The sequence below is a fragment of the Mucilaginibacter calamicampi genome (assembly GCF_042676765.1).
GTDB classification, from domain to species: domain Bacteria; phylum Bacteroidota; class Bacteroidia; order Sphingobacteriales; family Sphingobacteriaceae; genus Mucilaginibacter; species Mucilaginibacter calamicampi.
The window spans coordinates 805916-861917 of sequence record NZ_JBHTHU010000001.1; the positions used below are offsets into that span (position 1 = coordinate 805916).

General features: G+C 46.5%; 61 protein-coding genes and 1 pseudogene (2 of these 62 cut by a window edge). 45 read left to right on the top strand and 17 right to left on the bottom strand.

Annotated elements, in window-relative coordinates; genetic code table 11:
* Window positions 1-292 carry the 5' portion of a MauE/DoxX family redox-associated membrane protein gene (locus tag ACFQZS_RS03705; RefSeq protein WP_377097411.1) on the bottom strand. The gene continues 131 nt to the left of window position 1, outside the view, so only the first 292 of its 423 coding nucleotides appear in the window; it begins with the start codon at window positions 290-292; its stop codon lies beyond the left edge, outside the window.
* Between the two features lie 179 nt (window positions 293-471).
* On the opposite strand from ACFQZS_RS03705, the gene ACFQZS_RS03710 reads away from it, so the two are divergent.
* Complete coding sequence (locus tag ACFQZS_RS03710) at window positions 472-3393, top strand: lantibiotic dehydratase (RefSeq protein WP_377097412.1); 2922 nt, start codon at window positions 472-474, stop codon at window positions 3391-3393.
* Here the strand turns inward: ACFQZS_RS03710 and ACFQZS_RS03715 are convergent.
* Window positions 3390-4115, bottom strand: coding sequence for a LytR/AlgR family response regulator transcription factor (locus tag ACFQZS_RS03715; protein ID WP_377097414.1), 726 nt, complete (start codon window positions 4113-4115; stop codon window positions 3390-3392). The genes ACFQZS_RS03710 and ACFQZS_RS03715 overlap by 4 nt on opposite strands.
* Window positions 4112-5170, bottom strand: a complete 1059-nt coding sequence (locus ACFQZS_RS03720) for a sensor histidine kinase (protein ID WP_377097415.1) — start codon at window positions 5168-5170, stop codon at window positions 4112-4114. Before ACFQZS_RS03720 ends, ACFQZS_RS03715 begins: the two co-directional genes overlap by 4 nt.
* Before the next feature lie 260 nt (window positions 5171-5430).
* Between ACFQZS_RS03720 and ACFQZS_RS03725 the strand changes: the two genes are divergently transcribed.
* The 7 genes from ACFQZS_RS03725 to ACFQZS_RS03755 all read left to right on the top strand — a co-directional run bounded on the left by ACFQZS_RS03725 (window position 5431) and on the right by ACFQZS_RS03755 (window position 17724).
* Window positions 5431-6417 carry a hypothetical protein gene (locus ACFQZS_RS03725; RefSeq protein WP_377097417.1) on the top strand — a complete coding sequence of 329 codons (987 nt, stop codon included), beginning with the start codon at window positions 5431-5433 and terminating at the stop codon, window positions 6415-6417.
* A complete protein-coding gene (locus tag ACFQZS_RS03730) occupies window positions 6414-7235 on the top strand; it encodes an RteC domain-containing protein (protein ID WP_377097419.1) in 822 nt (273 codons plus the stop codon). Before ACFQZS_RS03725 ends, ACFQZS_RS03730 begins: the two co-directional genes overlap by 4 nt.
* 415 nt (window positions 7236-7650) lie before the next feature.
* Window positions 7651-8430, top strand: coding sequence for a hypothetical protein (locus ACFQZS_RS03735; protein ID WP_377097421.1), 780 nt, complete (start codon window positions 7651-7653; stop codon window positions 8428-8430).
* A gap of 9 nt (window positions 8431-8439) precedes the next feature.
* A complete protein-coding gene (locus ACFQZS_RS03740; protein WP_377097423.1) occupies window positions 8440-9411 on the top strand; it encodes a flagellar export protein FliJ in 972 nt (323 codons plus the stop codon).
* A gap of 29 nt (window positions 9412-9440) precedes the next feature.
* Window positions 9441-13343 carry a PKD domain-containing protein gene (locus ACFQZS_RS03745; RefSeq protein ID WP_377097424.1) on the top strand — a complete coding sequence of 1301 codons (3903 nt, stop codon included), beginning with the start codon at window positions 9441-9443 and terminating at the stop codon, window positions 13341-13343.
* Entirely contained in the window at window positions 13334-17245 is a 3912-nt protein-coding gene (locus ACFQZS_RS03750; RefSeq protein ID WP_377097426.1) for a DUF6443 domain-containing protein, read from the top strand. Before ACFQZS_RS03745 ends, ACFQZS_RS03750 begins: the two co-directional genes overlap by 10 nt.
* An 8-nt stretch (window positions 17246-17253) precedes the next feature.
* Entirely contained in the window at window positions 17254-17724 is a 471-nt protein-coding gene (locus tag ACFQZS_RS03755) for a hypothetical protein (RefSeq protein WP_377097428.1), read from the top strand.
* Between the two features lie 659 nt (window positions 17725-18383).
* Here ACFQZS_RS03755 and ACFQZS_RS03760 read toward each other — a convergent pair.
* Window positions 18384-19082 carry a DUF3307 domain-containing protein gene (locus tag ACFQZS_RS03760; RefSeq protein WP_377097429.1) on the bottom strand — a complete coding sequence of 233 codons (699 nt, stop codon included), beginning with the start codon at window positions 19080-19082 and terminating at the stop codon, window positions 18384-18386.
* Between the two features lie 3 nt (window positions 19083-19085).
* Window positions 19086-19721, bottom strand: a complete 636-nt coding sequence (locus tag ACFQZS_RS03765) for a hypothetical protein (RefSeq protein ID WP_377097431.1) — start codon at window positions 19719-19721, stop codon at window positions 19086-19088.
* A 150-nt stretch (window positions 19722-19871) separates the two neighbouring features.
* Between ACFQZS_RS03765 and ACFQZS_RS03770 the strand changes: the two genes are divergently transcribed.
* The 7 genes from ACFQZS_RS03770 to ACFQZS_RS03800 all read left to right on the top strand — a co-directional run bounded on the left by ACFQZS_RS03770 (window position 19872) and on the right by ACFQZS_RS03800 (window position 26947).
* A complete protein-coding gene (locus ACFQZS_RS03770) occupies window positions 19872-20615 on the top strand; it encodes a LytR/AlgR family response regulator transcription factor (protein ID WP_377097433.1) in 744 nt (247 codons plus the stop codon).
* 60 nt (window positions 20616-20675) lie between these two features.
* Window positions 20676-21881 (top strand): DUF2252 domain-containing protein, encoded by a 1206-nt coding sequence (locus tag ACFQZS_RS03775; RefSeq protein WP_377097436.1) that lies wholly within the window; start codon window positions 20676-20678, stop codon window positions 21879-21881.
* 225 nt (window positions 21882-22106) lie between these two features.
* The gene (locus tag ACFQZS_RS03780; RefSeq protein ID WP_377097438.1) at window positions 22107-22853 is read left to right on the top strand and encodes a LytTR family DNA-binding domain-containing protein; all 747 of its coding nucleotides are present in this window, start codon (window positions 22107-22109) and stop codon (window positions 22851-22853) included.
* 59 nt (window positions 22854-22912) lie between these two features.
* A complete protein-coding gene (locus ACFQZS_RS03785) occupies window positions 22913-23950 on the top strand; it encodes a YceI family protein (protein ID WP_377097440.1) in 1038 nt (345 codons plus the stop codon).
* 103 nt (window positions 23951-24053) lie between these two features.
* The gene (locus ACFQZS_RS03790; protein WP_377097442.1) at window positions 24054-25868 is read left to right on the top strand and encodes an ABC transporter ATP-binding protein; all 1815 of its coding nucleotides are present in this window, start codon (window positions 24054-24056) and stop codon (window positions 25866-25868) included.
* Between the two features lie 80 nt (window positions 25869-25948).
* Window positions 25949-26461: a hypothetical protein gene (locus ACFQZS_RS03795; RefSeq protein ID WP_377097444.1), complete on the top strand. Its 513-nt coding sequence runs from the start codon at window positions 25949-25951 to the stop codon at window positions 26459-26461.
* A 6-nt stretch (window positions 26462-26467) separates the two neighbouring features.
* On the top strand, window positions 26468-26947 hold the full coding sequence (locus ACFQZS_RS03800; protein WP_377097446.1) for a DUF4385 domain-containing protein: 480 nt from the start codon (window positions 26468-26470) through the stop codon (window positions 26945-26947).
* Between the two features lie 33 nt (window positions 26948-26980).
* Here the strand turns inward: ACFQZS_RS03800 and ACFQZS_RS03805 are convergent, their stop codons facing one another.
* Window positions 26981-27490 (bottom strand): ferritin-like domain-containing protein, encoded by a 510-nt coding sequence (locus ACFQZS_RS03805; protein WP_377097447.1) that lies wholly within the window; start codon window positions 27488-27490, stop codon window positions 26981-26983.
* 7 nt (window positions 27491-27497) lie between these two features.
* A pseudogene (locus ACFQZS_RS03810) lies at window positions 27498-27773 on the bottom strand (DUF1003 domain-containing protein); the annotation flags it as partial.
* Between the two features lie 230 nt (window positions 27774-28003).
* Here ACFQZS_RS03810 and ACFQZS_RS03815 point away from each other — a divergent pair.
* From ACFQZS_RS03815 to ACFQZS_RS03825, 3 genes are read left to right on the top strand one after another with little or no spacing between them, the layout of a single operon-like run.
* Window positions 28004-28363, top strand: coding sequence for a DNA-formamidopyrimidine glycosylase family protein (locus ACFQZS_RS03815; RefSeq protein ID WP_377097449.1), 360 nt, complete (start codon window positions 28004-28006; stop codon window positions 28361-28363).
* A gap of 23 nt (window positions 28364-28386) precedes the next feature.
* Window positions 28387-28818, top strand: a complete 432-nt coding sequence (locus ACFQZS_RS03820; protein WP_377097451.1) for a hypothetical protein — start codon at window positions 28387-28389, stop codon at window positions 28816-28818.
* Between the two features lie 33 nt (window positions 28819-28851).
* Entirely contained in the window at window positions 28852-29037 is a 186-nt protein-coding gene (locus tag ACFQZS_RS03825; protein ID WP_377097453.1) for a hypothetical protein, read from the top strand.
* Between the two features lie 70 nt (window positions 29038-29107).
* Here ACFQZS_RS03825 and ACFQZS_RS03830 read toward each other — a convergent pair whose 3' ends face one another.
* The 4 genes from ACFQZS_RS03830 to ACFQZS_RS03845 are packed head-to-tail and all read right to left on the bottom strand — an operon-like array spanning window position 29108 to window position 31932.
* Window positions 29108-29701, bottom strand: a complete 594-nt coding sequence (locus ACFQZS_RS03830; protein WP_377097455.1) for an NAD(P)-dependent oxidoreductase — start codon at window positions 29699-29701, stop codon at window positions 29108-29110.
* Window positions 29701-30471: a helix-turn-helix domain-containing protein gene (locus tag ACFQZS_RS03835; RefSeq protein ID WP_377097457.1), complete on the bottom strand. Its 771-nt coding sequence runs from the start codon at window positions 30469-30471 to the stop codon at window positions 29701-29703. Before ACFQZS_RS03835 ends, ACFQZS_RS03830 begins: the two co-directional genes overlap by 1 nt.
* Window positions 30472-30508: 37 nt before the next feature.
* Window positions 30509-30955, bottom strand: coding sequence for an ester cyclase (locus ACFQZS_RS03840; protein ID WP_377097459.1), 447 nt, complete (start codon window positions 30953-30955; stop codon window positions 30509-30511).
* Complete coding sequence (locus ACFQZS_RS03845; protein ID WP_377097461.1) at window positions 30952-31932, bottom strand: haloalkane dehalogenase; 981 nt, start codon at window positions 31930-31932, stop codon at window positions 30952-30954. The genes ACFQZS_RS03840 and ACFQZS_RS03845 overlap by 4 nt, the downstream gene beginning before the upstream one ends.
* Before the next feature lie 259 nt (window positions 31933-32191).
* Between ACFQZS_RS03845 and ACFQZS_RS03850 the strand changes: the two genes are divergently transcribed.
* Complete coding sequence (locus ACFQZS_RS03850) at window positions 32192-32935, top strand: DNA/RNA non-specific endonuclease (RefSeq protein WP_377097463.1); 744 nt, start codon at window positions 32192-32194, stop codon at window positions 32933-32935.
* Between the two features lie 54 nt (window positions 32936-32989).
* On the opposite strand, the gene ACFQZS_RS03855 is transcribed toward ACFQZS_RS03850, so the two are convergent.
* The gene (locus ACFQZS_RS03855; protein ID WP_377097465.1) at window positions 32990-33481 is read right to left on the bottom strand and encodes a peptide-methionine (S)-S-oxide reductase; all 492 of its coding nucleotides are present in this window, start codon (window positions 33479-33481) and stop codon (window positions 32990-32992) included.
* An 89-nt stretch (window positions 33482-33570) separates the two neighbouring features.
* On the opposite strand from ACFQZS_RS03855, the gene ACFQZS_RS03860 reads away from it, so the two are divergent.
* Together ACFQZS_RS03860 and ACFQZS_RS03865 are read left to right on the top strand one after the other, a co-directional pair.
* Entirely contained in the window at window positions 33571-33834 is a 264-nt protein-coding gene (locus ACFQZS_RS03860) for a GIY-YIG nuclease family protein (protein WP_377097467.1), read from the top strand.
* 123 nt (window positions 33835-33957) lie between these two features.
* Window positions 33958-34200, top strand: a complete 243-nt coding sequence (locus ACFQZS_RS03865; RefSeq protein ID WP_377097469.1) for a hypothetical protein — start codon at window positions 33958-33960, stop codon at window positions 34198-34200.
* 1 nt (window position 34201) lies between these two features.
* On the opposite strand, the gene ACFQZS_RS03870 is transcribed toward ACFQZS_RS03865, so the two are convergent.
* Entirely contained in the window at window positions 34202-34822 is a 621-nt protein-coding gene (locus ACFQZS_RS03870; protein WP_377097471.1) for a UPF0758 domain-containing protein, read from the bottom strand.
* Window positions 34822-35070: a hypothetical protein gene (locus tag ACFQZS_RS03875; RefSeq protein WP_377097473.1), complete on the bottom strand. Its 249-nt coding sequence runs from the start codon at window positions 35068-35070 to the stop codon at window positions 34822-34824. The genes ACFQZS_RS03870 and ACFQZS_RS03875 overlap by 1 nt, the downstream gene beginning before the upstream one ends.
* Window positions 35071-35086: 16 nt before the next feature.
* Between ACFQZS_RS03875 and ACFQZS_RS03880 the strand changes: the two genes are divergently transcribed.
* On the top strand, window positions 35087-35569 hold the full coding sequence (locus ACFQZS_RS03880) for a DUF2116 family Zn-ribbon domain-containing protein (RefSeq protein WP_377097474.1): 483 nt from the start codon (window positions 35087-35089) through the stop codon (window positions 35567-35569).
* Here ACFQZS_RS03880 and ACFQZS_RS03885 read toward each other — a convergent pair.
* From ACFQZS_RS03885 to ACFQZS_RS03895, 3 genes are read right to left on the bottom strand one after another with little or no spacing between them, the layout of a single operon-like run.
* Window positions 35559-37070 carry a YifB family Mg chelatase-like AAA ATPase gene (locus ACFQZS_RS03885; RefSeq protein ID WP_377097476.1) on the bottom strand — a complete coding sequence of 504 codons (1512 nt, stop codon included), beginning with the start codon at window positions 37068-37070 and terminating at the stop codon, window positions 35559-35561. The genes ACFQZS_RS03880 and ACFQZS_RS03885 overlap by 11 nt on opposite strands.
* A complete protein-coding gene (locus ACFQZS_RS03890; protein WP_377097477.1) occupies window positions 37060-37413 on the bottom strand; it encodes a single-stranded DNA-binding protein in 354 nt (117 codons plus the stop codon). Before ACFQZS_RS03890 ends, ACFQZS_RS03885 begins: the two co-directional genes overlap by 11 nt.
* Complete coding sequence (locus ACFQZS_RS03895; protein WP_377097479.1) at window positions 37406-37732, bottom strand: hypothetical protein; 327 nt, start codon at window positions 37730-37732, stop codon at window positions 37406-37408. The genes ACFQZS_RS03890 and ACFQZS_RS03895 overlap by 8 nt, the downstream gene beginning before the upstream one ends.
* A gap of 189 nt (window positions 37733-37921) precedes the next feature.
* Between ACFQZS_RS03895 and ACFQZS_RS03900 the strand changes: the two genes are divergently transcribed.
* From ACFQZS_RS03900 to ACFQZS_RS04010, 23 genes are all read left to right on the top strand, one after another.
* Entirely contained in the window at window positions 37922-38302 is a 381-nt protein-coding gene (locus ACFQZS_RS03900) for a single-stranded DNA-binding protein (protein ID WP_377097481.1), read from the top strand.
* An 81-nt stretch (window positions 38303-38383) separates the two neighbouring features.
* A complete protein-coding gene (locus ACFQZS_RS03905; RefSeq protein WP_377097482.1) occupies window positions 38384-39454 on the top strand; it encodes a DUF932 domain-containing protein in 1071 nt (356 codons plus the stop codon).
* A gap of 4 nt (window positions 39455-39458) precedes the next feature.
* Window positions 39459-39833: a hypothetical protein gene (locus ACFQZS_RS03910; RefSeq protein ID WP_377097483.1), complete on the top strand. Its 375-nt coding sequence runs from the start codon at window positions 39459-39461 to the stop codon at window positions 39831-39833.
* Window position 39834: 1 nt separating this feature from the next.
* Window positions 39835-40332: a hypothetical protein gene (locus tag ACFQZS_RS03915; RefSeq protein WP_377097485.1), complete on the top strand. Its 498-nt coding sequence runs from the start codon at window positions 39835-39837 to the stop codon at window positions 40330-40332.
* 10 nt (window positions 40333-40342) lie between these two features.
* Entirely contained in the window at window positions 40343-40936 is a 594-nt protein-coding gene (locus ACFQZS_RS03920; RefSeq protein ID WP_377097486.1) for a PRTRC system protein E, read from the top strand.
* Window positions 40937-40946: 10 nt separating this feature from the next.
* Window positions 40947-41162 carry a PRTRC system protein C gene (locus ACFQZS_RS03925; RefSeq protein WP_377097488.1) on the top strand — a complete coding sequence of 72 codons (216 nt, stop codon included), beginning with the start codon at window positions 40947-40949 and terminating at the stop codon, window positions 41160-41162.
* A gap of 56 nt (window positions 41163-41218) precedes the next feature.
* Window positions 41219-42322, top strand: coding sequence for a hypothetical protein (locus tag ACFQZS_RS03930; RefSeq protein ID WP_377097489.1), 1104 nt, complete (start codon window positions 41219-41221; stop codon window positions 42320-42322).
* Window positions 42297-43046, top strand: coding sequence for a PRTRC system protein B (locus tag ACFQZS_RS03935; RefSeq protein ID WP_377097491.1), 750 nt, complete (start codon window positions 42297-42299; stop codon window positions 43044-43046). The genes ACFQZS_RS03930 and ACFQZS_RS03935 overlap by 26 nt, the downstream gene beginning before the upstream one ends.
* Window positions 43043-43855, top strand: coding sequence for a PRTRC system ThiF family protein (locus ACFQZS_RS03940; protein ID WP_377097493.1), 813 nt, complete (start codon window positions 43043-43045; stop codon window positions 43853-43855). The genes ACFQZS_RS03935 and ACFQZS_RS03940 overlap by 4 nt, the downstream gene beginning before the upstream one ends.
* A gap of 8 nt (window positions 43856-43863) precedes the next feature.
* Window positions 43864-44037: a hypothetical protein gene (locus tag ACFQZS_RS03945; protein WP_377097494.1), complete on the top strand. Its 174-nt coding sequence runs from the start codon at window positions 43864-43866 to the stop codon at window positions 44035-44037.
* The gene (locus ACFQZS_RS03950) at window positions 44034-44183 is read left to right on the top strand and encodes a hypothetical protein (RefSeq protein ID WP_377097496.1); all 150 of its coding nucleotides are present in this window, start codon (window positions 44034-44036) and stop codon (window positions 44181-44183) included. The genes ACFQZS_RS03945 and ACFQZS_RS03950 overlap by 4 nt, the downstream gene beginning before the upstream one ends.
* 704 nt (window positions 44184-44887) lie before the next feature.
* Entirely contained in the window at window positions 44888-46144 is a 1257-nt protein-coding gene (locus ACFQZS_RS03955; RefSeq protein ID WP_377097498.1) for an ABC transporter ATP-binding protein, read from the top strand.
* A gap of 9 nt (window positions 46145-46153) precedes the next feature.
* Window positions 46154-47383: a class I SAM-dependent methyltransferase gene (locus ACFQZS_RS03960; protein WP_377097500.1), complete on the top strand. Its 1230-nt coding sequence runs from the start codon at window positions 46154-46156 to the stop codon at window positions 47381-47383.
* Window positions 47383-48099 carry an FkbM family methyltransferase gene (locus ACFQZS_RS03965; protein ID WP_377097502.1) on the top strand — a complete coding sequence of 239 codons (717 nt, stop codon included), beginning with the start codon at window positions 47383-47385 and terminating at the stop codon, window positions 48097-48099. The genes ACFQZS_RS03960 and ACFQZS_RS03965 overlap by 1 nt, the downstream gene beginning before the upstream one ends.
* Window positions 48100-48999 (top strand): GDP-mannose 4,6-dehydratase, encoded by a 900-nt coding sequence (locus tag ACFQZS_RS03970; protein ID WP_377097503.1) that lies wholly within the window; start codon window positions 48100-48102, stop codon window positions 48997-48999. It begins immediately after the preceding gene.
* Window positions 48989-50296, top strand: coding sequence for a glycosyltransferase (locus ACFQZS_RS03975; RefSeq protein ID WP_377097505.1), 1308 nt, complete (start codon window positions 48989-48991; stop codon window positions 50294-50296). Before ACFQZS_RS03970 ends, ACFQZS_RS03975 begins: the two co-directional genes overlap by 11 nt.
* Window positions 50293-51021 (top strand): FkbM family methyltransferase, encoded by a 729-nt coding sequence (locus tag ACFQZS_RS03980; RefSeq protein WP_377097507.1) that lies wholly within the window; start codon window positions 50293-50295, stop codon window positions 51019-51021. Before ACFQZS_RS03975 ends, ACFQZS_RS03980 begins: the two co-directional genes overlap by 4 nt.
* Window positions 51003-51863 (top strand): alpha-1,2-fucosyltransferase, encoded by an 861-nt coding sequence (locus ACFQZS_RS03985; protein ID WP_377097554.1) that lies wholly within the window; start codon window positions 51003-51005, stop codon window positions 51861-51863. Before ACFQZS_RS03980 ends, ACFQZS_RS03985 begins: the two co-directional genes overlap by 19 nt.
* Window positions 51860-52537, top strand: coding sequence for a glycosyltransferase family 25 protein (locus ACFQZS_RS03990; protein WP_377097509.1), 678 nt, complete (start codon window positions 51860-51862; stop codon window positions 52535-52537). Before ACFQZS_RS03985 ends, ACFQZS_RS03990 begins: the two co-directional genes overlap by 4 nt.
* Window positions 52534-53433: a glycosyltransferase gene (locus tag ACFQZS_RS03995; RefSeq protein ID WP_377097510.1), complete on the top strand. Its 900-nt coding sequence runs from the start codon at window positions 52534-52536 to the stop codon at window positions 53431-53433. The genes ACFQZS_RS03990 and ACFQZS_RS03995 overlap by 4 nt, the downstream gene beginning before the upstream one ends.
* Complete coding sequence (locus ACFQZS_RS04000) at window positions 53430-54755, top strand: glycosyltransferase family 4 protein (protein WP_377097511.1); 1326 nt, start codon at window positions 53430-53432, stop codon at window positions 54753-54755. The genes ACFQZS_RS03995 and ACFQZS_RS04000 overlap by 4 nt, the downstream gene beginning before the upstream one ends.
* On the top strand, window positions 54752-55684 hold the full coding sequence (locus tag ACFQZS_RS04005) for a glycosyltransferase family 2 protein (RefSeq protein WP_377097513.1): 933 nt from the start codon (window positions 54752-54754) through the stop codon (window positions 55682-55684). Before ACFQZS_RS04000 ends, ACFQZS_RS04005 begins: the two co-directional genes overlap by 4 nt.
* A protein-coding gene (locus ACFQZS_RS04010) for a glycosyltransferase family 2 protein (RefSeq protein ID WP_377097515.1) crosses the window boundary here: on the top strand, window positions 55677-56002 show its start. Its footprint extends 637 nt past the window's final position; only the first 326 of its 963 coding nucleotides appear in the window; the start codon lies at window positions 55677-55679; its stop codon lies beyond the right edge, outside the window. Before ACFQZS_RS04005 ends, ACFQZS_RS04010 begins: the two co-directional genes overlap by 8 nt.

Consider the following 56002-nt stretch of genomic DNA (forward strand, 5'->3'; position numbering starts at 1 on the left):
GACCCGTCAATAGCATACCGGCAATGTAGATCTCAAAACTGCTTAATAGAATTATAGTGGTGTAAAGTGCCCGGGTCCGGTAACGTCCGGTAAGCAGGCCCGCAGCGATGAGCAATTCAACCGCCGGGACCGCGATGCCCAGTACTGGTGCGATAGTGATCATTAAGGGCAATGGAGCGAGCCGCATCTGGAAGACGAACTGATCATAATCCAAAAGCTTACCGACCCCGGTGTAGGTAAAAAGGAGCACGATCAGGGCTATACATAGGGCGATGAGGTTGTCTTTTTTCATGGTCTATCAAAGTAACAATTATAAAAGATGCGCAAACAGTAGTAATCGGGTAGCAGGATTTATAGGCATAAAGCCGCCATTTAATGATTTTGGCTACATAGCGGCTCTGGCAACTCAGCCGTTTTCTTACTACCCTCTACCCCTGAGCCGGGTCGGCTGGCTTTACGTTTTTTTGCCGGATGGAATTTCTGCCGCAGCTCATGTTACGTTGTCCGGTATATGCTTTCCGGGACTATGCGCCGGAAAAGTTAGGGGAGGTGCTGCGGGACCCGTTTTTCCAGGCAGCGTTGTACCTGGCGAGTCAGGGTTTGTGGGAAGTCACCGCGAAAAAAGATTTTGAGATAGGATCTTTGAAGGAAAAGGAGCGGCTGAGTTTGCTGCGCTACTATAACCGCATGTCGTTCCGACCGACACCCTTCGGTTGTTTTGCTTCTTTTACCATGACGACATGGGGAAAGAATACGGAACTTCGGCTGACAGGTAAAAAGTTGGGCGTACTGCACTTAGAAGTGGATCAGGACCTGGGTTTGCACCTGTCAGACGCTTTGCGTGGACGGGACCTGACGGGCGTTTCATTCCTGCGCCATCCGCTGTCGTATACTTTGGGCAAAGAACGCAGGTTCATCAAAACGCTGTATGAAAAAAAGCCGGAGTTTGAACTGGAGGCACTGCCGCGTTCAGCATTAACAGATCGGCTGTTCGATAATGAAGTGCGAAAAGGAACTGAAATAACCGCTTTGATCAGGGAAGCGGCGGGTTGTGATCAGGAGGCGGCTATAGATTATCTGCGTTTCCTGGTGGATACGGAGCTGCTGCTGCCGCTTACCGCGCCGAATATCATCGGCGAGGATTACCTCCGGCGGCTGCTCAAGCATCCCGAAGTTCCCGACAGCTCACTTAAAATAAAGCTTTCAGCGCTGCTGGCTAAAGCCGTAAGCCTTGCGGAAATTACTGAGCTGGGGGCTGAACTGAAAACTTTGTTACCAGGGTATAAGGCAGGCACATATTATGCGGGTATGGAGCGCAAAATACATTCGGGTTCCCTTAGCCTTACTTATCAGCCAGTGATCCGGGATGGCTTTAATACGCTGAAGAAATTGGTAGCGCCCGTACCGCCAACGCTCCTGGTTCAGTTCATTCGTGATTTTAAAGCGCGTTTTGACCGGCAAAAGGTACCTTTACTGCTGGCGCTTGACCCGGACGCCGGAATTGGTTATGGTGCGCTTACCGCAGCGGTCACGGACGAAACCCTGTTGCGCGATGTGATATTTTCAACAGTTGATGAACAGGATAGTAAGGTGCCTTGGTCGGCCGTCCACCGCTTACTGCTGCGCAAATGGCATAATGGTTATGACCCGATCTGTTTGACGGAGGAAGACCTGCAGATGCTTCCGGATCAGGGGGTAAAGTTGCCGCCATCCCTGCCCGTTCTTTTCAGGATAGCGCAGGAAGGCATTTATCTGGAGTCGGTTGGCGGCGCTTCCGCGACAGCGCTGATCGGGCGTTTCACCAGCTGGAGCAGGGAAGCGCATGAATTAGGCATGGAAATAACGAGGGAGGAGCAAAGCGCCAATCCCGGTGTATTGTTCGCCGAACTCGGCCAACGCTCCGATGCCCATACGGATAATATCAACCGCAGAGCAGGGGTTTATGACTATGAGATCCCGGTTAATACAGTTTCGACGCTTCCGCAGGAACAACAGATCGCCCTTTCCGACTTATGGTTATCGGTCGCGGGAGAAGAGCTGGTACTGGAATCCCGGTCATTAAACAAAATAGTGATCCCCCGATTGAGTTCCGCCTATAATTACAGCCGGAACAGCCTCGCGGTGTTTCGCTTACTCTGCGACCTGCAGTACCAGGGCATCCAGGGAAATTTTTCTTTTAGTCTGGAGGACTTCTTTCCAGGCATGCGTTTTTACCCCAGAGTGGTGTACCGCCAAGCCATCTTATCGCTCGCTACGTGGCATCTTACTTCAAACGAATTGAAGCAGTTACAAGGCAATTGGGATCTGGTGCGAAGTTCCTTGCGCTTGCCTGCCGTTGTCGCCTTAAGCAAGGCGGATCAGCAACTGGTGTTCCGGCTGGACGAAGCGGCGGACGTTGCTTTTTTACTGGACTGTCTGAAGGGACTTGACCACGCCGTGCTGCAGGAATACCTGGTGCCTGCGCAGGCTGTTAAAGCAGGGGGTGACAAAGTGCTCGTTAACCAGTTCATCGCCTTCCTGGCGCATAAAGGTCGGGTTTATACCGCGGTTCCGGCAGAGAACAATCCTTCGTATGGTCACCTGCAGACGGCTTATGGCCTGGGCAGCCAATGGCTCTACCTGAAGCTGTACGTGAACCCGGCCATGGCCAATAATTTGCTTACAAAAAAGGTAATGCCCTTATTGCAACAATTGGATTGGATCTCCTGGTTTTTTATTCGTTATGAAGACAACGGGTACCACATCCGCCTGCGGCTCCGGGTAAAAGAGAGCGCCTTGGGTTCGCTCCTGAAACGCATCAAAAGGCGATTGGCAACTGAGCCTGTACTCAGGGAATACCAGGCAGCTACCTATTACCGGGAACTGGAACGGTACGGGGCAGATATCATGGAAAAAGTAGAAGAATTCTTTTATGGCAGCAGTGCGCTCGTAATGGCCTACCTGAAAGTTTCCGGGTCAAAGCCCTTTCCATACACGTACCATAGCCTGGCGTTCATCTCCGTTAACGATATGCTGACACACTTTTTCCCCGACGAGGGCGATCAACTGGCATTCCTGAAGCAAATCACCCATGCTTACAACGAATTTGCGACCAATAAGGTCCAACTCGATCAGAAGTACAGAGAACTTAAAGTAGAGATCGGTCAACTTTTACAGGACAAGCGCTATTACAGCCGCTTGAAGCTGGATGAGCCTGTCCGCCTTTTCACGGAAAAGATGAACCATCTTTTAAAAGCGACGACAGGGTTTACAAGGACGCGCAGGACGGGCTTACTCGCCGACCTGATCCACATGCACCTCAACCGGATATTTGCGGACCGGCAGCGCGAACAGGAACTGATCCTTTATTTCTGCCTGTACAAGCACGCGTTATCGGTCACCGCGCGCCCTTAAGGCTGACGTTTGGATTTGAGCAAACTTTGGCTCATTTGCGCCAGGAAGGTCTCTTTATAAGATCTCCCTAAGGTCACGTAAATATGCCCTTCCAGCGTGACCCGTCCACCTTCTATTGTTGTTATTTTTTCGTTATTGATAATAAAGGAATGGTGGATCCGCGAAAATTGTTCCGCCGGCAGGTACTGCAGCATTTCGCTAAGCGTCAGGTAAGATAGGATAGCGCCTTTGGCCTGGTGGATCTTCACATAATTCAGAGCGCCTTCAACATAAATAATATCATTAACGCGAACTTTTACAGCTTTCCCCTTGATGTCGGATTTAACATAAAAGAAATCCCGCTTTTCCCGGTGCGCCTTTGTTTTGTTGCTGCGCTCGATCCGCTGGATGCATTTGCGGAAACGGGTGTAGCTGATCGGCTTCAGCAGGTAATCAAACACCTCCTTTTCAAAAGCGGCGACAGCGAACTCCTGATAAGCGGTGGTCAGCACGATCCGGGTATGGGAGCCTGCCAGTTCCGTGAAATCCAGGCCCGACAATTCCGGCATTTCGACATCCAGGAAAGTAACATCAGGCGGATTATCACCCGTGACCTCGTTCAATGCGACCAGCGGGTTGGTCGAATAACCGGCCAGTTCCAACCCCTCAGTTTGCGCGATGTAAGTGATTAGCATTTCCACCGCGTGCAATTCATCATCGACAATATAACAGGTCTGTTTCATAGGCATATCTTTAAATTGAGCTGGTAGCTGTCGGGTTCATTTCGGATATCCAGAATGTAACGGTCCGGATAGCTGTATTCAAGGCGTTTAATGGTGTTCCGGATGCCGATAGCGCGGATGCGTCGGTTCGCCGGTTCATGCTTTTTAAGGTTCCAGCTTTCAAAATGCAGTTCCCCCGCTTCATTCAGGTCAATAGACAGTCTGGCCGGGGCGCTTTTATTTTTGAGGTAGCCGTATTTGAATATATTTTCTGTCAGCGTAATCAGGATCAGCGGGATGATCTCCTGCTTTTCAAATTCGCCTTTAATCTCCACCCGGAGACAAAGCTCGTGGTCAAAACGAATCTTATTCAGTTCAATAAAATTATAGATCTGCTCGATCTCTTTCGCCAGTAGGGTTTTGCCCTTGCTGCCGACATCTTCAAATGAAAAACGGGTAATGTCGGACAACAGCATGACGCAGCGGGAAGCTTCCCGTGAATATTTGTAATAGGTGTTATGAATGAACGTTAACGTATTAAAAAGAAAATGCGGATTGATCTGCTGCTGAAGATAAGCATTCACCGATTCCGCCAGGTTCTTTTCCAATTCCGCTTTTTCCTTTAAAGTGACCAGTCTCGCCCGCTCTGTCTCATAAGCTTTTCTTTGGTAAATGATCGCACTAATGACCGACCAGTAGAGCGTACTATAGCCCACAAATAGGATGCCCCGGTAAAGATTGGGAACGAGCAAATTCCGGATATAGGAAAGCGGGTCAGGGGCAGAGGCCAGCCATCCGTCCATCAAGTACTTCAAAACGAGGTATACCAGCAGTTCCAGGAGCATTAAAAGAATGATCGCCAGGTAAGGCAGCCTCCTGCGCTGCGCAGACGCGAGCAAAGCATACGCATTGAAATAAAACAGCGCGATATTCAGTGTATAGTAACAGAAATAGTTCAGCAGGGGACCCGAGTGTCCGACACTGAGTCGCACGAAGGTCACTTCATAGGTGATGAAGATCGCCCAGCCCAGGATATGTTTATAGATCGGCGATGAAAACTGCAAACTCCTGTTCATCTCTTGTTATTTGTCTACAGCAAAGCGCCATGTGTGTAATAAAGTTGCTGGTCACCTACTTGTACTATTTTTTTGAGTAAAAAGTTACCGCGATGAAAAACAAACTCTTAAAAAAAACGACAAAGCTTTACCGTTTTAGTGCCGCTACCGCTGGCAAACTGCCCACGGAGACCGGGGGTGACCCGACCAATACGATGATCACCGTAACGACGACCATGAGCAGAGTAAGTCCGGTGCAGGGCAGGAACGGGAAATGAGATATGCTCAGGAATGAGTTGGTAGTGTTGGCAGCATGGGTTGACGGTCAGGGAGGGGGGCCGCGTTTAAAGGAAGAATGCCGCCGGATCCGGGATGCATGGTTACGGGTATTGTTCAGCCAAAAAGAGGAGATCACCAGGCGGTATGTTCGCTATCAGCAGGAGCTCCTGCTGGAGATAGCAGATGGCTCTCACGAGCCCGCGCTGCTGGCCAGCGCGCTGGAACTGAATGATTTTCTCCTGCGTCATTTTAAAGCTCACCTGGATCCCGATACCAAGATCCCTCGTGCCGCGATGCCCGGAATTCGTCAGCGAATAAAAGCTGCCGGAGCGTCAGTTCGCGGTGCTATCGCCGGGCAGTTCCTGCTCGAATATTTGGATGAAATAGAACATGCGACCCACCTAACCTATCGGGAGCAGGACTATTTTTTCGCTTTTTGCGATGCCGTCGTGGCGGCAGCTGAGGATCAGCAGCGTTGGATCGATATGCTTTGCAGGATGAACTTTAACCACAGCGGATTTTGCAAATGGTATCAGGCGCGCCTGGAACAACAAATCCGGGCTAAAGGAGCAAAGGAGCGCATGATATTCTTAAAAAGTCAGCTAATTAACGCCAGGGCTATGCCTCATGCCACGGGCCTGGCATATGACCCCGCGCTGCCATCCGTCTCCGAACAAACAGCAACCTGGCTCTTCCTACTGATTCAGGAGGAAACCGAAGCGGAGCAGAAGATCGCCCTGCATGTTACGGTAGCGCAGCTGGCCCTGCTGATCCGGCTGCTGGTGGAAGAAGATTTTATTGCCACGCAGCAGATCGCCGGCGTGCTGCGCTTTTTCTGCGCTCATTTCAAAACCCGCAAACAGGAGAATATCTCCTATAGCAGCATGAATAAATTGTATTATAGTGCCGACCAGTTCACCGCATTTGCCGTACGGGCCATGCTGCAGAAAATGGTGGCCAGAACCAATAAAACGTTCTTTCCGATATGAAAACATTCACCGAGCGGTTCGGCACCGCGCTTGAAAACCAGCTGGCAGAGGTCAGTGAACCTACCCTTGGAAATTACCGCGCCTCCGTACTCATCTGCAAAAAAGCCATGACCAAGCTCAAAAATTATGTGAGCAGCTACGCTTTTGAAAACACCGAAGAAGAAATCAACTTTTTCAAGCACATCAAGCCGCGGTTTTACAGCAAATACATTTACTTCATCAATGTTTACAATTTCCTGGTACAGAGGCCCGTCGGCAGCGAAACCATCCAGCAGGATTATATCAACATGCACCTTGATGAAGTCAAGACTTTTTTTGACCATAACCGGCTCTTCTATGCCTATTACCGGTCCGGTATGACCCAGTTGGACGATTTGTATTATACCCGGGGAGGCTTTGACGTACACGCCGAGCTTGAAGATTTTGAAGAAGATGAACAGTATTCCACCTCTCACGACTACAAACTCAGCAAGATTATGGCCAACGAACAATTCCAGGAATACCTTAACCGCGAACTCACGCGACTCAACGCGGACCCCGCCGCGCTGATCCAGCCCTTCAAACACCCCGCTTGGACCGCCACCCAAACCGACGCCATCGAGCTCATCTACGCCCTCAAATCCGCCGGCGCCGTCAACAACGGCAACATTGACATCGCCGAACTCGTTACGATATTCGAACACATCTTCCAGTTCGAACTTAAAGAATACTACCACAAATTCACTGACATCACCCGTAGAAAGAAAGACGTGCCCGTATTCTTAAATAAACTGAAAGACGGCCTGATTAGATGGATAGATGATAAAATGGGTTTATGATCAAAGTTTTTACAAATATTGACTTTGTTCAATATGGGTTGACGTGAGGATTTTGGTGGTAGTGTTGGTTTCGTTAGTGGAAGGTTAGTGGTCTATGGCAGCTTGCCATTCGGCTGCGGAATGATAGTCGCTGTTATGCATGACGGATTTGGATCGGCGGCTGCCGTAATAAACGGCGTCGCGCAGCAAGAGCGATATGGTTCCGATTTAATAATGGATTGATCCGATCAAATATTTTGTTTTATCGAAAAGAGTATTTAGATTAGAGTAACGCTATTAAAATACCTTGCCATATATAGATAGTAAAGATTTGGTCTTTACTGCTTAATTAGCATATTTTAACAAATTAGTTACTGGCTGGTTTAACCCTGCCCGTAGCCCTATGTTTATCAATTACCAAACCTAACCTGTCACAATGAAAAAAACCTCTTTAACCCTCATCGCGCTGTCTGCTGCGTTGCAGTTTTCCTATGCTCAATGGACTACCTCGGGAAGCAACATTTATTACAATTCAGGAAATGTCGGAATAGGTACAACCACCCCAGCGGGAAAACTCCAGGTTTACAATGGGAATTACGATTTCCAAACAAGCCCATACACAGTTGATATCGGATTAGGGGGGGACAGCGGCGGATGGGCGCGGGCTTTGCGGATTGTAAATTCCAGCGGCTCCAATGGAACCGACGGCGGAGCTTTCGGCGTTTTGGGTGGTGGCACCACACCGAGTTACGCCTATATGGCAATACCCACATCAGACCCAACAGGATATGATTCCAATAAAATACTTTCACTTAATAATGCGGGCAACGTCGGCATCGGAACCACTGACACAAGAGGCTACAAGCTCGCCGTCAATGGCGCGGCCATCGCCACATCCATGAATGTAATGCCCAGCGGCACCTGGCCTGACTTCGTATTCAAAAAAGGCTACAAGGTCCCCACACTGACAGAAGTTAAAAACTACATTGACATGAACCAGCACCTACCCGACATGCCGTCGGCGGATGAAGTGCACACCAACGGCCTTGACCTCGGCGAGATGAACCGGCTGCTGCTGAAGAAAGTTGAGGAGTTGACGCTCTATTTGATTGAAAAGGATCAGCAATTAGACACGCACCAACAAATCATTATATCATTACAAAAGCAGATAAAACAAGTGAAGAAAGGCCTATTACAACAACATCCTAAACAATAATCAACCAACATGAGAAAGTTTTTTTTATGCATTCTTGCGGCAGTACTAACACTCCCAGCTTTTGCCCAATGGACTACTTCTGGAACAGACATTTACAACTCAAACACAGGTAATGTTGGGGTGGGCACAAATACTCCTCCGCGAAAACTTACTGTATCAAACAATGGAAATGAGGGTTTGGAAATTGGGCCGGGCAATCTTGTAGGAGATCCTTCCAACGCGGTTACCTCGGTTTATTATAATAGGAATGCAGGGGCATTTATTGACAATGTGCAGATGGCCTCATCTCATTCGTTCGCAATTAGCGGAGTTACTCCTTCAATGCACATAAACTCTTCTGGCAAAGTTGGCATAGGCACGACGAGCCCTTCAGAAAAGCTAACTATTGTGGGCAATTCGGAGTTTAAGGGATCAGCACCATATCTTGCCCTCACTTCCAGTTCATGGTCCGGCCCTGCTTATTTACAAACGGGTGTTGATGCCACAGGAGCAACAAATGGAAACTACTTCGGGTTCTTAAACCCTGCAGGGAAGGGATTTAGCTTTTCTCAATATGGGGTTGTTAAACTGATAATAGATCCAACTAATGGTAACGTCGGTATCGGCACGACGTATGTTCCCAACGATTACAAGCTCGCCGTCAATGGCGCAGCCATCGCCACATCCATGAATGTAATGCCTAGCGGCAGCTGGCCCGATTTCGTATTTCTCAAAGACTACAAGCTGCCAACTCTTGCGGAAGTAAAAACCTATATCGACAAAAACCGGCACCTGCCTGATATGCCTTCAGCAAATGACGTGCACACAAATGGCGTTGATCTTGGCGAGATGAACCGGCTGCTTTTGAAGAAGGTGGAGGAACTCACGTTATACCTTATAAAAAAGGATGAGCAAGTAAAAGAGCAGCAAAAAATAAACCGTTTGCAGCAAAAACAGATTGACGAGATAAATGCGCAGCTTAATGCCTTAGCCGGCAAGTAATTCCTTCGTGAGTACTTAAAACCTGAACTATGCAATTCAGATATTTCATTTTATTAATTTGCGTTTTACTGCCGGGCATTCAGCCTGTTTTTGCTCAACAAAACGCTGTGAATGTTGATCCGTCGGACGGGTCAATTAATGTAGGAATACCAATAGGTAGCGTTAGCAATGGAGGCGTCTCGGCTTCCGTAAGCCTTGTTTACACCAGCGGCAATGGCGTTAGGGTTAAAGATGTTGAAGGTAGTGCCGGCATAGGTTGGCACGTTACCGGTGGCGGACAAATAACCCGCGAGTTAAGGGGACTGCCGGATGACGCTAGAAAAGACAATGCCGGAAACAACCGCGTAGGCTGGTTACATAACAGTAACGGAACCATTATTAACAGCCTTACGCTTGCAAATACAGGCTCGCCTAATTGCACCAACGAGGTTACAGACAGCACTAATATTCATAATAACTTCGCTAATCTTTCTGATACCGAGCCGGATGTTTTTAATGTAAGTGCCCCTGGTCTTTCGTGCCAGTTTGTGTTTGACAACAGCCATGTTATTAAAACCATTCCTTATCAGGATTTAAAAATTACCTATGACACTTTAAGTAATGGTGCCATTTTCCTGTTCACGGTAGTTAACAGTAGCGGTACGGTATATAAATTCAGCTACGGCAGTAACGCGATACGAAAGACTACCAATAAATCTGGTGCAATTACCATTCCAGAGAGCAGCATATCATATTTTAAAAATGAATATTATCAGTATAAATATGGCATAAACTACACGGCATCATGGGCGCTGAACACTGTTACCGATATAAATGGCAACGCTGTTAATTTTGCTTACGACCCCGGCCTGGAGCAGGCATCCAAAATCCCGCTAGAGCTGTACATCGGCAGTACAAGTAAAACCACGCAGTATTGGATAGAGACAACTAGCTCGCCACAAATATTGTCGTATATAAAAGGTGGAACGAATACCATCTCGTTTTCTTACGCTGATAATTACAGAACATCTGTACCCATGGTGAAAATGATCTCCATTAACGCTGTAGAGTACCTGTTAAACTATAGTCCGGTTTTTACTTCGGGTACAGATTACTACCGCTTTTTTCTGAGAAATGTTAAATCAAACATGTGCGACTCGCCCTTTGAATATAATTTCTCCTACTACGGCGAAACACTTGCCAGCGGGCAGTACACCACTATTTTACAGGATTCTACTTCAAAAAAGATTGATTACTGGGGATATCAAAGCGGAGTTAACGTTACTACGCTGGCACCGGGTTTAATAGTAAACCCTTCAAATACGCTGTTGCAACGTTACCAGGTTTATACCGACGACAACCCTCGCACAGACTATCCCTACACCATCAACGGCGGCGACAGAAGGGCAGATATCAATACCATTAACGCCGGTGCCCTTAAACAGATAACCTATTATAATAACGGCAGTACAACCATTGAATACGAATCAAATGATTTTTATGACCCCACAGGGAGTATAGCTGTAAAAGGCGGAGGCGTACGTGTTAAAACGGTAGAGGTTTACGATGGTATTGATGTTGCCAGAAACATTGTTAGAAATTACGCTTATACCAACCCGGCGACCGGCGCAACGAGTGGTAAGCCCGTAACCCTGCCATTGTTTGCGTTTACGAGGCCTTACACAGGCGGAGGGACGACAGCGGATAAGTGGACGGCTTCAACTGTACGGTCTGAGCTGGATCTTTCAAACGAAGATCATTCTATTTTATACAGCCATGTTACCTTATCTCAAACCGGAGCCGGTAAAACCTTGTATGAGTACTTTTTGCCTGCTACAAATTACGATGCCACAGCACACCCATCATGTGATGGCTGCACTACCGACGATTGGAAACCCAACCTGGTATATGTGGCCGGGCCCGGATGTTTTGCCGCAGGATTTGTAAGCAGCATTATTACCACCTATCCCTTTGCCCCTAATCTGAACTATGATTTTGAACGCAGGTTGCTAAAAAAGGTAACCGCTTATAACGACGCGAATAACAAGGTAAGCGAATCTGAATACACTTATGTGCGCACCGGAACACCCGAGGTCACCACCGCTTTTAAGTACGATTATGACGCTACGGTAATGTCATACCTAAAATACAACATCTACACATCGGCTAGCGAATTGAGCAAACAGGTTATTAATAGGGTATACGATTTGAACTCAACCACGCTATCGCAGCAAACCAGCGAAAGTTATTTTTATGCCAGCGCTTATCATAAACTGCCAACGCAAACGCAATCAACCAAAAGCGACGGAACAGTACAAAACAATTACATTAAATACAGCAAAGATTATGTAATAACTACACCAAACGACGATTATGTTACCGCATTGTATAACCTGCAGCAGCAAAATGTAAATACGCCTATAGAAAACCGCACCGAATTGGTAAAAGGAGGTGTTAGTAAAGTTACATCGGCAGGATTAGTAAAATTTAAACCTTTCACATTTGGTGCAAACACGCTTAATCTACCTGCGCAAACCTTGAGTTTTTTTGATCAGGATGGCGTTTCAAGCTTCAATCCTTCAACCATAACATCGGGCTTGTTTGTAAATGATAGCAGGTACATTGTTAACAGCAATAACCTGATTTACGACAGTTACGGCTTTTTGCAAACCAGCGATGATAACCACAAACGCGTACAAACCAGTGTAAGTAGCATCACCAACCATCTGCCTATACTGTCAGCATCCAATGCGACGGCCTATGAGTTAGGTTACTATACCTATCAGTGGCCTTCAGAAAATGTGGCATTCCAGAAGGTTACTTCGGCGCTTGGCGCAACCACAGGCCGACCGGTGCAGGCATCGCAAACGCTGTCGCTTGCTGCAGGTGACGAGTTTACCCGCATAATTACAAAAAATACCATCACCCAAAATTACATCTTCTCGTTATGGATGAAACCTGCGGGCAGTGGTAGTATCGATCTGGTATTAAAAGGATCAGACAATGTGCCGCATACCTACACCATAAACTTTACCAGCACGGCCGGGGTGTGGAAATATTACGAGCTAAAAGTGCCGGTAAGCGCCTTGTCAACCACATTTACGGCTAACTTCAAAAACATGGGCGCAAGCGCGGTACCTATTGATGATGTACTTTTCTATCCCGAAAATACCGAAGTTGTTACTTTTGATTATGACCGGGTAACCAAAGCCAAAATAGCCGAGACCAATACCAATGGCGTAGCCCGCTATTTTGTATCGGATGAACTGGCAAGGCCGGAGTTGGTGTACGATCAGGATAAACAGATAACAAACCGGCAATCATACCATTACAGCGAAAATGGGCCGTTTTTAGAACCGGGGTTTAGTTGGTCGTGGGAAAGCCCATATGCGGGTAAGCCTGTAGCATTTTCCCCTGCTGCCAATTATAATACCTGCCAGTTTGTTGGTGTAAGCTATACCTGGGATTTTGGCGACAGTACAAGTGTGGTTACAGTTAACACTGCCGACCCACAAACGCATACGTATGCCCATACAGGAAATTACAATGTTACTTTAACAGTAAATGCACCGGGGTTTGGTACAAAATCTAATACACAACCAGTTACTATTTCTACCGCTCCGCCTCCGCCTACGGATATTATCCCGGTATTATATTCCAATCAAACCACAACAGGCGGCTCGCTCAACAGCCTGGGCTTGTATCAATCTAACGTGTTAAAATACTCGTTCAACGCCACCCAATTGGCAACGGGCACGGTAAAGATAGCCGCGGGCACCTACAACGCCATCGTAAGAACAAACGGCACCATAGGCAGTGTTTCGGTAGATACCGGCACCGCATTTAACTGCCTTGATAAGCCACAGCAGCACGATAAGTACCCCGCGGTACTGGTAAGCCTGGCAAGCGGCAACACATTAACCATAACTTTACACGACGAGCCATGCATGTAAGTAAGCTATACAAAAAATGCGTGCTTGCCATAGTTGCATGCAGCATGGGCCTCACCGCCTTGGCGCAAACACCCGCTTTTACACAAACCGATAAAGTAAAAGTAGCCGGCGTTACTACCGAAGGTGGCGTAATATCGCTGCCCGACTCGCAAAAAATAAGCAGCCGCAATTATGTTGACGGCCTGGGCCGCACCATACAAACCATAGGCATACAAGCCAGTCCGCTAAAAAAGGATATGGTGCAGGCTGTGTTTTATGATAACCTTGGGCAGGTAAATAAAAGCTACCTGCCTTATACAGCCACCACCAGCGATGGCAGTTTTCAAACCAGTCCGTTAACGGCGCAGGCTTATTTTTATGCTAACAGCCCCAAAGTAGCTAATGACGATAGTTTGTATGCGCGGCAGGTGTTTGAGAACAGTCCGCTGCAGCGTTTGTTAAGGGCCGGCAGTGTGGGCAATGGCTTTGAGCCAGGCAGCGGGCAGCACTACAAAACCCTTAGCTACCGCACCAATACTGTAGCCGATAGCGTAATAATATGGAGCACCGCCGGTGCGAATACAGGCTATTACACAGCAGGTAATTTGCAAGTGGTTGACGCGATAGACGAGGACGGCGCGCGCATATTAAGCTTTACTAATAACAGTGGACAAAACGTTTTAAAAAAGGAGCTGAAAAACAGCGGTGCGGGCACCTATATTAACACCTATTACGTTTACAACGAGGCAGGCACCCTGCGCAATGTATTGCCGCCCAAAGCAATAACGCTGATGAAAGCCAGTGGTAACTGGAGCCTGGCCCAAACCGCTATAGCCAACCTGATATTTAGCTACCAATATGATAACCGGGCCCGCGCGGTGCAGAAAACCTTGCCGGGCGGTATTATGTTGTATACCGTTTACGATCCGTTGGAGCGCCCTGTTTTGGTACAGGATAACAAACTCCGCGCGGCTAACCAGTGGAACTACATTAAATACGATGCGAAGGACAATCCAATAAGTCAGGGTGTTTATACCGATGCTACGCATGTGGGTTTATCGGCCATGCAGAGTTATGTAAGCGGACTGAGTTACAGCAGCACCTGGTTTGAGAGCCGCAACAGCACTTCGGGTACGGGGTATTATACTAATACAGTGTTCCCCACATCGGGGATCGATCCGCTGGCTTACAGCTATTTTGATAATTACGATCTGGATGGCAACGGCACAGCCGATTACAGCTACCAGGCACAGGGCCTGAGCGGCGAAGCTACGCCTACCGCTATGCTGCGGGGTATCCCCACCATGCTGCGCAGCCGCACGGTGGGCGCAATCAGCAACTGGCTTATCAGGGTGATGTTTTATGATAAGAACGGCAGCAGCATACAGGTGCAGAGCAATAACCAGCTCACCAGCGCGGTAAGTGATATTGCCACCAATGTGCCCGACTTTACCGGGGTGACCAAAATTGCTAAAGTTAGTAAGGTGGTCTCGTCTGCTACTACCACGGTGCTCAGCACGTTTAGTTACGACCATATGTACCGCGCCACGGCCGTAGATCAAAGCTATAACGGCGGATCGGTTATGCGGGTAGCGGCTTATGAGTATAACGAACTGGGCCAGCTGGTAAAGAAAAACCTTAAACAGGTAAATACCGGCAGCATCCCTTACAATGTTACTTTGGGTACGGCGCAGAGCGTGGCTTCTGGGCAGACGCTGAATGTGGTAGCGCAGAACAGCATTACTCTATCGCCTGATTTTGCGGCGGCATCGGGATCAACGTTTACGGCTACAATAAAAACCAATTACCTGCAGGCGGTTGATTACCGCTATAACATACGGGGGCAAATGGTTAACATCAACAACAGCAAGCTTATAGACGATAACGGCGTAACCAATAACGATGTTAACGACCTTTTTGGTGCGGATATATTGTATAATACCGTAGATGCCAATGTAGGCAATACCGCCCAATGGAGCGGGCGCATCAGCGCGGTTAAATGGATGACCCGCAATGCCAACGGCACAAAAACCAACGAGCGCAGTTATAAATACAGCTACGATGTATTGAACCGGTTGAATAGCGGCACCTACGCAGAAAGAGGCAGCACAAGTACGGGCAGTTTTAATATTAACAACAATGGCTTTAACGAGGGTGGCATTACGTATGATGATAACGGCAACATCCTGACCTTGCAGCGCAACTCTTCATCTGTAGGTGCATCATCCAACACACAGGTAGATGACCTGGCTTATACCTATGATACCAATAACCCTAACCGGCTGAAGAAAGTGGTGGATGGTGTGGGGGCCAATTACGTATCGTATGGGTTTAGGAATCTGACAGGCAGCAGTGCTGACTACAGTTACGATAGCAGCGGTAACCTTACTGCCGACCCCTACAAGGGTTTAACGGTAACTTATAATGTACTTAACCGACCCGATACCATAACCATTACAACGGCTACCAACCGGTATATCAGGTATACTTATGACAGCGGCGGGCAACTATTGCGCAAGCAAGCCTATGATAATGCTACCCTGCAAAAGACCACAGACTATATAGACGGCTTTGTTTACGAGAACAGTACACTGGCTTACTTTGCTATCCCCGAAGGAAGGGTGGTGAACGTTAGCGGTACGCTTACACCGGAGTTTGTGATAGCCGATCAGCAGGGGAACGCGCGAATTACTTTCCGCGACAATGGCAGCGGGCAGGCAGTTGTGACGCAGGAGAATAGCTACTACGCGTTTGGGTTAACGTTTGCCACCAGCCCGGTAGGTACACCCGCCCAACCTAACAAAAACCTGTACAACGGCGGCTCGGAATGGCAAAATGATTTTAGTAACTTGCCCGACTATTACAACACGTTCTTTAGAAATTATGACCAGGCGCTGGGGAGGTTTGTAAGCCTTGACCCGATGGCGGAAGCGGCGGAGTCTTTAACTGGGTACAACTATAGTGGTAATAATCCGGTGATGTTTAATGATCCGCTGGGGGATAAGTTGAAGCCGTATGTTGAGCCCAGCATGCTTTGGGATGGATGTGAGGGTTGTCAGGCGGCGAACGCTGCCGTTGGCGGACGCATGAATAGCAGAGGTGATTCGTTTATGGCGAATGGATGGAAGGCATTTTTAGCCCAGGCGGCTCAAGAGGCTAGTTCTATTGGAAAGGCTGGAGGGACAGCTAGCGGCTACAGTGTTACTAATGGCACTCTTACGCTCAAAGGCACCACAGCAGCGGATTTTCTAAGAGCCTATATGAATGGTGACGGCACATTAGAGAATGCTGTGGGTGCCTTTAAGAAAGACAACGGTATAGATGATGATGGTAATCCAATTAAGGGAGAATTACTCGCACAGGCTAACATTAAAAGCACACCGAAACCGGGAGGGGCCAATCAGGGGGGAGGTCTATCTGTTACCGATTACTTTGGTATAAAATATGGCTCAGGTAAATACAATGGAGCGTTAGGTATGCAAATAAACGTTGGATTTAATAGCACTGGACAAGGCTATTCTAGTTATAATTGGATTCAGGTTGTTTCCTCTCCAAGGGTAAATAACGGAGCTCTATATGTCGATGGTGAAAAATCCCATTATCCATTATATTATTCAAAAGAAGAGGCGCGTAGTTTTTCTAATTATAATTATCAACTAGGTACCTTTACACACAACCCACAGTATGTTGGCACGACATTCACTGCTTTTTTTAATGATGGGCCAGCAAATCAATCGGGTTCCTTTGCTGCCCAGTTAACCCTTGTGGGTATAAATAAAAACGGATCGATAGTTCCGCTATATTCTTTGAACTATGGTTTTACAGTAACGGGGAATTCTATTCAAAGAACAACTCCTACTTCTGGCCCTATCAATACTTTAACTCAATCAGCTATTAATACGTATAATCAGTCTTTTAAATAAATAGCAAAATGAAAAACATTCTCTCGATTATATTAACCATTATTTCGTTAAATTCTTACGGCCAAATTTTGGAAATGCCTTTGTCTTCGCAATTATCTCAGCAGGACACTCCATTCCCGCCATCATTAAATAAAGACGGTACCTTTAATTTCGACAAACGATTTATGGAAAAGGAGTCGAAAATAGCAGCTTGGCCGAATCAAAAAATTGTATTTAACATAAAGATACGTTCTTCAGGTCATCAAATTTTTATATGCGACACTTCAGGGCGGGTATTGTACTGCCAGAGAAAGAGTAAGGGAACTTATAAGACCCGTACCTCCTCCTCATATAGATATTTTATAATTTATGATGTTGATAAATTAAAAAATAAAAATTTTGTTGAATACAACTTAATTGACGACTTCAATAGAGCTATATTATTTGGAGAGGGCAATAAAATTGATGGTATTGTAGAAATTAAAGCAAGTAAGGGGTAGTGTATCAAAAAAGTTGTTTTTCTTTCGCCCTTGTTGGTGTTCCGCGCGTCCGCCGTTGTTGTGTCTTATGACCAACAACTGAGCGGTGGGTAACAAAAAAGCCTGGCCGCGCGCCGGGCTTTTTTGTTTACAATATTGGTGTTGCAAAGCACCGCAAAAAAACGGGTAATTTTTGCGATTTTAATTATTTGATTATAAGGCATATAAAACAATTTTACAGCTAAACTTATAGACGAATATGTCTGTTGCAAAGCGTTGCATTTTTGAACATTTACATTTTATAAATAATTAATAAACAACAACTTGAAAAAATTGCTGTTGCAAGTTGTTGCCTATTCTCTGCAACAACATATCTTGCGTTAGCGATAATAGCGGATACCGGCCTTTGCGACTAACGCCTTGCAGACGTATGAGCGGATAGCGCGGGCCGCAGGTAACGTCCAGTAAGGAAACCGAGCTCCTACCCCAACAGCAAGCTTATAGAGTTCCGCCCGGCGGCCTTTGTTGCGTCTTATGGCCAACAACTGAGCCGTGGCTAAGTACAAAGCCTGCCCATCCGGCCAGCCCTTATTGTTTTAAATTTAAGCGGGACATACGCTCAACGGTCCTGCGATGTACCGCCGCCGGATAAAATTTTTTTTGGCGCGTGTGATGTGTACTTATTTCAGCAAGGTGGCTATAATGACTCCGACAATAGCTGCCGAGGCAAAACTCATTAAAGTACCCACGAGCACATACTCCGTTTTCTTTTGGGTCATCTCATCCTTGTCGGTGAAACGTAAAATAGATTTAGCAGCCATCAGGAAACCTAAGGCGGTATACTGGCCGGTAATGATAAATGTGAGGACTAAGATACGCTCGCAGCGCCCGATCCAGATACCCGCCTTATCCAGGCCGGCAGCATTCATCTGCGCCGCCTGTTGCCATTTCTCAGTCGCTTTGCCGATCATGATCCCTAATGGCCAGATGACGATATAATACCCGATCACCATCAACCAGAAATGGTTATTGGTCCATAATCCTGTCAGGTCGATATGACCATACAAGAACTGCCAGCAAACCATAATAACCGATAGATGAGCCGCCTGGTCGACAAAAAAATAGGTAAGGGTGTTCTTCTGGTAACATTTCCAGATATCGATCAGCAGGTGCGTGGATCCAATGATCAGCGGAACATACCACTTATTCCAGTCCCAAAGCAGCAGGTAAGTCAGCGTGGTAACTACGAGCACATGCAGATACAAAGCCGCTGATGCTGCTTTTTTCTGCTCCTTATTCTTTACCCAGCTGGTACGCTGCAAAGCAAAATCGGCCAGCAAATGCGCCATCAGCAACCTTAATAAAATATTCATCTCCATGCCTTATCCCTTTTGAAGTTGTACCGTAATATAATTAATGCCTTTCTCCATTTCCTTCCAACGCGCTACTTTCAAACGTGTAGCGATATTGGACTGAAATATATTTAGACGCCGGCCTATATTCTCCTGTGTGGCATTCTGATCTTCCAGTACCCAATAAATAATTTCCGCCTGATGCGAGGTCCAGCCATTCATTACTACATTCATGAATGTTAACAGCACATCTAATTGTTCATTTAGTTCTTCATTCCCTGTGGTGATCCGCAATAGTTCCCCTGTTTCCAACTGGTCGAAGTTTCTCCCGGACAAATGAAAAGCTTCGCCGTCCGAATCCAATACAGTTTTGCCCTTAAAGGCCAACTCACCAACCCCCAGGGATATCCTGGTACTCAATTTAGGGAATTTTTTTTCAGCTTGCTTTTTGAACCAGCAAATCAGTTGTATACTGCGAATAACCGCCAGGTTTAGATCTTCAAACAATAATTGAAAGCTGTCCCCCCTGAATATAGCTGCATCCCCCGATCTTTTCACCCAGCGCTTGATATGGTCATGCGTGTCACCGATCAGCTCTTCCCGCCTTTCATTGTCAAGGCTGGTAAAATCAGTAATATCACCTGTAATTACCGCGTACTTCTTCATATTCAACTTCATATATATTAATCAAATATATTCAATTTTGAATATAAAAACAAAATATATTCAATTTCGAATATATCGATAGTTTCGACCTTTCCTTATTTAACCGTACTAAAAAAGAGATCAGGATATCACTACCTGCCGGCAAATAATATGATTTTTAAAACGCTGATCATTGACGACGAGCAATTAGCCAGACAAAGACTGATCAGGTTACTCGGGCATTTTAACGAAATAAAAATAATTGGCGAGGCCGCCAACGGGCAAGAGGCACTGCGCCTGATAGAAGCGCAAAAGCCCGACCTGATCTTCCTGGATGTGGAAATGCCGGTGCTCAATGGTTTTGAAATGCTGGCAAAACTGTCTGCGCCTCCCAAGGTTGTTTTTACTACGGCTTATGATCATTATGCGCTAAAGGCCTTTGAAGAGGGTTCAATAGATTATTTGCTGAAACCTGTTGAAAAAGACCGATTGCAAAAAACAGTTGAACGCTTGGCAGCACAGTTTACACAGCAGCAAAACTTGCCGATTGCAGCATTACTCCAACAGTTACAACCAAAAACAGCGGTAAAAAACCTGACGGTTAAAATAGGTGACCGGATTTTACTGATCAGGCCATCTGACATCATTTACGCAGAGGCAGAGGATAAATACTTTTTTATTTACACAAGCGAGGGCAAAAAGCACCTGACCGATTATACCATAACCGGTTTACAGAGCAAACTGGACGACCAGTTTTTGCAGATCAGCCGCAGTATGATTATCAATACCGACCAGATCAAAGAGATCCGGAAAGGCTTTAACGGAACGAAAGTATTCGTCATGAACCACACTGAAGCTAAGCTGGGCTCCGGCCGGTCTTTCAATGACATGATCAACGAGCGATTCGGACTATAGCACATTCATTTCGTTTTTTATTAATCAGCAAACATTAATAAATGATTAGGAGTTCTACGAATGATGGAACTCAAGGAACGTCTGAAAGCATTTAATGCCCCTTTATTACAGGATAAAGTACAGTTGAAATATGAATCCATGGCTGAGAACGCCTTTCGTTTCTTCCGCGGTACCTGCCACTTATTTTACCAAGACCTCGCCGCCGCGGAACCCTTGCCGCTTTCACCGCAAGCCTGGATCTGCGGCGACCTGCACATTGAAAATTTTGGCAGCTATAAAGCAGATAACCAGCTGGTCTACTTTGACTTGAATGATTTTGATGAAGCAGTGCTGGCACCGGCGAGCTATGAGGTCGTGCGTATGGTCACCAGCCTATTTATCGCCTTTGACAACCTGTGCTTTGAGCCGGAAAAGGCGCTGAAAATGGCGCGGCTTTATCTGAAAACTTACTCCGCGACACTGGCAAAAGGCAAGGCCATCAGCATCGAACCCCGCACCGCTAAGGGTATCGTCTGCGACTTCCTGAAAGCTGCGGAACGCAGTACCTATAAAGAACTCCTGAAAAAGCGAACTGTCAGTAAAAGAAAAACGATCATGCTTTCCCTCGCGGATGAGCGCCACTTCAAACTGGACAAGCACTTACGTAAAGCGCTAAAGGCGCATATCAACGAATGGATCAAAACCAGTAATGACGGGCCGTACAATTACGAAGTGCGCAGCGCGGTTTTCCGCCTGGCCGGTACCGGCAGTATCGGTGTGAAACGTTATCTCCTTTTGCTCAAAAGCACCAACACTAAAAACCATTACCTCTTACTGGATATGAAGCAGGCGAGGCCCTCATCTGCCGCACCTTTCGTTCCCGTCCAGCAATTAGCCTGGGATAATGAAGCTGCCAGGGTGATCGGGGTACAGCAGCGCTTGCAAAATGTGCCGGCCGCGCTCCTGAGCACTACCGAATTTCAGGGCGAAGCCTATATCCTGCAGGAACTCCAACCCGTCAAGGACAGCATCAAGTTCAAACTGCTGCGGGATTACCGCGACATGTACCAGGTGATCGATGACATGGCAGCGCTGACCGCGTCCGCGCAACTGCGCAGCGGCGGGATCCAGGGCTCAGGCACCATCGACGAACTGATGGCATTCGGAAAAGATCAGGGATGGCAGGAAGCGGTCATCACTTATGCGCAGTCTTACGCGGAAACGACGGGAAAATACTACCAGCAATTTTTAAAAGATTTTAAAGCAGGAAATTATGGAACAACCTGAACTGATCACCGTGATGGTTCTCTCAAACGCTCACTAAATTACAAATGCTCTTAACTTAGCCGACAGTATGCCTCGAAATTGCCAAACATCAAAATGCCAGAAAACCTTCATGGTCTCCCAAGCTTACACATCGGTTAGCGCGTTCCAATATCTCTACGTTTTTCATGCCGAATCCGCGCAAATAGGATACCATGGAAACTCAGCCGGATTTGGTAGCTTTACCTCATGAGAACGCTCAGCTTGCATCCGGAAAGCATGCCAACCAAAAAAATGCTGGCCATCGCTATGTTGCTGCTCGTTGCCGCCGGCATGCTCCAGGACTATACACAAGCTATTTTACAGCAGCAGGGTTTTTACTGGTCAGAATCGCTCCTGTTCAAAGCCTGTTGGCTGCCCTTTCTGTTGACCTTGCCCATCTTATACACAAAGCAATGGCGTACCTGGTATGGAGTGCCCGTACTAACGATATTCCATGTGCTTAGTTACGCCCTTATCATTTACGTGATATCTGCTAATACCCTGGACCACACCTTCGAGTTTTGGGATGTGCTGAAAAGGGCTGTCTCAGAAGACGCCTACAAATATTTGCTTTTTTACGGAGCCGCCATCCTGGTATTGCGAGAGCGGAAGGCGCCACCCCAATATATAGCCAGATTAAGCTTCCAGTCGGGAAAAAACAACGTTTCAGTATCGATTGCAGAAATAAACTACCTGGCCGCTGATGATCCCTATGTGGCTGTCCACACGACCGCCGGCACACACCTGAGCAGCCTGGCATTGAAAACTCTGGAAGCCCAGTTAGATCCCGCCTTATTTATCCGGATACACCGTTCAACGATTGTCGCAATAGAAGCGGTGGCCGATTATCGCTCCCGGCTCAACGGGGATTATGACCTGACCCTGAAAGATGGCACTTCATTGCGCTTAAGCCGCAGTTATAGCAAAGAATTTCGTCAACGGCTCAGCCGCTAAAGTCCTCCACTCAGCCTGTTTCGCTTTTTTCACCGTTATTACCCACCTAAATTTACGGCATGAGAATAATTTTTACCCTGGTTTTATTCGCCTGGTCATTTACCGCACATGCCCAGTTAAAAGGCGGCCCGTGCGAGGGCTGTGAGGCCGTATTTGAATATGGCAATAAAAAGCTGAAAGCGGCAGACACGCTGCCGGATTACAACTTACCCGGCCCAAAGCTTAAAATGACGGGCATCATCTATCAGCACGATGGCCGCACTCCCGCCGCCGGGGTCATCCTGTATATCTATCATACCAACCAGGCCGGACTATACGTAGCGAACACTAATGAGACAGGTTGGGGAAAGCGACATGGAACCCTTCGCGCATGGATAAAAACAGGGCCGGATGGGCGCTACACTTTTTATACCCTAAAACCGGGTACCTATCCCTCGCGCAGCGAACCCGCCCATATCCACGCTACTGTACTGGAGCCCAACGGAAATTATTATTACATCGAGGAATGGCATTTTAAAGGCGACCCGCTACTTGTCAAACTCCGCGACCGCAAACTTTACGGCGGCGAAGGTGTCCTGAATATTCAAAACGGCGCAGTTACAAGAAACATTATACTCGGCCTTAATGTGCCGGACTATGGCATTGATACCGCCCATTCTTTTATCTATTGGAAAGGCACCAAGCTGGGCGGTACCGGCTCACATGAAGGCTCGCTTAAGATCAGTTCCGGTTACATGGCTCCCGGCGGCAGCTTTCGCATTCCGCTGAGTACTCTGCAAATTACCGACGTTCCGGCCCATGAGCCAATACCCCGCGCCAACCTTACCCGTCATCTGAAAGAAGAATTTGAAGCTACGCAATATCCGTATATCACGTTCACTATTTCGGCTATGACCAAAACCCATGTGAGCGGCCGACTGACAGTAATGCAAACGACGAGGCCAGTTACGATACCCTACCGCAAGACCTCTGGCGGTTATGAGGCCATTTTCAACCTCAGCCGCAAAGCCTGGGGCATTGGCAAGAAAGCCGGCTGGCTGGAGGATAAACTGGTGGATGACAGTATCCGTTTTCGCATCAGCCTGATTGACCGGTAAAATTTGCTAACAAGCCGGAAAATCCAAACATCAAGCGATATTGTTGCAAAACCATGAATTTTAGACTGACTTCTAACAAGCGCTGATTGTTAGCTTTGCAGCGATGACAACGCCAACCCTGACTTTTAAAGACCGTTTACGCGCCTTACGGAACCTCCCGGTGTTTTTTAAACTGGTCTGGGCATCGGGTCCCGCAATGATGGCAGCTAACATCGGACTGCGGTTTATAAAGGCTGCCATACCATTTTTGTTGCTGCTTATCGGAAAGTTGATCATTGACCGGGTGGTTGACCTGGCCCAAACACACCATACTGTTGCAGAAGCCTATTTGTGGAAATTGGTAGCAGCGGAGTTTGCGCTGGCGTTGCTCTCGGATGGTCTAAGCCGGGCGATCACATTGATGGACGGTTTATTGGGCGACCGTTTCGCCAATCACACTTCTGTGCGTATTATGGAACATGCCGGCAATCTGGACCTTGATCAGTTCGAAGACGCCACCTTCTATGATAAACTGGAACGGGCGAGGCAACAAACCGCCGGCCGCACCATCTTACTGTCACAGGTAATGAGCCAGGTACAGGACCTGATCACGGTGGGTTTCCTCGCCGCCGGATTGATTGTTTTTAATCCCTGGTTGATTATTTTATTGATAGTAGCCATCCTCCCGGCGTTTTTAGGCGAGTCCTATTTTAATGATCAGACCTATGCCCTGAGCCGCAGGCAAACGCCGCAGCGCCGTGAGCTGGATTACCTGCGGTATATCGGAGCAAGTGACGAAACGGCCAAGGAGATCAAAATGTTCAGTTTGTCCGGCTTTATTATTGACCGCTTTAAAATATTGTCAGATAAGTTTTATACCGACAGCAAACGGATCGCCGTTAAGCGTTCCCTTTGGGGAACCTTCTTTGCACTATTGGGGAGTTTGGGTTATTACGGCGCTTATGGATTTATCATCCAGCAAACCGTCCGGGGTGTACTCACCATTGGCGAACTGACCTTCTTAGCCGGCTCTTTCCGGCAGTTGCGCTCCCTGCTCGAAACCATCCTGACGCGCTTCACCAGTGTTTCCCAGGGAGCCATTTACTTAAGTGATTTTTTTGATTTTTTCGAGATCAGACCCAGGATACACAACACAGCTAAGCCACTACCATTTCCTGATCCGATACAACAAGGCTTTACATTTGAAAATGTAGGTTTCAAATACCTCAACAGCGAACGCTGGGCCAACCGCCACCTGAATTTTACGCTGCGCCCGACAGAAAAACTGGCTTTGGTAGGGGAGAACGGTGCCGGTAAAAGCACGCTGGTTAAACTGCTGGCCCGCCTGTATGACCCGAGCGAAGGACGCATACTATTAGACGGGCATGATCTTCGGGAATATGACCTGAACGAACTGCGCAAACATATCGGCGTTATCTTTCAGGATTTCCTGCGTTATCAAATGACCTTCTCTCAAAATATCGCCGCAGGTAATATTGACGAACAGAGTAACAGTGATCTTATCTATCGTTCTGCTAACCAGAGCATGGCCGAAGAGCTGGCTCAAAAGTTGCCGGGCGGTTACGAGCAGATGCTGGGCAAGCGCTTTGCCGACGGCGTTGAACTGTCAGGCGGAGAATGGCAGAAAGTCGCTATCGCGCGGGCTTACATGCGTGATGCCCAACTGATCATACTGGACGAACCAACTTCAGCATTGGACGCCCGTGCCGAATACACCGTATTTCAACGCTTTACTGAACTCACCAGGGGTAAAATGGCCGTACTGATCTCGCACCGTTTTTCCACCGTACGCATGGCCGACCGGATAGTGGTATTAGACAAAGGGGAGATCGTCCAGATTGGTACGCACGAAGAACTACTGGCTAAAGGCGGGAGATATGCTGAATTATTTGAACTACAAAAGATGGGTTATCAATAGTATCTATGTTAACAACATCGCAATAGGAATACTTCAGTTTGCGTTGGCATGATAATGGGAGGGTAGATGCTGATGAAAAAATGATAGTAGCTTTCATGATGCTGGTGTTCGTCAGCAATGTAATTGCCCAGCCAAAGCAGGAAGTATTAAAAATATTCTGGCCGAAGGAATATAACTGGAAGATCGCTTCCAACCAGCAAAGCGCCACGCAGCAGATGGTTGAATTAATACCGGGCAACCAGACTTTGCAGAACTGGTCGATCATTGGTTCGATGCTGGTATTAAAAAACGCGCGCCGGCCGCTGGCAGCGATACCACCGGTGCTTTTGGCAGCTATGCAAAAACGTGCAAAGAGCGCCAAATTGCTGGTGATCGAGCAAAGCCAGACCAATGGCTACAACTGGATCCTGTTCAAGATCCAGGCATCGGGTTTCAAAGACAGCCCAAAGCCGGAATCGCAATTGTATTATGTGATGCAGGGCCGCTCAGCACTGTTCATCAACTTTGTAGCGGTAAAGGAAGCAATGCTCTCACCATTGTTTTTAGAAAAGTGGGCGGTAATCTTTAAGCAAAGCAAGATAACCTTACAGTGATTTAAGATGAGCCAGCCCAGTTACCTCAATTTTGATACGAAAAGCTATGCCTGGAAGCCGGATATAGATTACCGGAAGCACCCGGAAGTTTACCGGGTGGGTAAAGGCGAACAGGGCGTATTGATCTGTGAGCCTTACAAATCAGAGATCGGGCCGAATTGGCGGTTCAGGACCACGGAGATTGCCGAGGAAAGCAGTAGTAAGATATTTGAAATGTTCGGGCGGTATTTAGAAACAAATGAATTTGTGGGCGCTGATATGGCGCGCAAATACCTGCAGATGGGTTACACAAGGGCGCGGCGTTATGCCAATTACAAGGGTGGCAAAAAGTATGATGCGGCACACGATTATCAATTGCTCGAACGTCGTACGGGTGAACAGGAAAAGGCCGCAGCAGCTGCGGTGTTTTACCAGCGCTGGAAGGCTGCGGAAGCGAATGATTTATATGCCGCGCTGAAAAAACAATGGAAACAGGAAAAGGGCTAAAACAAAAAAAGCTCCGATGGAGCTTTTAATGGACTAGTTAACAATCAACTTTTCGATTTCGGTCAGCGCGGCTTTAATACCATCACGCTGCTCGGTAAGCAATTTCAGGTGGTCGGCGTGATCCGCATAATCGGCGATACATTCGTCGTATTTTTCAATAGCAGCGCGTTCGCCCGTCGTGATGGCATTTAAGATTGCCTGATCGTCTTTACTGGTAAAAGCTTGCTTAACGGTCAGCCAGGCGCGGTGAAAACCGCCTAAAATTCCGCCGTTTTCATTATCAGCTTCTTCCCCGTGTAAGGCGATATGCTCTTTGAGTTCAGCGGCGTAAACGATCCGTTCGCCGGAGAAACGGGAGAACAGGGCTTTCAGCTCAGCGTTATCGGTCGCCTCAGCGGCTGATTGATAGCCTTCTTTGCCATCGTTCACCAATTCCAGTATTTGTTTAAGATCGGCCGTGACCTCTGCTTTGTTTTTTAATGAAGATGCTTTGATAGTTTCCATAGTTTGATGTTTCATCATTCCATGCAAAAAGCCAGCCATAATCAGGCTAACTGTTCTTTCGCCTGATATCTTCGTGTATTTTGCGGATATCGGTGTCCTTCTTCATTTCTTCCAGTTCGGTATCATCCTTAGTGATGCCTAATTTCTGTTGGATAACGTGCAGCATTTCGAGCATTTTAGTGATTTCTTCCTCTGCACGGATATTGATCTCGAACTCTACTTCCTCCCGGACCTTTTCGAGCCGGCGCTGCCGGTTTTGGCTGATGAGGACAGAAACGGAGAGAACAATAGCGAATACCGATAAAATAGAATCCAGGACGTTGAAAGGCGAGGGTCAAAAACTTTCAGGCCAGGTATCATCCCGGTGTTCCAGATGATGTAGCCCGCGATCAAAAAAAGCAGGATACCTAAAAACCACAGGCTGCCTAAAAGGTCGGAAATGGCGACGGCAAAGCGGTCGCTTGCTGAACTAGGTGATTGGATGGAAAATCGCGGTTTCCTTTTAGCAGTCATAAGTAGCTAACAACCAAAATCGTATATAGTTCTAAAGGGGTGATCAAGGCTAAACAAATGCCGGCAGCGGCTGTTAATTGGTTGATGGCAGAATTACCCGATTTAACCGTTTTTGCGCAGATCCTGAACCGGAAGTTCAAGGGTAAGGTCGTGGCAGGTATAGATGTTACCCTTACTAAAAAGCTAAATGTACCGGCGGCAGAATTAATTGCTGCGGTTGCCGGTAAATCTCTGACTGAGGTCAAACGTGCCGGTAAAACATTGCAACTTCATTTTTCAAAGGACGTGGTGTTGGGCCTGCACCTGATGCTGCGTGGTGAACTGGTGGAACTGAATGATGAAGCACCACGGTTTCAGATCGCCGCTTTCATTTTAACAATGGAAAGGGCTTCGCTGTAGTCGATCTGCAAAAGCAGGCTACTTTGACCTTACAGCCGAAGCAGGTCACGGTGCCGGACGCGCTGGAAATGGAGGAGGCCTATTTTATGGCGCTGCTGGCCAAGAAACGCACGGTCATCAAAACGCTGTTAATGGATCAGAAGCTGATGCGGGGCATCGGCAATTCCTATGCCGACGAAATTCTGTATCGGGCCAAAGTATCGCCTTTTTCTTTCGCCAATCGCATACCGCCTAAAGTGGCGCTGAAACTTTTTCATAGTATCGCCAAAGTATTGAACAAAGCGATCAAAGACATTGCCGAAGCCAACGGTGATGAACTGACGGGCGAATTAAAAGATTTTATGCAGGTACATGGCGCCAAGCTAAAGGAAACAGCCAAGGGTGAACCGATCAAAAGCGACAAGATCGACGGCCGGACGAGTTATTATACTGCAATCCAAGAGCTCTTTAACTAATAAACTTTAAAGAGTAACGAATGTTAATAGAGAATGTTCATTCAGCTTATCGATCCGACTGCATTGGCGGCAGCAATTGAAGAAAAATATTGTAATACCGTGATCAGCGAATTGAATGATCACGTTGTTCGTAAGGGGATCATGACCGAGCCTTATCCCTGGCATTATCACCCCGACTCCGATGAGACCTTTAAAATGCAGCACCTGACAGGCCATTGATCGAAACAACTTTCACCTTTTCAAAATCAACCCAAACGGCTGGAAGTCGTCGCATCCGAACTTCATCAAGTCAATAAGCGACCTCGACGGTCTGGTTGATAATGACCGGATTGGCTAAATTATGGACAATGAAATGTGCGACATCAGCGCGGGAAATTGACCATCCATTGTCGAGGAAGCCGTTGGTTGAGATTGTCCATTGGACAGCACTTTGCTTGATGATATTTTCCATGATACGCTGATCGGCATACGGATTCCGTAGGATCATTTGCAGGAGGTACTTAGTTGCGAACCTGACCCACAATGGATGTTTTGGGTTGACATCCAAACCGGACGCTGAAATAAAAAAAGCGCGCTTAACACCGGTTCTTTCCATCGAAGCGATGAGGTTTTTACTGCCCTGCGAATAAAGCGTGGTTGTTTTAAGTGAGTTTTGCCCTATGGCGGAAATAACTACGTCTTTTCCTTTTAAATGTTCGTACAAGGTGCCTGCCCGCATCACATCGCCTTGAACGACTTTTAAGTTCGGATGTTGAATGGTCAGGTTATCAGGTGTTCTTAAAATAGCGGTTACTTCATAACCCGCGATTAAAGCCTGCATCACCACCTGTTTTCCGATGCCGCCGTTCGCTCCCAAAACCACCATATGTCGATAATCAATCATTACCAGTATAGGCCGTTTCTAAAAAAGCGAAGCGGATTTTCGCCGGTAAATGCCCTGAACTCTTTTATAAAATGGGACTGATCAAAAAAACCGGCGTTGTAGGAAATTTCTGTCAAATCCGCCTCAGCGCAATAGTCTTTAATAACCGATTTTAACCTGGAAATCGAGGCATATCGTTTCGGGGAAACACCGATCTGCGCCCTGAAATTCTTTTCCAGGGAATTGACATTTGTGCCCAGGTTCGACGCCAATTCCTTTATTCTAAGATTGCCGTTAAGTGATTTGATTACGTTGACCGCTGCGCTAACCCGCGGGTCGAAAACTGAAGGATCCAGGTTGAATAAAAAGAAGTTTTCGATAATGCTAATGCGTTCGGCATTGGTTGAAGCATTCCCCAGCAGCTCCTCGGTTTTCATGATGGAATCAGCGTCCATAACTTCCTCCAAGTTAACGCTTAACCCGGAAAGCTCGTTGAGCGGCTCTTTACAGAACGCCAGTGCGCCAGCTTCTTTAAATCGTACAACCAATACACCGCTATCGGCTTCATAACGGATCAGCCGGAGTGTTTTGGTAACCCCTGTTATAGAAGACAATGGTAGTTTTTCTTCGGCTGATGGCCCTCCGAAAGTATTTCCTTTGAAACGAAATCCCATCGTTAAAATGGGTTCCGGTAATATACGGTTGGTGACCTGATCGTCGCTCTCAATGATCATGAAACTTTCAATATACGGCCTTAACATCTTATCGGGAAAAAACCTTTCGATCTTCATATCCTCAAGTTACTAAAAATTAAACTTTTAATAATAGTTATTTTGATGCAGGAGGCACTGGAACCAAATTTGCCGGGATCGCGCCGATTTGGAGGAGGACGCCTAAACGATCACCGTGTAACCAGGCATGAATGATCTTGCCTTCGTCGTTAAATTGATAAATTACGATGGCATTATCGTTTACCGGGTTATTACTTGCCGGTATACCGCGAAACGGCTGGGTATTGGTACCTTTCCAGGTCCATCGCACCACTACTTTATCGCCGTCCGCCAATAGGTCTTCGATGTTCCACTTCATATCGGGGAAGCCGGAAATGATCGAGATGACAGATTCTTTAAACCCGTTTGCGCCTTTTTCGCCGCGTATTCCTGTATAATCTTCTGAGATGACGCTATTTAACTCATCCAGTTTGCGTGCATTTAAAAGGTCATGATAAAGATGACGAATGCTGGCTTTGTTTTTTTCCAATGTTGCGGTGTTCATTTTTGTCGTTTTTTTTTATTTGTTATTTTTTGGTACCAGGCGGCTATCGCAGCACCTATTTCGTCGGGTGAATCTTCCTGCACGTAGTGTATCCCTTTCACTGTGATTTTTGTTTGGGCCGGCCAGGTGTTACACAACGCCCTGGCGTTCGGCTGCATCGTACCCGGATCACTTTCGATAAATAATTTCGGTATTTGGCTTTTGCTTAGCCAGCTGGAATAATTGTTAACGATGGTAACGACTTTGCCGGTGTCTCCTTCAAACGGCAGTTGCCTTACCCAGGACAGCATCACCCGCCTGCCTTCCCCGGGCTGTAAAAACGGCCGGCGGTATTCATCCATTTCTTCCTTTGTTAGTGCCCGCTGAATGGTATTGGGCAGATTGACCTCAATAAAGGAGTTTTGCTCAAGCACCAGTTTTTCACCGGCTGGTGAGCGTAACATTTTAAAAATATTCCTGCCCATTTCCGGCATAGCTTCCCAGCTCAGCGGTGTCACAATTGCTTCCATGTAGACGATTCCTCTAACTGCGTCAGGATGACGATAGGCCCAGTAAAATGCCAGCACCGATCCCCAATCGTGGGCGACAAATGTGATTTTTTTATTTGCTCCGAGTTTTTCCGGCAAGGCGTCAAGGTATTTACTTTGTTCCAGGAAGGAATAGACATCAGGTCCGGTTTCCTGCAGTTTTTGAGAATCGCCCATGCCCATTAAATCAGGGGCGATACACCTACCTTGTTTTTCAAGGTAGGGTATCACATTGCGCCAAAGATAGGAAGAGGTGGGATTTCCGTGCAGGAAAACGATAGGATCGCCGCTACCGGTTTCAACGTATGCCATATCTTTACCAAGTACGGCCGCGTGTTTTTTTGAATAATTGAATTTCGAACTGACCATAGGACTATTTTTTTGCTGCGCTAGGACTACCGTGGCAGCCACCAGGGATAGGAGAGCAACTATTGCAGAGATTTTTTTCATGTGACAAAATTATCGGGCCCGACCAGCCTGAAATTGTAAAAAATCAACTATTGAAAAATATCGTCAGAAGTGTATTTTTTAACATGGCCGCGAAAAAACCAAAACTGCCAGAGACCGAATTAACAGCAGCGGACTGAAAGCATAAGAAAATTATGAACTTATTTCCTCAGGGATGCCTGATATTTCTATCGCGTGCCCGTTAACCAAAACCACTTATCAAATCCCGCAAGTGTCTTCCGTATTTTCCCTATCTTTAAACATGAAACGCCTGACCTTCCTTTTTTTGCTGATCCAGCTGAGCGCTGCCGCACAGACCATCAACAGCGCCTACGTCAAAGCCCTGTACCAAAAATATCCGACCCAGCCATCCGACCTGTGTTCCTCGTGCAAACTCTGGGTCAATCCCTATTATAAATCTATCGCCGATACCCTTAAACACGCGCCCTTATTAACCTATTACGTCTACACCAAAGCGCACCGCCTCCAGCAGGAAGCTGCCGATGTGCCCCGCACCGGCGTATATGCCGCCTGGCATCCCGCTTATGGACAGCCGAATGAAACCGCCATCTACCAGTATGCCAACACCCAGTCGCCCGACCTGATCGCCAAAGGCCATTGCCAGGCCTGGATACTCTTAGCCTATGATGCCGACGGCGCCATCCTCTCCAACACCTATACCTTCAACGCTGCCATGGAATACCAGGGGCAGAACACCGGCACCCAGATCGCCACCGAAGAACTCACCCGCCAGCTCACCCAGCAAACCGACAGCGTCCGCATCTGGTGCGGCACCTGGGGCAGCAAGCAAACCTTCACCAAAGGCAAAGTCACTGCAACTATGCCCAGCCATTACTATAAAGTCATTCAATATAACGACATCACGTTAACATACTGGCTACCAAACGAACCAACCGAAAAACGCAGCAAACTTCCGGAAAGACTCATTACGTACGAAGCACTCGTGGAAAAGCTCGGATTTGACCCCAAGGCCCTATTCTATTAAAGATCGGCGCGATCCGGCCGGGGAGATATAACCTGTTTAGCGCATATTGCTTAATTATGCCCTGAATGGGATATAATTAACCATCCTGCCAAAACGCTCCAGTAGAATCTTCAGCTTGGGCCGCACAACATTTTCGCAGAATGGCTTCTGCGGATCGCTGTAGTAGTAGTTTAAATATTCCGGCTGGTTCAGCTTAAATTCCTTCATCGGCAGAACCTGTGTAATGATCGGCTCCGGATATTCAGCCTGCAATTGCCCGATCGCTTTTTGGGCATACCCGGCTTGTTCATCATTATACACATAAACCGCTGACCGGTACTTTCTGCGCATCGAATGCGCCGAAGTACAACTATGCGTCGCCAGATGGACCGCCACCAGATCGTAAAAGGCAATTTCATTTTCATCGAACTCCACAATAACCGCCTCCGAAAAGTCGTCGCCATGAGTTGCCACCCAACCCTGCAGCACCTCTTTTACACCGTGCAGCGACTGAAAAACAGCCTCCGTACACCAGTGACAACTCCCGCCAAACCCGATCTTTATCATATACTGTTTTGAATATAAAGCATGATTATATACCATTTCGTGTATATTTTCCAACTTAACAATGTACCCTAACGCATTGTTCTCCCAATATGATCAGCCTGCAACTGTATCTGCTCGAACTCGAAGAAGGCAAGTACTACGTTGGTCAAAGCAGCCATCCTGAAGTTCGTTTTTTCGATCATCAGGTAGGTTACGGCGGTAAATGGACACGCCGTTACAGGCCAATAGCATTACTTCAGACAAAATCCATCCAGGTTGACGACTTGCGTGAAGCCTGCCTTTATGAAAACTGGCTGACACTCCATTACATGAAAAATATGGGTGGCGGAATGTCCGCGGAGGCGAGTATATAGACTTAGAGGACGAACGTATAGCGATAAGATCAGTCATCTTTATGAACCGCTAATAATACGATCCGTCATTATATTGAAAATTGCCCATATCTTTTTGGCGCTACCCACAACTGGCTAGTTTATGTGCTTGAATTGGAGCACGGCTATTACTACATTGGCAGCGGTAAACGACTGGGTAAATCCCTGGGCGAGCATTTCAATGGCAAAGCCATTAGTTGGACGCGTGATCATAAAGCGCTTAAAGTTGCGGAATGGTTCGTTATCAAATCCGGGGATGGTAATTACCTCGATGTTAAAGACCGGATAAAAGAGCGCTATATCCTTCAGTATGGACAGGACAAAGTCTTGGGTGGAAATAAACGCTGAATCAGATCACTTTAAAACTTTCCGGTCCAATCGTCATCAAACCATCGCAGACCAGATTCAGCGACAAAGCGGCTACACGCAGCTCTTTTAGAAATTTTGCTTCTGAATTGCTGAACGCAGGCCAGCCATTCCGCGCGAGGATAAAATACCTCGCCCCGGATTGTATTGCCAGCCCGGTGACCCAGGTAATATCCGGAAGTACACTGCCAGCCTCCGAAAAGGCCAGCACTTCCCGCCGGGCCGAAATCAATAACAATATATATTGTAATTGCGTAGCCTGTGCGAGCAGCGGCTTTAAATAAACGTAGCAGGCCTGCTCATCAGACAGGCCGGGCGAGCTGGTTTGGAGCCGTCGGCTGAACTCCGCTGCGGCCAGCAGGATAGTGGCTTTGGCCGGACCTATGCCCTTACAAGCGCAAAGCGCTTCCAGATCCAGCCCTGCGATGCGCTTTAAACTGTATTGCTTCATCAGGTTGTCGCAAATACGATGCAAAGGAACCTGTGGTGTTCCGCTGCCCAGCAAAATGGCCAGCAGTTCATGATCACTTAAAGCTTGCGCACCCCTGAATTGCAACTTCTCCCGCGGCCGTTCCATCTGCGGCAAAATTTTGATGTTTTCCATCAGGCCGGCCTCCCTTCACCATAGCTGTAACGTCGCAGTACCATAGCAACCGCTTCGACAAAAAACTCAAAATCGTCTTCAAAAAGAATGACCGAAGAGCGCTCATATTTTTCTTTGGCCTTAAAATCAGACCGCGTGATCTGCAAATAAGGCTTATTGTTTTTACCCCTGAGCAGATCGACAAAATAAAGTCTGCCATTTTCGCCGAACATCTCCGAGTCCAGCCTTCTTTTCTGTATCGTTTCCATATCATATAGATTAACAATGCAAAATTCTGCCAACCAAATGGTTAAAGCATTGTTTTATCCATATATAGCCGTTTCTAAACGTTTAATCATGGAAGAAAAACTTTGCCTCGATTGCGGGACACCGATCAAGGTAGGGCGTAAGGACAAAAAGTTCTGCGATGATACCTGCCGTACCAACTATAACAACAACCGGGAAAAACCTGCCAAAATACGGACTGCAAATGCCGAAGCGCCGGAGATAAGTATCCCGGATTTTATCAAAGGTATCAATGAGGTGCTGTACAATAACCGCCGTATCCTGGATGAGTTCCTGAGCGGGAAAGATTCCGACCGTATCAAAGCCCGCGACCTGAGCGGCCGGGGCTTCCGCTTTAAATTCTTCACCAGTTGCGATGATTCCAGTGGCGAGGATTACTGGTTCTGTTATGACCTGGGTTATAAAGAAGGTGACAACGACTGGCTGATTGTCGTTCGGCGGCCAAGAGAAGCTACTTACTGAGGTAATCTTTGTCCAGTTGCCGCAAATGGATCGCTTCCGCCAGATGCGCCAAATCAATGCTGTTGCTGTCCGCCAGATCTGCGATCGTCCGGGCCATTTTTAATATCCTGTCGTAAGACCGTGCCGATAATTTATGCTGTACCATCGCCTGGTTCAGTAACTCCTGTTCGGTTTTCCCCAGTGCGCAAAACTGCCTGACCATGGCGGTGTTCATCTGTGCATTGCTGATACCGGCCCGTTTTAATTGCACAGCCCTCGCTGCGATCACACGCTGACGAACGGCCGCGCTCCTCTCAGTCATATTTTTGCTCCCGGACTGTACAGGTTGAACGGTGATATGCAGGTCAATACGGTCCAGTAAAGGCCCGGATATCTTACTGATATACGAGCGGATGGCCTGTGCTGTACAGGTGCACCTGCGGTCCGGGTGCCGGAAATATCCGCAGGGGCAGGGATTTAAAGCGGCCAGTAAAATAAAATTAGCCGGGAAATTCGCGGAAAAATTAGCGCGGGATATCGCCACTTGTCTTTCTTCCAGGGGCTGACGCAACACTTCCAGTACACGGCGTTTAAATTCAGGTAATTCATCCATAAACAAAACACCATTGTGCGCCAAAGATATCTCGCCCGGCATCGGCACAGAACCGCCACCGACCAGAGAAATATCGCTGGCCGTATGATGGGGTGCGCGGAAAGGACGGTGGCTCATCAATCCGGTACAATCCAGTTTTCCTGCCACAGAATAAATGCGCGTAGTCTCCAGCGCTTCCTGTAATGTCAGCGGTGGAAGAATACCGGGTAAACGCGTGGCGAGCATTGTCTTGCCGGTTCCTGGCGGACCGATCATCAATCCATTATGACTGCCAGCCGCCATGATCTCGAGTGCCCGCTTGACGTTTTCCTGTCCGTGTACGTCCGCAAAATCAGCGTTGTAAAGCTGCTGATCCTGCGCGAACATTTCCCTGGTCGCAATTGCGGTTGGCACCAATGACGTCGGATCCCGCAGAAAATCAACCACGCCATTTAATGTCGCAAGGCCAAAAACCGCCAGGTCTTTGACCATGGCGGCTTCATCGGCATTTTCTTTGGGTATCACCAATGTTTTAAAGCCCGCCTTACGGGCCTCAATGGCTACAGACAAAGCGCCCTTAACCGGACGCAGCTTACCACTCAGTGAAAGCTCAGCGGTAAAAAGCACACCATCCATTTGTTCCGGCTGCAATTGTCCCGACGCGGCCAGAATACTCAACGCGATAGGCAAATCAAAAACAGCGCCCTCTTTACGTATACCCGCAGGTGCCAGGCTGATCAGGATCTTCTGCCGCGGCATATCAAATCCGCATGAACTCAAAGCGCTCTCCACCCGGAACAAGCTCTCTTTCACCGCCTCCCCTGGAAGTCCTACGATAAAGTAACTTACGCCCGTACAAACCCGTGTTTCGATCGTGATCAGGATCGCGTCGATACCCGAAAGCGCCGCGCTGTTTACGCTAACCGTCATAGCGCTCTTTAGGTTTACCCAACAACATCAATTCGCTGACCACAACCTCCGTTACATAGTGTTTAACGCCATCCTTGTCCGTATAAAAACGGTTCGCCAATCTGCCTTCAATAGCCACCTGGCTGCCCTTATCCAGGTATTTTTCGGCGATCTCCGCCTGGCGGTTCCACAAAATCAGCTGATGCCAATGCGTTTCCTCAATGCGCTCACCCTTACCGTTCTTCCGGTGATAACTAGTGGCCAGGCTGATCTTCGCCACCTTTTTTTCATTCTCCAGTGCTTTCATCTCCGGTGCCGCGCCCAACCTCCCGGTCAACCGCACGCTGTTGCTTAAATTATTCATGATCTAAAATTTGTTGAGGCAAATCTCCGCAGCATTTTCCGTCGGCGGTGACAAATACACGTTTATAAACGTTTTTATCCGTTTGTGCGGCTCCCGATAAATCGGGACCGGGCTCTCCGCTGTATCTCCTGCGGAGGATGCCGCTGCGATCCCTGCCGCCGCCTCCGGCATTTTCGCTGCGCTGCAAAAGCCCCCGGCAAAGCAAAAGCAGCCCCGCTGCCTTTGAGGTTTTTTTCAGGGATTTCAAGCAGTAGTTATTCTCAGAAACAAGAGTAAAAAAGGACGCGGAGGTCGTGATTGCAGACCCGTACGAACGCATAATGGCCTCCGCTGCGCTGCGACCACCCTTCGGGACTTATAGTTCTCCCGTGCCTTTACAATCACACCTCCCATTGCTTTCTTTTTTTACTCTTTTTTCTTTGAAAAAAACTACCCGGGCAGGGTCGCAAAGTATAGGGGAGCAGAAGGAAGTAACGAACAAATATTTATTCACTAAAAACAAAATGTTATGGAAATCACAGGAAGACTGGTAGCAGACGCTGCCGTAAGAGCGGTAAACGCAGACAAAAATGTAACAGGGTTTAGAGTAGCGGTAAACCGCAGTTTCAAATCGCAGGGAGAAACTAAACAGGAAACGGCTTTTGTAGACTGTACCTACTGGCGTACAGATGCTATTGCGCCTTATTTAACTAAAGGCATGTTGGTGCATTTACACGGATTTATGACCGCCGAAGCATGGGTAAGCCGTGACGGCGAAGCTATGGCAAGCCTGAAATTCCGCACCGATGAAATCAATATGCTGACCAAATCGGGTAAGCCGGATAGTGATAAGCCGACACAGGCAGGGGACAGGAATAAAGTAATGAAACCAAGTAAAGAGTTTAATTAAACGTTTATAGCCGATTGTACGCGGATAAAACCGATGGAGTAATACAGAAGGAATTCAACTTTGAACATAAATTTTAACGTTATGGCACACAATATTTTCTATAACGAACAAACAGAGAAACATAGTTTCTTTAGTGTGAAAGAAAAGGCATGGCATGGATTAGGGCAAATTGTAGAAAACTACCCGACAAGCGCAGAGGCTATTCGGTATGCTGGTTTAGATTATACAGTTGAAAAGCGGCCGCTTTTTACCAATTCTTTAACCAACGAATTAGCGGATTTGGATGATGGCCAATTTCCGAAAACAGAAGTACCGCATTTCTTTGCGACAGTTCGCAACGATAATAATGCGGTGTTAGGGGTGGTCGGTAAAGATTATGAGGTCGTACAGAACGCAGACGCATTTCAGTTCTTTGATGCAATCGTTGGGGGAGGTGATGGCATTAAATACGAAACCGCCGGCGCATTAGGCAAAGGTGAGCGTGTATTTATTACTGCAAAACTGCCCGACTATATTAAAGTTGGCAGACAGGATTTAATAGAGCAATACCTGTTTTTAACCACTTCACATGATGGCTTTGGCAGCATTACTGCAGCCTTTACTCCAATACGCATTGTTTGTAATAATACCTTGAACGCTGCTATGCGTAACCATTCCAATGGCATTAAGATAAGGCATACAGCATCCGCAAATGATCGTTTGAAACAGGCGCATACACTGATGGGCATTTCGCATGTATTGGCGGATGAATTGGAGCAACTCTTTAATCACTGGGCTAAGGTGAGTATTACCGATGCCCAGGTCAAAAAATTAATACAGGTTGCAATGGCACCTAATAAAGAAGTCATCAATAATCTGGAATTGGGCATGCTTGATAAACTATCCGCTACCTATACCAATATCGTGGACAACGCCTATGCATATGCGATGGGTAACCCGACCCAACAAATGGAAACTACAGGAGGTACTTTATTCGGTGCTTACAATGCAATAACAGGCTACTACCAAAATGTGCGCAGTTTTAAAGATGGCGATGCCAAATTCAAATCTATTATGGATGGCACCGCAAAGCAACGGGCGCAGGTAGCATTTGACCTGTGCAATGCCTTTGCTCAAGGTGGCGCAGATGCTTTGAAAATTATTAATAACTAAAAGCATGCAACCATTAAAGCTATTGAACAATGTGCAGAAAGCAAGGCTTTTGCATAGCTTATTAATCAATGAGATACCCGGTTTTTTAGGGTATCTCAAATCACTGACCGAAACGGTATTGGAGGACAAGGAACTCATTGCAGCCAACTGGAAAGACCAGCTTTTCAGCGCAGACTTTTGGTTTGGACTGGCGGGTCAGGTGCAGAAAGTTTTGACCAAGTATGGTAAAGAGCTACACAAAAGTCCGAATGTTTTTGCTGACCAGTTATTTGACGGCTACACCGCCATTTTTACCGTCCGTGCTTTAACGCAATACGTTACACACGGCAATCATAAGGAGCCGAAATTTAAACCCGCCGTTGAACTCTTATTCGCTTGAAATGAAAACCATACAAATCCAACTTATTGAGTTGGACGAACTCGAAGAAAAAGCGAGGGAAAGAGCTTTAAGAGAATACGCTTATTTCAACGTCGAAGACGACTGGTGGCGGGATATTTACGAGGACGGCAAAATGGTAAAATTAAAACTCACGGGCTTCGACCTTGACAGGGGAGCCTATTGCAATGGCGAATGGATAGCGGATGCCCGGACTACAGCCTCGCTGATTTTGGAAAATCACGGGGAAAAGACAGACACTTATCTAACGGCAAAAGCCTTTGCCGGGCAAAAGGTAAGTGATGAAGAGGAATGGGCGGACAGTTTTCTGTCCGCTATCCTTAAAGATTATTTAGCTATGCTGCAATACGAATATGACTATCTGACCAGTGATAAAGCAGTCGTGGAAACCATTGAGGCGAATGAATACCTGTTTACAGCGGACGGGCTAAAAGCAAACCGTATAGAAAAATTGGCAATAGACAAGATTAACACACACTAATTCAAGAATTATGAAAACGAATTTTTTTCAGCAGATAGCAGGTTTAGGCTTTAACGGCAACTTCCTGCTCAATATCCATCAGGATGATAAAGGATTACAAACGATATCGGTGATACTGAAAAAGGACAAAGCCATAGACGGCCTGCCCCCAATGTTGTTCAGGGCAACGGCAGACGAACTGGACGAGGGTTTCTTTGAGCAACTTACCGAACCTGTTGCTTTAACCAAAGGCTTAATGAATAACATTGATGCCTATAAAAAGGAAATCGACAAGGCGAATAAGAAAGCCAAACCCGAAAAACCCAAGGCAGGTAAAACAGCAGACCCTGAACAAGCCGACGAGGACAATGACGAGAGCGAAGAAACCCTGTTTACGCCACAGTCAGACGATAAGGAAGCGAAAGCCGAAAAGAAACGCCTGTACGATGAGGCGATGGAGAAAGTGAAAGTTTTGGCACAGCAAACCAAGTACGCCGAAGCATTAGCGCAACTGCCTGACGTGGCAGAATATCCTGACAAGGCCGAAGCCATTGATGCCAAACGCAAAGCCCTTGAACAAGGCAAAGCCCTTTATGACAAATTAACCGCACAGTTTAACGATTAACCCCACAGTCATGAAAGCAATGATTTTAGCAAGAGTATTTCTGCACAAAGAGAACGGCCAGGAGATAAGGCTAACCGACCCCAACGAGCAATTCACCGTGGCCGAGGTGCAAAACTTTTATGCAGGCACCTATCCCATATTGACCAATGCGAAGGTTACAGGGCCTGAAATAAAGGACGATGAAGCGCAGTACCGTTTTGAAAGCACGATGGGAACAAAAGGTTAAGCCATGAAAGCAAAAACAGTAAACCGCATTATCAAAATCAACAGGAAAGGCGACCAATGGAAAATTCAGCAATTGTTCGGAGAACTGGCAAATCGCTTAAACCGATTGCCCGATGCAGACGAAATAAGGCGCAACCCATTAAGGAGCGCACCCGCAGGCATAACGGAAATGGTTTTCTGAACCATAGTTTTCTGCCGTTTTGGGCTTTTGAGGGGAACAGGGAAAAGGTAGCAAGGGAGTATTTTCACTCCCTTGCCAATCTCTGCAAATACTATGGTTTCACCATTCCACAGAATGACCTGCCATTTCCGCAAAATATTTACAACAGTTGGCAGGCTGTAGAAAAACAGGTGAGGGCAAATGACCGGAACGCCTATTGTATAATCATTAACGACAAGGCTAAAAAGGCTGTTCTATCGGTGGTCAAAACATTGGATTTAAGCCTTTGCCTTTTTTATATCCCTGTTCGTCCCTATTGGAACTGGTTGCAAGCCCCGGAACAAAAGCGCATCAGCGATTTGGTCACCGTTATTTTTGCTTACCTGCATCAGATCGTTGATATTCCATTTTATGCTGAAAGCGGGAGTTTCATGGACTATCAGTATGATACACTTGAACAATGGGTAAGCGAAACAGATGAAGAAGATAAGGAGTGGCGACAGCAACAGGAAGATACGCTATATGAGTTGAAACGGGCAGGCGGTCACATTATGCCCCTCATTAAAAATCCTGAACAGTTAGCTAAAATGGAAAGTGTTATACTCGGTTACCATCAACGGGATAAAGAGGAATTGGAATGGGAACTATTAGCCATTGAGTTTTTAAAGTTGTACAGGGAGTACCCTAAACATTCAATAGCCGACAGCATTCAGACAGATTTGATTTACCCTGACGAGGAAGAACGCATTACCGTTTCTGAATACATCAGCTTTTACTGGAGCGATAACGATAGCTTTCAGCACGAATTATTGGAAATGATAAATAGCTCATTTCAGGAACGGCCTGTAATGGATGAGCCGACCGTCATTTATTACTTTGATACCCTGCCCGAAGCTGACCGCAAAGACTTTGACTTTGAGAATCGCTTGTTTGACCTCATAGAGCGGTTAAGGGATTTACTTAATGATAACGACCATGAAAAACATCACCCAACAGTTTAATGCAGGTTTTGAGCCGTTCAAAGCCCTGCTGATCTATCGCTACGATAAGGAGGCGGCAATTAACCAGTTTCAGAGCGAGGATAAGCAAACTGAAATATATGTCGAAAGCTATGATATTGGAAGAAACGGCAAGCCTATAAATGCGCATCCGTTGAATGTCAAAGAAATGGCAACATTGAGCGAACTGCTCCAAACAACACAGGAACTGAAAAGCAGCTATTTAAAAAGCAATGGCTTGTTGTCCATAAATGTCCTTTACGTCAATCAGCAATCAGCAGGCTATGCGGTTTGGTATACACCACCACAGGAAGTAACCCTGTTTTTTGTGGACAGTTTGAATATTTCGTCAGGAAAATATCATGTGCCTGCTATGGTTTGGAAAGCCAATGCGGACCGTTTAGCAGTGTATGCCATTAAAGGTAAAGCAAAACCTGCCGCCAAGACAAAACTATATCATGCACCATTCTTAAACGTGTATAGTGGTGGTAATGTGTGTATGGGGACGGTGCAAATACAAATTGGCAAAAGCTCTTGTCTCGAAGAATTTATGCAGTTGTGGCAGCAGTATTTTTTTAACAGCAATTTCAGTCATTCCATTAACGGCAACAACAGCACAAAGTCCGATACAACTAAATTATGGCGCAGCCTTGCAGGAACTGGAAAGGAATTTCCGCAGGACGAACTATTGCCCAATGGTTTAACACTTCAACAAATCATCAAATGAAACCAAAGAAATCAGCTAAACCTGCCGTGCATATTGTACCAAAGGAACTGTTACAGCCCTATAACCCTGTAACGGTCAACTTGATTGGCGCAGGTGGAACAGGTGGTCAGGTATTGACCGCATTGGCAAGAATGAACCACGCATTGAACGCTTTAGGCCATGCGGGTTTATTCGTCAGGTTGTTCGATGACGATAGGGTGGATGCCGCCAATCTGGGCAGACAGTTATTTACCACGGCTGAATTAGGCCAATACAAATCGGTCGCTTTGATCAACCGGGTGAACCGCTTTTTCGGAACGAACTGGAAAGCCGAAACCCTGCGTTATGGCAAAGACTTGATGACGGACAGGGACTTAGTCAGTGCTACCATAACTATTTCCTGCGTCGATACTGTAGCTGCACGATACGAAATAGCAGATGTACTGATGTCTTTGACTGAAACTTATCACGGCAGGAACCATGTACAGTATTGGATGGATTTTGGTAACAGCCGTTCCAGCGGACAGGTTATCCTTTCAACTTTGGAAAAGATAAAGCAACCCGCATCTGAATTATTTCGCCCTGTAGCCGACCTTCCCTTAGTGACCGAGGAATTTAATGACTTGCTTATTGCTACTGAATTGGGAGATACTACACCAAGCTGTTCTTTAGCCGAAGCACTTACTAAACAAGACCTGTTTATCAATTCGGCATTAGCTAATTGCGGCGCGTCATTGTTATGGCAACTGTTCAGGGAGGGCATATTATTTAACAGGGGTTTCTTTCTTAACCTCGCCGAATTCAGAACACAACCTTTAAAGGTAGCTTAAATATCATTATGAAAATCACAGATTTAAACGGTTTCGACCTCGAAATAGATAACCTGCAATTAGCAATCATGCAGGCAGATGATTACAGGCATTATGAACTTTTGAACCCCATCAATCCCGAAGAAGACGCCAAGCGAAAAGCTTATTGGGAAGACGTTTACCAAAAATTAATACAATTATGAAATATATAGTTATAGAATGCTTCGGTGGTGAGGAATACGCCACCGTTGTAACCGATGAGACCGGCAACAATAAAGTTTTCGATTCCTGGGAGGAAGCCAAAGCTGAAGCAGCGGACTGTCAGGAAGGGAAGGTTATTGAATTGTAGTATTAGTTTTTTTTGGCGTTTTCCCCGCTTTTATTCTTTACGGCTTCAAAGACCCCGGTCCAGCCCGTGGCCCGCCCAAAGCCATCAATGATAAGCTGTTTGTAAGATTCTGTTATGCGAATTAGTAGTTGTTTTATTGTGCTAATTGTATCATAATTGTCTATCTTTGTTAAGACGATTTGAGATACCCGAAGTAAAGTGAGTTATTCGTGTAGTTCAATTGGTAAGCGTTACACAGAGAGTTAATACACAGAGACTTGTGGTGATAGGTTCGAATCCCTCCCTCACCGCAAGTAAAGAACTTATAAAGAACGAAAAACCTGTAAATTATTGATTTACAGGTTTTTTTGTTTTTAATCAAAATTTTGAATAGATGAACATCTTGACTTTAGGGTATCTTTTGTTATCTGCAGTTGTTGTATAACGACTGGTCTTTAAATTGGGATAGTAATTCCCGCAGATGATTCCAACGGCACTAAATAAATCCCTGATTTGCTGCTTTAATGCGGCATCTGTTCTTGTTCACACCATCACGCGCGGAACACCGTTTACCCCCTGTTCCTTATCAAAGATTTTATTATATTCGGCCTAATAAGCCGGACTGCCTGCAAATGCGGCTCAAGAAATTAACGGTTTGTAAACTAATGAGTTGCATTTAGGCCATGTGACTTACGCGGCGAAGCTGTGATTTTTTTGCAACAATAATGACCAAAGTAATTCGGGTAGAGCACTTATCCAAAGCATATCATCTAGGTGATTTTGGAACAGGAACGATCTCACGTGACCTGGAGCGCTTCTGGGCAAAGATGCGGGGAAAAGAGGACCCTTTCCTTAAAATAGGAGAGGTGAATGACCGTACAACCAAAGGCGAAAGTGACGTGGTGTGGAGCCTCCGCGATATCAATTTCGATATTGAACAGGGAGAGGTAACCGGGATAATCGGCCGGAATGGCGCGGGTAAAAGCACATTGCTCAAAATACTCAGCCGCGTAACTTCTCCCACCACCGGGTCCGTTAAGGCAAAAGGGCGCATAGCCAGTTTGTTGGAAGTGGGCACCGGTTTCCATCCGGAGCTTACCGGGCGTGAAAATATCTACCTTAACGGCGCGGTGCTGGGAATGCGCAAGCAGGAAATCAAACAGAAATTTGACGAGATAGTTGCCTTCTCAGGGGTAGAGCGCTATATAGATACGCCGGTTAAACGGTATTCGTCGGGTATGTATGTGCGATTGGCATTTGCCGTAGCTGCCCACCTGGAATCGGAGATCCTGATCGTTGACGAAGTACTTGCAGTGGGTGACTGGGAGTTCCAAAACAAGTGCCTGGGTAAAATGAACGAGATCAGCAAAAACGAGGGGCGAACGGTTTTGCTGGTTAGTCATAACATGGGCAGTATCTTAGGTTTATGCACCCGCTGCCTGCTGCTTAACCAGGGTAGTATCGAACTCAGCGGGGATCCGCAGCTGGTTGTGCAAAGATATTATCAGCAGGGCCGGGAAGTAAAACTGCAGCAATTGAAAAGCAACGCCGATATTTATTTAAAAGAAGTGTTCAGTTGCGATGCGCGCGATCAACCCACCACCAGTTTTTCACATGCCGAAGAGATAGGCTTATCCATGCTGGTGGGTGTGAATCATTTTGATCCGATCCAAAACATCGGAATAGCATTACTGACAAAAGACAAAAGAAGGGTTTTTACGGTGAACCGGTCGCTGAAGGAATTTTATACACCCGGCGAAAAAGAGGTCCGCGTGAAATTCATGATTGAAAAAGAGTTGATCGCTCCGATGGATTATTCTTTTCTGATAGCGCTCAACACCAGAACGGGTATTGTAACCTATGACCTGCACGAAGATATCTGCCCTATAAAAGTTTACGATAACGGAACCGACTTCGCATTTGCGGAAGGTATAGACTACGGTTGCATCATCCTGAATGACAAATGGAAAAAAATGAATTAATCAAATTGTATGTATAAAGAGATCACAGCATGCAGAATTAGCGGAAGCAGGAACCTTATAGAGGTTTTGTCTTTAGGCGAGCAGTACCTTACCGGCGTTTTTCCGAAATCAAAAGATGAGATAATTACAAAGGGGCCGCTGGATCTTGTTTGGTGCCCGGATAGCGGCCTGCTGCAAATGAAGCAATCCTACAGTCTGGACGAAATGTACGGCGATAACTACGGGTACAGATCGGGACTGAACGCATCGATGGTGGCGCATTTGAGCAATAAGATAAGAACACTGGAACGCATGGTAAGTCTTGCCGAGGATGACCTGGTTATCGACATCGGAAGTAATGATGCCACCTCGCTGAAAGCTTACACTAAACCTTGCCGTAAAGCAGGCATAGATCCAACAGGTTTGAAGTTTGCGGAATATTATGGTGAGGACATTTTGCTGATCCCGGATTTTTTTTCGGAGGCGGTGTTCAGAAAAAGCTTTAAAACCGAAAAGGCCAAAATTATTACATGTATAGCCATGTTTTACGACCTGGAGAGCCCGGTTGATTTTGTAAAGGAAATAGCCGCTATACTGGATGACGAGGGTATATGGCATTTTGAACAAAGCTATATGCCATCCATGCTGCGCACCAACTCTTATGATACCATCTGCCATGAACACCTGGAGTTTTATTCATTTAAAGTGGTAAAAACCATGCTGGAGCAATGCGGCCTCGATGTGATAGATGTGCAAATGAACGCGGTTAATGGCGGGAGTTTTGCTGTTACTGCCTGTAAGAAAAATGCTTCCTTCCGGCGTAACAAAGCGATCATTAACTGGATGCTGAAACAGGAGGAAGACATCGGGCTGGACACGCCCAAGCCTTACAGGGAGTTTGAGAACCGGGTATATAAACACCGTAAAAACCTGCTTGAACTGATAGAGGCGCTGATCCAGGACGGAAAAACCATTATTGGGTATGGTGCCTCCACCAAAGGCAATGTACTTTTACAATTTTGCGGCCTTACTGCTAAACATATTCCCTATATCGCCGACGTAAACCCCGACAAGCACGGATCGTTTACGCCCGGAACCCATATTCCGATTATATCCGAGGCGGAGGCGCACGCCCTTAAACCAGACTACTTCCTTGTTTTGCCCTGGCATTTCAAAAACAATATTCTTACCCGCGAAACTGCGTTTATGGAAGCCGGCGGGAAATTCATCTTTCCCTTGCCTGAGATCGAGATCGTTTAATGGATAAACTGAAAAGCTTAGTTAAGAAGATCGTCTTCACCTTTATCAAGCCGCCCGTTGTTCAGATTTATAATACGAATTCACAGGCCGGAGAAGACAAGATTGTCGAATTTTTATTTAAGAGCAAGGGCATACAAGCCATCCGGTACATAGATATCGGCGCGAACGATCCGATTGGGCATAATAACACTTATTTATTTTACAGCAGCAACAGCAGCGGGGTATTAATAGAACCGGATACTACCTTTATTTCCCGTTTGGAAGCTGCCCGGCCGCGTGACACGGTAATCAACGCCGCGGTTAGTACCGGAAGCGATACCGAAGCTGAACTCTATGTATTTGCAGACTCAGCGCTGAATACGCTATCAAAAGCAGATGCTGAATTGCGCCAGGCGTCAGGTCTGAACAAAATTCTGCAGATAAAAAAAGTTCCCCTGTTAACGATAGCACAGGTAATTGACCAATATATGGAAAAATGCCTGCCGGATCTGGTATCGCTGGATGTAGAAGGGGTAGATCTGGAAATTCTCCGGTCGTTTCCATTTGAAAAATATCCCGTTCCGGTGTGGATAGTTGAAACTTGCGCCTATTCAGAAGATCATATAAAACCCAAGAATACCGAAATAATCGACCTGATGCTTTCCCGGGACTATTTTGTATACGCGGATACCTATATCAATACTATTTTCGTTCATCAAAACTGGTTCAAAGCTTAAATGAATAAGAAAGCATTGATCTTCGGAATTAATGGTCAGGATGGCTATTACCTTAACCGGCTATTAGCTGATCATCACATTACTGTTATCGGCGTTTCACGCAGCGGGCTTGTCGACATAAAGGGAGATGTAACGGATTACTTATTCGTCAGCAACCTGATAAAAGAACAACAGCCGGATTATATTTTTCACCTTGCGGCAAATTCAACCACCCGTCACGACGCGCTTTTCGAAAACTTTGGCACCATTTGTACCGGAACGCTGAACATATTGGAAGCAGCTTACCAGCATTGCCCGGGAAGCAGGATATTTATTTCAGGAAGTGGCCTGCAATTTGAGAATAAGGGAGCACCGATAAGTGAGAACCACGCCTTTGAGGCACGCGACGCGTATTCCATGGCCCGTATTCAATCTGCTTTCGCGGCTAGGTACTACCGCACGAAAGGCATGAAAGTTTATACAGGATATTTCTTTAACCATGACAGTCCATTGCGTTCGGACCGCCATATCAACCAGAAAATCGCTTTGTCGGCTCACCGTATTTATTCCGGGCGTGATGACAAATTAAGCATAGGAGATGTTAGCGTAAAAAAGGAGTTTACTTACGCCGGTGACGTGGTGAACGCGATCTGGGTGCTGGTTAATAACGATACGGTTTTCGAAGCCACAATTGGCTCCGGCTTAGCCTTCCCGATTTCTGACTGGCTGCAATTATGCTTTAGCCGTTATGATCTGGACTGGCGCGATCATGTTGCGATTACACCAGGTTTTGTTGCTGAATATGAGGTGCTTGTTGCTGATCCATCCACCATAAAAGGCCTGGGCTGGCAGCCTCAGCTCAGTATAAGCGGATTGGCGGATATGATGCTGGAACACGTTGAGAAAACAGATGTTGGCTAAAAATCGCTTCAATATATTGATCATCCCGGAGTTGCTGCCTTATCCACCCACAGAGGGAGGAAGGTTGTGCATTTTCGTATTGATCGACTATTTGCGAAAATTTCACGATATACAGCTCTTGCTGGCGGCCTACAGCAAAGATGATACGCGGACAATTGATCAGCTGCGCGCTGAATGGCCGGAGGTAATCATCCATGTAGCTGAACTTTACACCGAGCCTGCGCCGGAAAAATTCCGGCAGAAGCTAAAGCGCAGGGTGCTGGATTCGCTGAAAAGCATTTATTACTCCCGAAAGAAAATGGGCGTGGCAACCGATGTTTACAGCCGTTATGACCCTCATTTTACCCTGCCGTTCAATCCGCATCACCGTGATTTTATCAGTAAGCTGGTGTCTGTTCTTGACCAAACCAAATTTGATATCATACAAACGGAACTGACCAGAATGCTTAACCTGGTGAGCTTATTTCCCCCGGCATCAAAGAAGATCTTTGTACAGATAGAGAGCAAAAGCGATATTCTGTATGATTATGGGCGTTCCCACGGTTTTGACGTAAATTATATTGAACATGTCGCGGGAAATACCGCTTTTATTGAATATGCTTATATGGCACAATACGATGCCGTATTCGCTTTGAATGATCTGGACGCTCGCCAGATCCGCGAACATGTGCCACCTTCTGTTGCAGTTTATACATCCCCGTTTGGCTTATTGGACAAAGACGTGGCCGCTGCTGACTTTGCCGATGAAAAAAAGGAGCATCTGATCTTTATGGGAGGAGAGGGTCATTATCCTAATTATGACGGATTATACTGGTTCCTCTCAGACGTATTAAAGGAAATACCTGATAAGCCATTTAAAAATATATACATAACAGGTAACTGGTCAGTAGCAACAAAAGCTAAATTTTCTCAATTGTCAGATCAGGTAAATTTCATAGGATTTGTCGATGACCTGTCGCCCTACCTTCGCTCAAGCATTTGTATCGTTCCCATCCGTATAGGCGGGGGCGGCATCAGAACCAAAATACTGTCCGCTATGGCTCAAGGTTCCCCTGTCATCGCCACCACGCTGTCTTCGGTAGGGATCAAAGGTGATCATGGGCGAGAATTGCTCATAGCCGATACGGCGGAAAACTTCGCCCAGGCTATTATTGAACTGTTTGCAAAACCGCCAGAGGCCCAGGCGATGGCACGCAATGCCTACCGGCTTTTACTTGCTGAATACACTCAGACAGCCGTAGGGGCTAAGCGGAACGGTTTTTACCAAAGTATCTGTAATCCCTCAGCCATATCATGATGAAAGGAAATTGGATAGCCCGAAAGGTAAGCGGTTTAAAAAGGAGGCTTTTATCCCAAAAATTGCATTACCAGAAAATTTCCTACTCGCAATCGGGAGAGGACCTGATCGTGAAGTATATTTTCGACGTAATTGGTATATCCAGGCCATCTTACATTGATGTTGGTGCCCATCATCCCTATAATTTCAGCAATACGGCCCTGTTTTACGAAACGGGCAGCAGCGGAATAAATATTGAACCTGATTTTTCCCTCTTTCAAGCGTTCCGGAAGTACAGAAAAAGAGATATCAACCTGAATATCGGAATAGGTAAGGAAAAAACAGTGGCGGATTTTTATCTCATCTCCGCATCCACACTGAACACGTTTTCTAAAGAGGAAGCGCTCCGTTACCAGGATGAAGGTAATTACCTGATAAAGGAAGTTGTAAAATTACCGGTAGAAACCCTTACCAATGTTTTAAACATGTATTGTAAGGAGGGCTTCCCTCAATTTTTGAATATTGATGCCGAAGGCGTGGATGAGATCATTATCAGGTCCATTGATTATGAACAAAATTATCCGGTGGTTATCTGCGTGGAGACCCTGTCTTTTTCTACATCAGGTAAGGGTTTAAAAAACCAGGAACTGATTGATTATGTGACAGACAAAGGCTACATGGTTTATGCCGATACCCATATCAATACAATTTTTGTGCGACAGGACCGCTGGAAAAAGGCTCCATGATTGTCGTTAAGCTTCAGGGTGGACTCGGCAATCAGCTCTTCCAGTACGCATTTGGAACAGCGCTTGCAGAAAAGTACCGGGACACGCTCAAATTCGATCTGGGCTCATATGAAGTCGGCGCGTCACGTAAGCTGGACATCCTGGAATTCAGGGTAGATTTACGTGCTGTTGATGAAGCACAGTATAACGATTTCTTTTCTTTGAAGAACAGGATGCTGAAAAAGTTAAAACTTAGCGTTTTGGCTACCAGCCAGGTCCATTTTGAAAATAGTGCTACCTATTATGATGTGCATCACAGCGCCTCTAAAAACATTTTTTACTTTGGCTATTGGCAAAGCCCGCGTTATTTTGAAGCGGTCAGTAAGATCATACACGAACAATTCAAATTAAGGAACGATAACCTGCCACTTTTTTACCGTGATCTGCTAAAGCAAAATCAGACCGTAGCTATCCATATCAGGCGGGGCGATTATCTTTTGGCCGGCAACGCGCAGGTGCATGGCAACCTGCCGCAAGAATACTATGAGCGGGCCGTAGATTTGATGCAGCAATCGGTTGGCGATAGCCATTACCTGATTTTTAGTGACGATTTATCCTGGGTAAAGGATAACTTCAAAATTCCCGTAAAATGGCAGATGGTTGACGACTGCGAACTAAATGCGGCGCAAACCCTGGCTTTGATGGCCGCCTGCAATCACCAGATCATTGCCAACAGCACTTTTAGCTGGTGGGCAGCCTGGCTCAATACCAATCCGCAAAAAAAAGTAATAGCACCCAAAAACTGGTTCGCTAATGGGAGGGACGCGACAGAATTGCTAATGAATTCCTGGACAGCCCTATGAGCGATACGATTAGCCTGGAGCGTTTTTTTGATCAGATCTATTGTATCAACCTTGAAAGCAGGCCCGACCGGCTGGCGCAGTTTAAAGAAAACTATGCAGCACTTGGCACCGCTGCGATAAGCATAGTAAAGGCCGTAAACGGAAAAGAGATAGCAGCAGGCGACTGGGAACACGGCCCGGGCGCTCTAGGTTGCCGGCTGAGCCATTTAAATATTTATAAGGAGGCTTTACACAGCGGCTACTCCCGTATCCTTGTTCTGGAAGATGACGTGGTAATAGGCCGAAAATTTAGAGCACAGCTTACGCAACTGTTGGACTGTACTCATGACGATTGGGACATGATCTATTTTGGCGGCTACCACCACCTTAAACCAGATCCGTTTTGCGGCAAATTTATCAGGCTCAATAACACTTTGTCTACCCATGCTATCGCTATAAATTGCCGCTGTCTGCCGGCATTGATCAGCAAAATAGAAAGCGATGCCCGCTGGATAGATTCCGTAATAGCAGACCTCCATCCCGAACTGAAAGTATTTGGCTTTAAAAAGCCAATAGCCTGGCAAAGAGATGGTTTTAGTGACATTACGGGAACCCATATTAACTACCGGCCCGGCCCGTACAGACAAGTTCTTATTGCCATAAAACGCGTTTTGAAAAAGGTTGTCAAGTTATGATATCTGTTATAGTTGCGACAAGGAACAATCAACTGTTGCAACAGCTCAGCGACAATATCCAAAAAAGCATAGGGCTGGAGTATGAAATAATAGCTATCAACGGCGACAAGGCCGGCAAAGGCATTTGCCGGATCTATAACGAGGGAGCAGCAAAGGCGCAATACCCTTTTTTATGCTTTGTGCATGAAGATATATTATTTCACACCCAGGGATGGGGCCTTAATTTGCTCAAGCATCTAAGGCAGGAAGATATCGCTCTTGTTGGTGTACTCGGCGCTACCGTTAAAACCAGAACACCTTCAGAGGTTTTTATTCCGGTTGATAATCTGGTCCGGTTTAACCAACTGCAACGACGGACAGGTAAAACACCGGAACACTATTTTTATAACCCCAACAAGGAAGATAGCAGCGAAGTAAAAGTTGTTGACGGTCTTTTTTTAGCCTGCACCCAAGTAAACCATGCCAGGTATCCGTTTGACGAACAGACGCTTAAAGGTTTTCACGGGTACGATATCGATTTTTCGCTGGGCCAGGCCAACAACGGTAAGGTAGTTGTTGTTTATGATATTCTGCTGGAACATTTTTCGTACGGCGGGCATTCCGTATCCTGGATAGACGACCAGATGATCTTATTAAAGAAATGGCATGCAGAGCTACCCGCTTATCTGCCCTCGGCCCAAAAATCAATTCTTAAAGCGGAGATCAATAGCACAGAAGGCTTTTTACTGGATCTGATTTTAAACAGATACAGTACCGCCACCCAGCTTAGTTATTTGCTGAAACTACTGGCCTTACGGCCATTTAACAGCAAAAATATTTATTTTATCAGGAGGTTCTTTATCCGCGGTACCTTGGGAAAGCAATTGAAAAAACTTTTCAGCAGTTCAGTGCATTGAAAATACTATTTATACTTCCTGAATATTATCCGCATTCCGGCGGAGGAATATCAACCTATTACCAGCACTATTTGCAGGCTTTAAAACCTCATTGTGAAACTATTAAGGTAATAGTTGGCAGCGGCTATGTGCAGGGACGAGATAAATTTGAGCACAACGGTATTGAGGTAGCCTATCTTGATCCGGAGCTTTATCAACAGCACCTCCTTAAATTCACCCGGTTTAACGTGTTGCCCGAATACAGAAACAACCTGGCGGCTGCCTGGGCCATGTGGGAACAGGCAAAGGAAGGTGACGACTTTGATGTAATTGAATGCACAGATTTCGGTCTGGGCTTTGTACCATGGGTAATGCACCATCAAAAGCCGGTTATCACCCGCCTGCACGGGAGTGCAGGACAGATAGCATTACATGAGAATACCCACGAGGCGGCATTGGCCGATAATATAAATTTACATACAGAGGCGACGTTGTTACCTTTATGCGACATCTTGCTGACCCACAGCCAGGCGAACCGCGAATTTTGGCAATCGGTTTTTCCGTCAGGAGATATATCTTTTATTCCGCCCGTTTACACCGCCCCCCAAATTTCTGAGCCGCTCCCGCTGGAACAGCGCGAAAACTGGGGCCTTGTTGCCGCGAGGATGCAAAAATGGAAGGGCCCTGAGGTGTTATGCAAGGCAATGCGCTTAGTGAAGACCGGGTTTGATATTAAATGGATGGGCAGGGATACGCCTTTTAACAAAGGGCAGTCTACCAATGCTTATTTAAGCCTTAACTACGGTGATGTATGGGGTAAACGTATTTTTAACCAGAACGCAGTACCAAATGGGGAGATGCTGAACTATCAGCGACAAGCGAGATTTGGTATAGTACCCTCACTTTGGGATATGTTCAACTTCAGTTGTCTGGAATTTATGGCTGTAGGGACTCCACTCATTTGTGCCGATGGAGCGGGGGCCTCTGAACTTATTGAACACGGCATAAACGGTTTCAAATATGATGCTAATGATCCAACTGCGCTAGCCGCTTGCATAGATAAAGTTATTTCACTGAATGAGCCGGATTATAAGCAAATGGCGTATGCCGCCATGCAGACTATAGCCGGCCAACTTTCCTCCGCCAGCCGAATGCCGGATTATCTGCAATTATACCAAAGAGCAATAAAAGCTTTTGAGGTAATGCCGTCAAATGATGTTTTTGCAAAATTGTACGGGCCGGGAGAAGCAAACGACCCCTTAGGTGATCTGCTGGATAAGCAACCGCTGAAGTTGATTCTGAGCTATTTGAAAGCGCGGATTTTGCAAAAGAAACGGAAATGAGTATAGCCATTTGCATTCCAGCTTATAATGCAGCCGAATATCTGCCCCGGTTACTAAGATCCGCGCAGGGGCAGGCCTTCCCTTTCAATGAGATCCTTGTTTATGACGATTGCAGCACAGACGACACCGCCCGCCTTGCAGAGCGCTGGGGAGCGAGGGTAATACAAGGGGATGTGAACCGCGGTTGTTCTTACGGTAAAAACCGGTTAGCCGAACATTCTTCATCCGAATGGCTGCACTTTCATGACGCGGATGATGATCTATTGCCTGCTTTTACAACATTAGTTGGTCAATGGATAAAGGAAAAAGGAGACGATTACGATATATTATTATTGAATTTCGATTATGTAGACGCCAATACCGGTAAACTGCTGGGGCAGGCCGGCCACAATATCGCAGAACTGCATCAGGACCCCTTAAAATACGCCATTACCCATAAAATTGTGAACTTTGGTGTTTACAAGCGGGACGCTTTTCTGAAAGCCGGGGGATTTGACCTGGACGATAAAGTGCTTTATAATGAAGATAATGCTTTCCATCAGCGGCTGGCACGGCTTAACTACCGCTTTGAATATCTGCCCGAAGTAACATGCATCAATTACAGATATGGCGAAAGCATGTCAGCATCAAATGTATTGAAATGCGCACAGGCAAACTTCCACGTGCTTGAGAAAACTGCCGTCACCCATGGCATAAAATATCCCGCCGAATTGTCTGAGCAATTATGGAACTGCGTGGCAACCCTCGCGGCCTGCGGGGACTGGATATACGTACGTAAAGCTTTGGATTTAAGCAGGGCGCTGGGATACCGTCATAGTCCGGCGGGTAATCCCTTGTTCAAAATGCTTACGCATATAAATCCCTTTTGCGCCGTAAAATGGAGAGAAAAATTGATCAGGCTTTTTAAACCGCATTTAAGGAATGGCTGAACCCCTGGTATCGGTTATCATTCCGGTTTATAACGCCGCGCCCTATGTTAGCGAAGCGATTGAATCGGTCATGAGTCAGACTTATCCTCACAAAGAACTGATTCTTGTTGATGACGGATCGACGGATGCTTCCTACGAAATTTGTTGTAAATACGCTTGTGAATGGATAAGCGTTTATCGCCTGCCGGTCAATAAGGGTCAATCCTTTGCCAATAACTATGGCTACCAGAGGGCCAGGGGAACGCTCATCAAATTCTTCGATGCAGACGATATTTTGGATCCCGGCTACCTGCAGGAGATGATGTTACGTTATAACAG

What these genes read in the sequence shown, in the direction of transcription:
- ACFQZS_RS03965 (WP_377097502.1), top strand. Translation starts at nt 47,383, where the DNA reads ATGGATAAACTGAAAAGCTTAGTTAAGAAGATCGTCTTCACCTTTATC.
- ACFQZS_RS03925 (WP_377097488.1), top strand. Translation starts at nt 40,947, where the DNA reads ATGAAAGCAATGATTTTAGCAAGAGTATTTCTGCACAAAGAGAACGGC.
- ACFQZS_RS03880 (WP_377097474.1), top strand. Translation starts at nt 35,087, where the DNA reads ATGCAAAATTCTGCCAACCAAATGGTTAAAGCATTGTTTTATCCATAT.
- ACFQZS_RS03725 (WP_377097417.1), top strand. Translation starts at nt 5,431, where the DNA reads ATGCTCAGGAATGAGTTGGTAGTGTTGGCAGCATGGGTTGACGGTCAG.
- ACFQZS_RS03840 (WP_377097459.1), bottom strand. Translation starts at nt 30,955, where the DNA reads ATGAACACCGCAACATTGGAAAAAAACAAAGCCAGCATTCGTCATCTT.
- ACFQZS_RS03710 (WP_377097412.1), top strand. Translation starts at nt 472, where the DNA reads ATGGAATTTCTGCCGCAGCTCATGTTACGTTGTCCGGTATATGCTTTC.
- ACFQZS_RS03890 (WP_377097477.1), bottom strand. Translation starts at nt 37,413, where the DNA reads ATGAATAATTTAAGCAACAGCGTGCGGTTGACCGGGAGGTTGGGCGCG.
- ACFQZS_RS03915 (WP_377097485.1), top strand. Translation starts at nt 39,835, where the DNA reads ATGAAAACCATACAAATCCAACTTATTGAGTTGGACGAACTCGAAGAA.
- ACFQZS_RS03835 (WP_377097457.1), bottom strand. Translation starts at nt 30,471, where the DNA reads ATGAAGATCGAAAGGTTTTTTCCCGATAAGATGTTAAGGCCGTATATT.
- ACFQZS_RS03740 (WP_377097423.1), top strand. Translation starts at nt 8,440, where the DNA reads ATGAGAAAGTTTTTTTTATGCATTCTTGCGGCAGTACTAACACTCCCA.
- ACFQZS_RS03765 (WP_377097431.1), bottom strand. Translation starts at nt 19,721, where the DNA reads ATGAAGAAGTACGCGGTAATTACAGGTGATATTACTGATTTTACCAGC.
- ACFQZS_RS03800 (WP_377097446.1), top strand. Translation starts at nt 26,468, where the DNA reads ATGAGCCAGCCCAGTTACCTCAATTTTGATACGAAAAGCTATGCCTGG.
- ACFQZS_RS03910 (WP_377097483.1), top strand. Translation starts at nt 39,459, where the DNA reads ATGCAACCATTAAAGCTATTGAACAATGTGCAGAAAGCAAGGCTTTTG.
- ACFQZS_RS03790 (WP_377097442.1), top strand. Translation starts at nt 24,054, where the DNA reads ATGACAACGCCAACCCTGACTTTTAAAGACCGTTTACGCGCCTTACGG.
- ACFQZS_RS03995 (WP_377097510.1), top strand. Translation starts at nt 52,534, where the DNA reads ATGATATCTGTTATAGTTGCGACAAGGAACAATCAACTGTTGCAACAG.
- ACFQZS_RS03785 (WP_377097440.1), top strand. Translation starts at nt 22,913, where the DNA reads ATGAGAATAATTTTTACCCTGGTTTTATTCGCCTGGTCATTTACCGCA.
- ACFQZS_RS03850 (WP_377097463.1), top strand. Translation starts at nt 32,192, where the DNA reads ATGAAACGCCTGACCTTCCTTTTTTTGCTGATCCAGCTGAGCGCTGCC.
- ACFQZS_RS03755 (WP_377097428.1), top strand. Translation starts at nt 17,254, where the DNA reads ATGAAAAACATTCTCTCGATTATATTAACCATTATTTCGTTAAATTCT.
- ACFQZS_RS03935 (WP_377097491.1), top strand. Translation starts at nt 42,297, where the DNA reads ATGAAAAACATCACCCAACAGTTTAATGCAGGTTTTGAGCCGTTCAAA.
- ACFQZS_RS03960 (WP_377097500.1), top strand. Translation starts at nt 46,154, where the DNA reads ATGTATAAAGAGATCACAGCATGCAGAATTAGCGGAAGCAGGAACCTT.
- ACFQZS_RS03750 (WP_377097426.1), top strand. Translation starts at nt 13,334, where the DNA reads ATGCATGTAAGTAAGCTATACAAAAAATGCGTGCTTGCCATAGTTGCA.
- ACFQZS_RS03715 (WP_377097414.1), bottom strand. Translation starts at nt 4,115, where the DNA reads ATGAAACAGACCTGTTATATTGTCGATGATGAATTGCACGCGGTGGAA.
- ACFQZS_RS03905 (WP_377097482.1), top strand. Translation starts at nt 38,384, where the DNA reads ATGGCACACAATATTTTCTATAACGAACAAACAGAGAAACATAGTTTC.
- ACFQZS_RS03720 (WP_377097415.1), bottom strand. Translation starts at nt 5,170, where the DNA reads ATGAACAGGAGTTTGCAGTTTTCATCGCCGATCTATAAACATATCCTG.
- ACFQZS_RS03940 (WP_377097493.1), top strand. Translation starts at nt 43,043, where the DNA reads ATGAAACCAAAGAAATCAGCTAAACCTGCCGTGCATATTGTACCAAAG.
- ACFQZS_RS03795 (WP_377097444.1), top strand. Translation starts at nt 25,949, where the DNA reads ATGATAGTAGCTTTCATGATGCTGGTGTTCGTCAGCAATGTAATTGCC.
- ACFQZS_RS03875 (WP_377097473.1), bottom strand. Translation starts at nt 35,070, where the DNA reads ATGGAAACGATACAGAAAAGAAGGCTGGACTCGGAGATGTTCGGCGAA.
- ACFQZS_RS03825 (WP_377097453.1), top strand. Translation starts at nt 28,852, where the DNA reads ATGTTCATTCAGCTTATCGATCCGACTGCATTGGCGGCAGCAATTGAA.
- ACFQZS_RS03980 (WP_377097507.1), top strand. Translation starts at nt 50,293, where the DNA reads ATGATGAAAGGAAATTGGATAGCCCGAAAGGTAAGCGGTTTAAAAAGG.
- ACFQZS_RS03970 (WP_377097503.1), top strand. Translation starts at nt 48,100, where the DNA reads ATGAATAAGAAAGCATTGATCTTCGGAATTAATGGTCAGGATGGCTAT.
- ACFQZS_RS03855 (WP_377097465.1), bottom strand. Translation starts at nt 33,481, where the DNA reads ATGATAAAGATCGGGTTTGGCGGGAGTTGTCACTGGTGTACGGAGGCT.
- ACFQZS_RS03930 (WP_377097489.1), top strand. Translation starts at nt 41,219, where the DNA reads ATGGAAAATTCAGCAATTGTTCGGAGAACTGGCAAATCGCTTAAACCG.
- ACFQZS_RS03805 (WP_377097447.1), bottom strand. Translation starts at nt 27,490, where the DNA reads ATGGCTGGCTTTTTGCATGGAATGATGAAACATCAAACTATGGAAACT.
- ACFQZS_RS03760 (WP_377097429.1), bottom strand. Translation starts at nt 19,082, where the DNA reads ATGGAGATGAATATTTTATTAAGGTTGCTGATGGCGCATTTGCTGGCC.
- ACFQZS_RS03955 (WP_377097498.1), top strand. Translation starts at nt 44,888, where the DNA reads ATGACCAAAGTAATTCGGGTAGAGCACTTATCCAAAGCATATCATCTA.
- ACFQZS_RS03730 (WP_377097419.1), top strand. Translation starts at nt 6,414, where the DNA reads ATGAAAACATTCACCGAGCGGTTCGGCACCGCGCTTGAAAACCAGCTG.
- ACFQZS_RS03745 (WP_377097424.1), top strand. Translation starts at nt 9,441, where the DNA reads ATGCAATTCAGATATTTCATTTTATTAATTTGCGTTTTACTGCCGGGC.
- ACFQZS_RS03950 (WP_377097496.1), top strand. Translation starts at nt 44,034, where the DNA reads ATGAAATATATAGTTATAGAATGCTTCGGTGGTGAGGAATACGCCACC.
- ACFQZS_RS03870 (WP_377097471.1), bottom strand. Translation starts at nt 34,822, where the DNA reads ATGGAAAACATCAAAATTTTGCCGCAGATGGAACGGCCGCGGGAGAAG.
- ACFQZS_RS03885 (WP_377097476.1), bottom strand. Translation starts at nt 37,070, where the DNA reads ATGACGGTTAGCGTAAACAGCGCGGCGCTTTCGGGTATCGACGCGATC.
- ACFQZS_RS03990 (WP_377097509.1), top strand. Translation starts at nt 51,860, where the DNA reads ATGAGCGATACGATTAGCCTGGAGCGTTTTTTTGATCAGATCTATTGT.
- ACFQZS_RS03780 (WP_377097438.1), top strand. Translation starts at nt 22,107, where the DNA reads ATGAGAACGCTCAGCTTGCATCCGGAAAGCATGCCAACCAAAAAAATG.
- ACFQZS_RS03900 (WP_377097481.1), top strand. Translation starts at nt 37,922, where the DNA reads ATGGAAATCACAGGAAGACTGGTAGCAGACGCTGCCGTAAGAGCGGTA.
- ACFQZS_RS03920 (WP_377097486.1), top strand. Translation starts at nt 40,343, where the DNA reads ATGAAAACGAATTTTTTTCAGCAGATAGCAGGTTTAGGCTTTAACGGC.
- ACFQZS_RS04005 (WP_377097513.1), top strand. Translation starts at nt 54,752, where the DNA reads ATGAGTATAGCCATTTGCATTCCAGCTTATAATGCAGCCGAATATCTG.
- ACFQZS_RS03945 (WP_377097494.1), top strand. Translation starts at nt 43,864, where the DNA reads ATGAAAATCACAGATTTAAACGGTTTCGACCTCGAAATAGATAACCTG.
- ACFQZS_RS03830 (WP_377097455.1), bottom strand. Translation starts at nt 29,701, where the DNA reads ATGATTGATTATCGACATATGGTGGTTTTGGGAGCGAACGGCGGCATC.
- ACFQZS_RS03775 (WP_377097436.1), top strand. Translation starts at nt 20,676, where the DNA reads ATGATGGAACTCAAGGAACGTCTGAAAGCATTTAATGCCCCTTTATTA.
- ACFQZS_RS03895 (WP_377097479.1), bottom strand. Translation starts at nt 37,732, where the DNA reads ATGCGTTCGTACGGGTCTGCAATCACGACCTCCGCGTCCTTTTTTACT.
- ACFQZS_RS03860 (WP_377097467.1), top strand. Translation starts at nt 33,571, where the DNA reads ATGATCAGCCTGCAACTGTATCTGCTCGAACTCGAAGAAGGCAAGTAC.
- ACFQZS_RS03770 (WP_377097433.1), top strand. Translation starts at nt 19,872, where the DNA reads ATGATTTTTAAAACGCTGATCATTGACGACGAGCAATTAGCCAGACAA.
- ACFQZS_RS03735 (WP_377097421.1), top strand. Translation starts at nt 7,651, where the DNA reads ATGAAAAAAACCTCTTTAACCCTCATCGCGCTGTCTGCTGCGTTGCAG.
- ACFQZS_RS03845 (WP_377097461.1), bottom strand. Translation starts at nt 31,932, where the DNA reads ATGAAAAAAATCTCTGCAATAGTTGCTCTCCTATCCCTGGTGGCTGCC.
- ACFQZS_RS03975 (WP_377097505.1), top strand. Translation starts at nt 48,989, where the DNA reads ATGTTGGCTAAAAATCGCTTCAATATATTGATCATCCCGGAGTTGCTG.